The sequence below is a fragment of the Erythrobacter sp. JB1-4 genome, assembly GCF_057365025.1.
In genome coordinates, this window is sequence record NZ_CP200292.1 from 2869587 (window position 1) to 2927257 (window position 57671).

Annotated in this window: 50 protein-coding genes, 2 tRNA genes, 1 other RNA gene and 6 pseudogenes (2 of these 59 cut by a window edge); 43 read left to right on the top strand and 16 right to left on the bottom strand. The window is 56.6% G+C overall.

What is annotated here, in order from left to right; genetic code table 11:
- The 8 genes and pseudogenes from hrpB to AC0V61_RS13445 all read left to right on the top strand — a co-directional run.
- Positions 1-2197, top strand: partial view of an ATP-dependent helicase HrpB gene (hrpB, locus tag AC0V61_RS13410; RefSeq protein WP_486158334.1) — the 3' portion only. The gene continues 245 nt to the left of window position 1, outside the view; 2197 of the gene's 2442 nt are visible here — the last part of the coding sequence; the start codon falls outside the window, past its left edge; it ends in the stop codon at positions 2195-2197.
- 38 nt (positions 2198-2235) lie between these two features.
- Positions 2236-2514, top strand: a complete 279-nt coding sequence (locus tag AC0V61_RS13415) for an ETC complex I subunit (protein ID WP_486158336.1) — start codon at positions 2236-2238, stop codon at positions 2512-2514.
- A 57-nt stretch (positions 2515-2571) separates the two neighbouring features.
- An RNA gene (ffs, locus tag AC0V61_RS13420) (signal recognition particle sRNA small type) lies at positions 2572-2666 on the top strand.
- A gap of 60 nt (positions 2667-2726) precedes the next feature.
- Positions 2727-4564 (top strand): annotated as a pseudogene (locus AC0V61_RS13425) (DNA polymerase III subunit gamma/tau).
- A gap of 22 nt (positions 4565-4586) precedes the next feature.
- On the top strand, positions 4587-4928 hold the full coding sequence (locus AC0V61_RS13430) for a YbaB/EbfC family nucleoid-associated protein (protein ID WP_247272281.1): 342 nt from the start codon (positions 4587-4589) through the stop codon (positions 4926-4928).
- A gap of 10 nt (positions 4929-4938) precedes the next feature.
- Positions 4939-5715 (top strand): hypothetical protein, encoded by a 777-nt coding sequence (locus tag AC0V61_RS13435; RefSeq protein ID WP_486158338.1) that lies wholly within the window; start codon positions 4939-4941, stop codon positions 5713-5715.
- Positions 5716-5844: 129 nt separating this feature from the next.
- Positions 5845-8244, top strand: coding sequence for an endopeptidase La (gene lon, locus AC0V61_RS13440; RefSeq protein WP_486158340.1), 2400 nt, complete (start codon positions 5845-5847; stop codon positions 8242-8244).
- A 207-nt stretch (positions 8245-8451) separates the two neighbouring features.
- On the top strand, positions 8452-8724 hold the full coding sequence (locus AC0V61_RS13445; protein ID WP_486158342.1) for an HU family DNA-binding protein: 273 nt from the start codon (positions 8452-8454) through the stop codon (positions 8722-8724).
- A gap of 115 nt (positions 8725-8839) precedes the next feature.
- Here the strand turns inward: AC0V61_RS13445 and AC0V61_RS13450 are convergent, their stop codons facing one another.
- A complete protein-coding gene (locus tag AC0V61_RS13450; protein ID WP_486158344.1) occupies positions 8840-9718 on the bottom strand; it encodes a hypothetical protein in 879 nt (292 codons plus the stop codon).
- Positions 9719-9745: 27 nt separating this feature from the next.
- Entirely contained in the window at positions 9746-10543 is a 798-nt protein-coding gene (gene rlmB / locus AC0V61_RS13455) for a 23S rRNA (guanosine(2251)-2'-O)-methyltransferase RlmB (protein ID WP_486158346.1), read from the bottom strand.
- A gap of 157 nt (positions 10544-10700) precedes the next feature.
- Between rlmB and AC0V61_RS13460 the strand changes: the two genes are divergently transcribed.
- A tRNA-Tyr gene (locus tag AC0V61_RS13460) sits at positions 10701-10786 on the top strand.
- 35 nt (positions 10787-10821) lie between these two features.
- Here AC0V61_RS13460 and AC0V61_RS13465 read toward each other — a convergent pair.
- Both AC0V61_RS13465 and AC0V61_RS13470 read right to left on the bottom strand, forming a co-directional pair.
- Entirely contained in the window at positions 10822-10956 is a 135-nt protein-coding gene (locus AC0V61_RS13465) for a hypothetical protein (RefSeq protein WP_486158348.1), read from the bottom strand.
- On the bottom strand, positions 10953-12725 hold the full coding sequence (locus AC0V61_RS13470; protein WP_486158350.1) for a monovalent cation:proton antiporter-2 (CPA2) family protein: 1773 nt from the start codon (positions 12723-12725) through the stop codon (positions 10953-10955). The genes AC0V61_RS13465 and AC0V61_RS13470 overlap by 4 nt, the downstream gene beginning before the upstream one ends.
- Before the next feature lie 177 nt (positions 12726-12902).
- Between AC0V61_RS13470 and AC0V61_RS13475 the strand changes: the two genes are divergently transcribed.
- The 3 genes from AC0V61_RS13475 (at position 12903) to AC0V61_RS13485 (ending at position 15778) form a co-directional block, all read left to right on the top strand.
- Entirely contained in the window at positions 12903-14081 is a 1179-nt protein-coding gene (locus AC0V61_RS13475) for a beta-ketoacyl-ACP synthase III (protein ID WP_486158352.1), read from the top strand.
- Positions 14082-14154: 73 nt separating this feature from the next.
- Complete coding sequence (locus AC0V61_RS13480) at positions 14155-14904, top strand: phosphatidylserine decarboxylase (RefSeq protein WP_486158354.1); 750 nt, start codon at positions 14155-14157, stop codon at positions 14902-14904.
- A gap of 22 nt (positions 14905-14926) precedes the next feature.
- The gene (locus tag AC0V61_RS13485) at positions 14927-15778 is read left to right on the top strand and encodes a CDP-alcohol phosphatidyltransferase family protein (protein ID WP_486158356.1); all 852 of its coding nucleotides are present in this window, start codon (positions 14927-14929) and stop codon (positions 15776-15778) included.
- Between the two features lie 16 nt (positions 15779-15794).
- On the opposite strand, the gene AC0V61_RS13490 is transcribed toward AC0V61_RS13485, so the two are convergent.
- Entirely contained in the window at positions 15795-16091 is a 297-nt protein-coding gene (locus AC0V61_RS13490; RefSeq protein ID WP_486158358.1) for a hypothetical protein, read from the bottom strand.
- A 381-nt stretch (positions 16092-16472) separates the two neighbouring features.
- On the opposite strand from AC0V61_RS13490, the gene rpsB reads away from it, so the two are divergent.
- The 14 genes from rpsB (at position 16473) to AC0V61_RS13560 (ending at position 29635) form a co-directional block, all read left to right on the top strand.
- Complete coding sequence (gene rpsB / locus AC0V61_RS13495; protein ID WP_486158360.1) at positions 16473-17243, top strand: 30S ribosomal protein S2; 771 nt, start codon at positions 16473-16475, stop codon at positions 17241-17243.
- Between the two features lie 92 nt (positions 17244-17335).
- The gene (tsf, locus tag AC0V61_RS13500) at positions 17336-18262 is read left to right on the top strand and encodes a translation elongation factor Ts (RefSeq protein ID WP_486158362.1); all 927 of its coding nucleotides are present in this window, start codon (positions 17336-17338) and stop codon (positions 18260-18262) included.
- A 280-nt stretch (positions 18263-18542) separates the two neighbouring features.
- Complete coding sequence (locus AC0V61_RS13505; RefSeq protein ID WP_486158364.1) at positions 18543-19274, top strand: hypothetical protein; 732 nt, start codon at positions 18543-18545, stop codon at positions 19272-19274.
- A gap of 334 nt (positions 19275-19608) precedes the next feature.
- On the top strand, positions 19609-20328 hold the full coding sequence (gene pyrH / locus AC0V61_RS13510) for a UMP kinase (RefSeq protein ID WP_486158366.1): 720 nt from the start codon (positions 19609-19611) through the stop codon (positions 20326-20328).
- Positions 20329-20340: 12 nt separating this feature from the next.
- Positions 20341-20898, top strand: coding sequence for a ribosome recycling factor (frr, locus tag AC0V61_RS13515; RefSeq protein WP_486158368.1), 558 nt, complete (start codon positions 20341-20343; stop codon positions 20896-20898).
- An 81-nt stretch (positions 20899-20979) separates the two neighbouring features.
- Positions 20980-21621 carry a polyprenyl diphosphate synthase gene (uppS, locus tag AC0V61_RS13520; RefSeq protein WP_486159555.1) on the top strand — a complete coding sequence of 214 codons (642 nt, stop codon included), beginning with the start codon at positions 20980-20982 and terminating at the stop codon, positions 21619-21621.
- Positions 21608-22393: a phosphatidate cytidylyltransferase gene (locus tag AC0V61_RS13525; protein ID WP_486158370.1), complete on the top strand. Its 786-nt coding sequence runs from the start codon at positions 21608-21610 to the stop codon at positions 22391-22393. Before uppS ends, AC0V61_RS13525 begins: the two co-directional genes overlap by 14 nt.
- On the top strand, positions 22393-23556 hold the full coding sequence (gene dxr / locus AC0V61_RS13530; RefSeq protein WP_486158372.1) for a 1-deoxy-D-xylulose-5-phosphate reductoisomerase: 1164 nt from the start codon (positions 22393-22395) through the stop codon (positions 23554-23556). Before AC0V61_RS13525 ends, dxr begins: the two co-directional genes overlap by 1 nt.
- Positions 23549-24682, top strand: a complete 1134-nt coding sequence (gene rseP, locus AC0V61_RS13535) for an RIP metalloprotease RseP (protein ID WP_486158374.1) — start codon at positions 23549-23551, stop codon at positions 24680-24682. Before dxr ends, rseP begins: the two co-directional genes overlap by 8 nt.
- Positions 24683-24915: 233 nt before the next feature.
- Entirely contained in the window at positions 24916-27693 is a 2778-nt protein-coding gene (gene bamA / locus AC0V61_RS13540; protein ID WP_486158376.1) for an outer membrane protein assembly factor BamA, read from the top strand.
- On the top strand, positions 27693-28382 hold the full coding sequence (locus AC0V61_RS13545; RefSeq protein ID WP_486158378.1) for an OmpH/Skp family outer membrane protein: 690 nt from the start codon (positions 27693-27695) through the stop codon (positions 28380-28382). Before bamA ends, AC0V61_RS13545 begins: the two co-directional genes overlap by 1 nt.
- A gap of 25 nt (positions 28383-28407) precedes the next feature.
- Complete coding sequence (gene fabZ, locus AC0V61_RS13550; protein WP_486158380.1) at positions 28408-28887, top strand: 3-hydroxyacyl-ACP dehydratase FabZ; 480 nt, start codon at positions 28408-28410, stop codon at positions 28885-28887.
- A 113-nt stretch (positions 28888-29000) separates the two neighbouring features.
- The gene (gene rpmE / locus AC0V61_RS13555) at positions 29001-29225 is read left to right on the top strand and encodes a 50S ribosomal protein L31 (protein ID WP_486158382.1); all 225 of its coding nucleotides are present in this window, start codon (positions 29001-29003) and stop codon (positions 29223-29225) included.
- Between the two features lie 83 nt (positions 29226-29308).
- Positions 29309-29635, top strand: a complete 327-nt coding sequence (locus AC0V61_RS13560) for a DMT family transporter (protein WP_486158384.1) — start codon at positions 29309-29311, stop codon at positions 29633-29635.
- 58 nt (positions 29636-29693) lie between these two features.
- On the opposite strand, the gene AC0V61_RS13565 is transcribed toward AC0V61_RS13560, so the two are convergent.
- Complete coding sequence (locus AC0V61_RS13565; RefSeq protein ID WP_486158386.1) at positions 29694-29993, bottom strand: hypothetical protein; 300 nt, start codon at positions 29991-29993, stop codon at positions 29694-29696.
- A gap of 29 nt (positions 29994-30022) precedes the next feature.
- Entirely contained in the window at positions 30023-30658 is a 636-nt protein-coding gene (locus tag AC0V61_RS13570) for a prolyl hydroxylase family protein (protein ID WP_486159557.1), read from the bottom strand.
- A gap of 236 nt (positions 30659-30894) precedes the next feature.
- On the opposite strand from AC0V61_RS13570, the gene AC0V61_RS13575 reads away from it, so the two are divergent.
- From AC0V61_RS13575 to AC0V61_RS13630, 12 genes and pseudogenes are all read left to right on the top strand, one after another.
- A tRNA-His gene (locus AC0V61_RS13575) sits at positions 30895-30971 on the top strand.
- A 73-nt stretch (positions 30972-31044) separates the two neighbouring features.
- A pseudogene (locus AC0V61_RS13580) lies at positions 31045-32078 on the top strand (Leu/Phe/Val dehydrogenase).
- Positions 32079-32164: 86 nt separating this feature from the next.
- Positions 32165-32923 (top strand): heme ABC transporter permease CcmC, encoded by a 759-nt coding sequence (ccmC, locus tag AC0V61_RS13585; RefSeq protein WP_486158388.1) that lies wholly within the window; start codon positions 32165-32167, stop codon positions 32921-32923.
- Positions 32923-33063, top strand: coding sequence for a heme exporter protein CcmD (gene ccmD, locus AC0V61_RS13590; RefSeq protein WP_486158390.1), 141 nt, complete (start codon positions 32923-32925; stop codon positions 33061-33063). Before ccmC ends, ccmD begins: the two co-directional genes overlap by 1 nt.
- Positions 33060-33524, top strand: a complete 465-nt coding sequence (gene ccmE, locus AC0V61_RS13595; RefSeq protein ID WP_486158392.1) for a cytochrome c maturation protein CcmE — start codon at positions 33060-33062, stop codon at positions 33522-33524. Before ccmD ends, ccmE begins: the two co-directional genes overlap by 4 nt.
- A gap of 3 nt (positions 33525-33527) precedes the next feature.
- Positions 33528-35521: pseudogene (locus tag AC0V61_RS13600) on the top strand (heme lyase CcmF/NrfE family subunit).
- Positions 35521-36045, top strand: a complete 525-nt coding sequence (locus AC0V61_RS13605) for a DsbE family thiol:disulfide interchange protein (RefSeq protein ID WP_486158394.1) — start codon at positions 35521-35523, stop codon at positions 36043-36045. Before AC0V61_RS13600 ends, AC0V61_RS13605 begins: the two are co-directional and overlap by 1 nt.
- Complete coding sequence (locus tag AC0V61_RS13610; RefSeq protein WP_486158396.1) at positions 36045-36476, top strand: cytochrome c-type biogenesis protein; 432 nt, start codon at positions 36045-36047, stop codon at positions 36474-36476. The genes AC0V61_RS13605 and AC0V61_RS13610 overlap by 1 nt, the downstream gene beginning before the upstream one ends.
- Positions 36476-37120 (top strand): tetratricopeptide repeat protein, encoded by a 645-nt coding sequence (locus AC0V61_RS13615; RefSeq protein WP_486158398.1) that lies wholly within the window; start codon positions 36476-36478, stop codon positions 37118-37120. Before AC0V61_RS13610 ends, AC0V61_RS13615 begins: the two co-directional genes overlap by 1 nt.
- Positions 37121-37254: 134 nt before the next feature.
- A complete protein-coding gene (locus tag AC0V61_RS13620; RefSeq protein WP_486158400.1) occupies positions 37255-39177 on the top strand; it encodes a potassium transporter Kup in 1923 nt (640 codons plus the stop codon).
- Positions 39174-40136, top strand: a complete 963-nt coding sequence (locus AC0V61_RS13625; RefSeq protein WP_486158402.1) for an alpha/beta hydrolase — start codon at positions 39174-39176, stop codon at positions 40134-40136. Before AC0V61_RS13620 ends, AC0V61_RS13625 begins: the two co-directional genes overlap by 4 nt.
- 32 nt (positions 40137-40168) lie before the next feature.
- Positions 40169-40411: a hypothetical protein gene (locus AC0V61_RS13630; RefSeq protein WP_486158404.1), complete on the top strand. Its 243-nt coding sequence runs from the start codon at positions 40169-40171 to the stop codon at positions 40409-40411.
- Positions 40412-40605: 194 nt separating this feature from the next.
- On the opposite strand, the gene AC0V61_RS13635 is transcribed toward AC0V61_RS13630, so the two are convergent.
- The 6 genes and pseudogenes from AC0V61_RS13635 to AC0V61_RS13660 form a co-directional block, all read right to left on the bottom strand.
- A complete protein-coding gene (locus AC0V61_RS13635) occupies positions 40606-41463 on the bottom strand; it encodes a hypothetical protein (RefSeq protein WP_486158406.1) in 858 nt (285 codons plus the stop codon).
- Positions 41464-41476: 13 nt separating this feature from the next.
- Positions 41477-42190 (bottom strand): inner membrane-spanning protein YciB, encoded by a 714-nt coding sequence (locus tag AC0V61_RS13640; protein WP_486158407.1) that lies wholly within the window; start codon positions 42188-42190, stop codon positions 41477-41479.
- On the bottom strand, positions 42190-43104 hold the full coding sequence (gene ftsY, locus AC0V61_RS13645) for a signal recognition particle-docking protein FtsY (protein ID WP_486158409.1): 915 nt from the start codon (positions 43102-43104) through the stop codon (positions 42190-42192). Before ftsY ends, AC0V61_RS13640 begins: the two co-directional genes overlap by 1 nt.
- Positions 43101-44290: pseudogene (locus AC0V61_RS13650) on the bottom strand (MiaB/RimO family radical SAM methylthiotransferase). Before AC0V61_RS13650 ends, ftsY begins: the two are co-directional and overlap by 4 nt.
- Positions 44287-45111 (bottom strand): diaminopimelate epimerase, encoded by an 825-nt coding sequence (gene dapF / locus AC0V61_RS13655; RefSeq protein ID WP_486158411.1) that lies wholly within the window; start codon positions 45109-45111, stop codon positions 44287-44289. Before dapF ends, AC0V61_RS13650 begins: the two are co-directional and overlap by 4 nt.
- Before the next feature lie 85 nt (positions 45112-45196).
- On the bottom strand, positions 45197-46861 hold the full coding sequence (locus AC0V61_RS13660; RefSeq protein WP_486158413.1) for a putative bifunctional diguanylate cyclase/phosphodiesterase: 1665 nt from the start codon (positions 46859-46861) through the stop codon (positions 45197-45199).
- Between the two features lie 190 nt (positions 46862-47051).
- On the opposite strand from AC0V61_RS13660, the gene AC0V61_RS13665 reads away from it, so the two are divergent.
- Positions 47052-47462, top strand: coding sequence for an EVE domain-containing protein (locus AC0V61_RS13665; RefSeq protein WP_486158415.1), 411 nt, complete (start codon positions 47052-47054; stop codon positions 47460-47462).
- A gap of 7 nt (positions 47463-47469) precedes the next feature.
- On the opposite strand, the pseudogene AC0V61_RS13670 reads toward AC0V61_RS13665, so the two are convergent.
- Positions 47470-49169: pseudogene (locus tag AC0V61_RS13670) on the bottom strand (thiamine pyrophosphate-binding protein).
- Positions 49170-49384: 215 nt separating this feature from the next.
- Here AC0V61_RS13670 and AC0V61_RS13675 point away from each other — a divergent pair.
- Complete coding sequence (locus AC0V61_RS13675; RefSeq protein WP_486158417.1) at positions 49385-49660, top strand: hypothetical protein; 276 nt, start codon at positions 49385-49387, stop codon at positions 49658-49660.
- A gap of 30 nt (positions 49661-49690) precedes the next feature.
- Here the strand turns inward: AC0V61_RS13675 and AC0V61_RS13680 are convergent, their stop codons facing one another.
- On the bottom strand, positions 49691-51097 hold the full coding sequence (locus tag AC0V61_RS13680; RefSeq protein WP_486158419.1) for an MFS transporter: 1407 nt from the start codon (positions 51095-51097) through the stop codon (positions 49691-49693).
- 157 nt (positions 51098-51254) lie between these two features.
- On the opposite strand from AC0V61_RS13680, the gene pgsA reads away from it, so the two are divergent.
- Complete coding sequence (gene pgsA / locus AC0V61_RS13685; protein ID WP_486158421.1) at positions 51255-51863, top strand: CDP-diacylglycerol--glycerol-3-phosphate 3-phosphatidyltransferase; 609 nt, start codon at positions 51255-51257, stop codon at positions 51861-51863.
- A gap of 96 nt (positions 51864-51959) precedes the next feature.
- On the opposite strand, the gene AC0V61_RS13690 is transcribed toward pgsA, so the two are convergent.
- Positions 51960-53453, bottom strand: coding sequence for a hypothetical protein (locus tag AC0V61_RS13690; RefSeq protein WP_486158422.1), 1494 nt, complete (start codon positions 53451-53453; stop codon positions 51960-51962).
- Between the two features lie 291 nt (positions 53454-53744).
- Between AC0V61_RS13690 and AC0V61_RS13695 the strand changes: the two are divergent.
- Positions 53745-57281: pseudogene (locus AC0V61_RS13695) on the top strand (hydantoinase B/oxoprolinase family protein); the annotation flags it as partial.
- Positions 57282-57290: 9 nt separating this feature from the next.
- Positions 57291-57671 carry the 5' portion of a DUF969 domain-containing protein gene (locus AC0V61_RS13700; protein WP_486159559.1) on the top strand. It continues 297 nt past the right edge of the window, so the window shows 381 of its 678 coding nt (coding positions 1-381); its start codon is at positions 57291-57293; the stop codon falls past the right edge of the window.

A 57671-nucleotide genomic window follows, 5' to 3' on the forward strand; every position in this document is an offset into this window, starting at 1 on the left:
CTATCTAACTCGGCTTGATAGCAAGACTAGCGCTAAGACGCGCATTCTGGTGATGACCGAAGCTATCCTTGTGAACCGGCTGATCGAGGACCCCGAGCTTGCCGGCGTGTCGGCCCTGCTCTTTGATGAAGCACATGAGCGGCATCTCGACAGCGACTTAGGCTTAGCGCTTGCCTTGGAGACTCGCGAGGTTCTTCGCGATGATCTGCGGGTGCTGGTCATGTCTGCCACGATTGATGGTGAGCGCTTTGCAGGACTCTTGGGCGAGAAAGCGCCGGTTATTGAAAGCGAAGGACGCAGCTTTCCGCTCGCAATCAAGTGGCTTGGCAGCGATCCGTCAGCGCGCATTGAGGATCAGGTCACGAGCGGCGTGATGACTGCATGGCGCGATGGCGCGGACAGCGGCGACGGTGGTGATATCCTCGCTTTCTTGCCTGGTGTGGGAGAGATTGAGCGTACCCGCGAGAGGCTTGAAACAAAGCTTCCCAAAACGCCCATCCTCCCTTTGCACGGTCAAGTCGAACCCGCTGCCCAGCGCGAGGCGATACGCCGCGATCCACAAGGGCGGCGGCGCATAGTGCTCGCAACGGCCATAGCCGAAACCTCGCTTACCCTTGATGGAGTTAGCATGGTGGTCGACAGCGGCCTTGCGCGCATGGCGCAATATGACCGGGCGGCAGGGACAACGCATCTGGTAACCCAGCGCGCGTCTCAAGCAGCCGCTGCACAAAGGGCAGGGCGTGCGGCGCGGCAAGGGCCGGGGGTTGCTTATCGCCTTTGGGAAGAGGGCGGACATCTGGGGCGACCTGAGTTTGCGCCGCCTGAGATTGAGACCGCTGATCTGACATCGCTGATACTCAAGCTCACCAAATGGGGCACTGTTGACCCGTCCGATTTGCAGTGGATTGACACGCCACCAGCCGCATCAGTGGCAGCGGCACAAAAGGCGCTTACCGCCATGGGGGCGCTCGATGGGGAGGGCCGCATTACCCCGCTTGGCGAAGCAATTGCGGCTATGCCCATGGCACCGGACCACGCCGCCTGTGTTCTCAATGGAGCGAAGGCTGGATGTGGCGACGAGGCAGCGCGCCTCATAATGCTCTTGCAAGAACGCGGACTTGGTGGTCGCAGCGAAGACTTGGCGCAGCGGCTCTCTCGGTGGCGCGGCGACAACGGCAAGCGCGTCAGTAGTGCAGCCAGGATTGCCTCAGGTTGGGCGAAGGCTGCTTCTAAGCTTACGGAGCGCGGCGAACCCCTCGATTGCGATGCAGCCGAGTGCTTGGCGCTGGCCCGCCCGGACTTTGTAGCGCGCAGACGGGATTCGTCGGGTGAAAACTGGCTTTCGGCTGGCGGGCGGGGGTTTATGCTCGACCCGGCTTCTCCCTTGGCGCGTGCAGATTGGCTTGTGATCGGTGATGCGCAGGGGCAGGCGAAAGGCGCGCGTATCACCTCGGCGGTGGAATTGGAGCAAGCGCGTATTGAGGCGATCTTTGCCAAGGAGTTGCAAGAGCGCACGATAGCGCGCTGGAATTTCGAGAAAAAGCGCGTCGAAGTGCGGCGCGAACGCAGGCTCGGCGCGATAGTGCTTTCAAGCGGGCCTGACCCCGATCCTGATCCTTTAGCGATTGTGGATATCCTTGTGGAGAAGGCTCTGGATGATCTGGTGGCAATTTTTCCGCAAGGCTTCCTCCCGCGCGCGGCATTTGCAGGTCTGGAGGCGCTATCGCCCGAAAACCTCAACGCGCAGGCGCCCTTGTGGCTCACCCCGCTGCTCGAAGGTCGCCGCGATCTTGATCTGCCGCCTGCGCGCTTTGCCGATGCAGCGCTTGGCCTCCTCGATTGGAACGAGCGGCAACGGTTGGACGAAACGGCCCCCACGAAATTCACCTCGCCCGCCAATACAACGCATACCATCGACTATGCAGGCGATGATGCACCTAGCGTCGAAGTGCGGGTGCAAGCACTGTTCGGGCTCGATCAGCACCCTCTGATTGGAACCACACCGCTGCTCCTCAAACTCACCAGTCCCGCTGGTCGCCCGATCCAGTCCACACGCGACCTGCCCGGATTTTGGCGCGGGTCATGGGCGGATGTCGCCAAGGATATGAAGGGGCGTTATCCCAAACATCGCTGGCCTGATGAACCATGGGGGGAAATCCCCAGCCTTCGTACCAAAAATGCCTTCAATCGGGGGTGATATTGGATTATGGGCCTGCCTCATAAAGGGATCACACAATGACAGCGACGATTTACCAGCAACCCAAAAGCGCGATGCAATCGGGCAAGGCCAAGGTGGACACTTGGGTGCTTGAGTTTGCGCCAAGCGAAGCGCGCCGCGCGGACCCTTTGATGGGCTGGACCGGTAGCGGTGATACACAAGTTCAGGTAAAGCTGACGTTCCCAAGTAAAGAAGCGGCGAAAGAATATGCCGAAAAGCAGGGCTTGGTCGCTCGCATTCGGGCGACACCGCCAAAGTCGCTTAAGATACAGGCCTACGCCGATAATTTTCGATAGGACGCGCTAGCCTCGTTTCCCCGCTTGAAATCTCAATCAACCCCCGCCATATGGCGCATGGGAGTCGGGTGGACGTTTGCGTTCGCTCACCGGGTCAGGACCGGAAGGTAGCAGCCCAGGTGGATTGCGGCGGGTCGCTCGGCTCCTTTTTCTCACAATTTGACGTTTCCTGGCGATGACAAGCGGTGCTTGAGCGCCTAGCTTGTCTGGCGATGAGTGATTCCGACCCAGACCTGCCCGAGAATGAGGAAGAGAACCTTCCCAGCGCTGCTGAATTAGAGGCGGCGGGGCAGAACTCTATGTTCGGGGGCGATGATATGGGAGCGCCAGCGGCCTCCTCAGATTCAGGTCCAGCTCCAGACCCAGCTCCATCGACTTTTAAGCCAGCGCCAACTGCACCCACACCGGCGCAAACAGCGCCCTCTACCGAAACCAACCAACCTTACCGCGTCCTTGCGCGCAAGTATCGGCCTCAGACTTTCTCTGAGCTGATCGGGCAAGAGCCCATGGTGCGCACGCTCGCCAATGCGATTGAGCGTGATCGGCTCGCTCATGCCTTCCTGATGACCGGGGTAAGGGGGTCGGCAAGACCTCCACCGCGCGTCTGATCGCTAAGGCTCTCAATTGCATTGGCCCTGATGGAAATGGCGGGCCCACCATCGATCCATGCGGGGTGTGTGAACCGTGCGTTGCAATCGCCGAGGGCCGCCATATCGATGTCATTGAGATGGATGCGGCAAGCAACACCCAAGTCGATAAAATGCGGGAGTTGCTCGATGGCGTGATGTATGCGGCGGTAACCGCGCGATACAAAATCTACGTGATCGATGAAGTTCATATGTTGAGCAACAGCTCGTTCAACGCGATGCTGAAAACGCTGGAGGAACCTCCTGCGCACGTAAAGTTCATCTTTGCGACAACGGAGGTCGATAAAGTCCCGGTCACCGTCCTTAGCCGGACGCAGCGCTTTGACTTGAAGCGCATTTCAGCAGAATTGCTAGCTTCGCATTTTGGCTTTGTCTGCGAGCAAGAGAAGGTTCAAGTCGAACAAGAAGCGCTTGGCATCATCGCAGCCGCTGCGGAAGGATCGGTGCGCGATGGCCTCTCGATCCTCGACCAAGCCATCGCCCATGCCGATATGGATGCGTCCGGAGGCGTAAGCGCTGAGCGGGTGCGCGATATGCTTGGCCTTGCGGACAAGGGGGCTCAAAGGCGTATTCTGACGCACCTTCTGTCTGGCGATGCTAAGGCGCTACTTGCAGGTGTCGACGAACAATATGCGCTTGGTGTTGAGCCCTTGGCGTTGATGCGCACGCTTATGGATTTGGTGCACCGGATCACTGTTGCGCAGGTCTCAGGCGGCGAACCCGATGCGCCAAGCGAAGAGGAACGCGTAGCTTTGGCCGGGTTTGCGCAGAAATTGGGCGCAGGCGAGCTTCACCGGTTGTGGCAATTGATGCTCAAGGGTCATGACGAAGTGCGCCAAGCACCTGATCCACTGGTGGCCTTGCAAATGGCTCTTTTAAGGGTCCTGCATGCCGCTGAGATGCCAGACCCCGGAAAGCTCCTAAAGCGGATCGAGGCAATTGCGGCCAATGGTCCTGCACCGACCGAAACTCCTGCGGGCGAGGGCGCACCAGCTCCCGTTGCCAGCGCCCCGAGCCAGTCACTCGATTGGGCGCAATTGGTGGAGCGCGTTGACGCGGGCGGGCAATTGCGCGTGGCTCAGATGATGCGCGACCGGGTGCGGGTGATCGAAATTTCGGATGGGCACCTGACCTTTGAGCAGGCCGACAGCTATTCTGACGATCCTATCCCCGATATCCGCGATGCTCTATTCAAGCTGACCGGCAAGCGTTGGCAGATCGAACGGGGCAGCGGAAAAGCGCAGCCCTCCTTACGCGAAGCACAAGAGGCTGAGGCCAAAGCCACGAAGGATCGCATCCGCGCGCACCCGCTCGTACAAGCGACACTGGATGCCTTCCCGCAAAGCGAAATCATTGACCCCGAAAATAACGTGACCAAAGCCGCAAGCGGCGGTCGCGGCTGAAACTAAAACAAAGGATACCCCCATGAAAAGCATGGAAGAAATGATGCAAGCAGCCCAGCAAGCGGCTGAAACCATCCAAAAGCAGATGGGCGACATGCAAGTGAAGCTCGATGCGATTGAGGTCGAAGGGCAAGCAGGCGGCGGCCTTGTGAAAGTGCGCGCGTCGGCGAAGGGCCGTATCCTTGGTGTGTCCATCGACGACAGCCTGATGAAGCCTGAAGAAAAGAACATCGTCGAGGACCTTGTCACCGCAGCCTTCAACGATGCGCGCGACAAAGCGGATCGTGTGTCGGAAGAGCAGATGAAAGAGATGCAAAGCGGCATGGGCCTGCCGCCGGGCTTTAACCTGCCGGGCATGGGGTGATTTTATAAAGATGGGGCTGTTTGGTCCGTCACCTCCAATAGACCGTGAGGAGCTGGAGTGGCTTCTTGCATGCTTTGCGTGGATTGACCGAACTCTTGGCGAATTGGACCGTACCGACGGTGTCAAGCCTCAGCTTGTTCTTCCCAATGATCACGACTTGCTCAATGCTTCGACCGCTCCGGAGTTGTTTGAGCAGGTCAAGAGAAAAGCGGGGTTGGAGCAATGGGAATGCCGGCTTGAGAAAGGCGAGGCACGCCGCGAGCCGATCGATACCGGAGTCGTGGGCGGCTTTACTCAATCGTCCAATGCGCTCGGTACGTTCAGCATCGAGGGCAACACACCTGTTGTACGCTACGATCCAACGCTTTTGCGAAATCCAAACGCCCTTATTGCGACTTTTGCGCACGAGCTGGCACACCTGTTGATCCACACATTGGGTATGCCGCCCGGGGGGCAAGCGCTTGAAGAGCACGCAACCGATTGCATGGCGGTCTACCTTGGCTTTGGCCTATTCCTTGCCAACAGTGCTCGCAATTTCGGCCAATTCAGCGAGGCAGGAATGCAGGGCTGGAGTTCCGAGGCGTCGGGCTATCTCTCCGAAAACGCACTTGTCACCGCACTTGTCATTTTTGAGCGGCATTTCAACACTGAGGCGAGCGGTAAAGATGCATTGAAAGACTACCTTCAATCGGTGCACAAAAAAGCCGACCGTTATCTCAGCAAGCGCCATCCAGAGCTTAGTGCTGAACTTGCCAATGTCGATCTTTCCGTCTGGTCACCGGGTTAGGTGCGCCATTTCACCAATGCTTTGCACAGCTTCGTAACACCCCCCATTGCACGCTTAAGGAAGCCTTCCCATATTCCAACAAACGACGCGCCGCTCGCCTTTGAGTGGGACCGTCTTGGACTGAGAATTATGACACAAAGTTTTCCTCTTCTTCCCCTTCGCGACATCGTCGTCTTCCCCGGCATGGTGGTGCCGCTTTTTGTGGGCCGTGATAAATCTGTTGCAGCGCTTGAGGCGGCTATGGAGGCATCGAAAGACATCTTCCTTCTGGCGCAGCTTGATCCGGCTTGCGATGATCCGGACAGCGATGACCTGTATGACGTAGGCGTCATTGCGCAGGTTTTGCAGATGCTTAAGCTTCCCGATGGCACTGTGCGTGTGCTTGTCGAAGGTGTAGATCGCGCGAAGTTGAGCGCGCTTCGCGATGAAGATGGCTACGTGCTTGCCGATGTGGTGATGGCAGACCCCGAAACGGTGGGAGGCACTGAAGTCACCGCACTTATGCGTCAGGTGACTGAGCAATTCGGCGAATACGCCAAGCTTAACAAAAAGATGGGCGAGGAAAACAACGTCGATCTTTCTGATATCGATGATGCAGGACAGCTCGCCGACACCATCGCCGCCGCGTTGAGCGCGAAGGTTTCGGATAAACAATCGATCCTTACAGAGCCAAGTCCGTTTAAGCGGCTTGAGCTGGTCATGGCCTTTATGGAAGGCGAGCTTTCCGTGCTTCAGGTGGAGCGCAAAATCCGTGGCCGCGTCAAGCGCCAGATGGAGAAGACGCAGCGCGAATATTACCTCAACGAACAGTTGAAGGCGATCCAGTCGGAGCTTGGTGGTTCTGATGATGGCGAGGGCGGCGATGAGATCGCTGAACTGACGGCCAAGATCGAAGAAACCAAGCTTTCCAAAGAAGCGCGCACCAAGGCCAAGGCCGAGCTTAAAAAGCTGCGCGGAATGCAGCCGATGAGCGCTGAAGCCACAGTGGTGCGCAATTATCTGGATGTGTTGCTCGGCCTTCCATGGGGGAAGAAAAGCCGCATCAAAAAGAATATTCCCAAGGCGCAGGAAATTCTCGATGCCGATCACTATGGTCTTGAAAAGGTCAAGGATCGCATCATCGAATATCTCGCGGTTCAGGCTCGCACCAACAAACTCAAAGGTCCGATCCTGTGCCTTGTTGGCCCTCCTGGTGTTGGTAAAACCTCTCTGGGTAAGTCCATCGCCAAGGCAACGGGCCGTGAATTTGTGCGCCAGTCCTTGGGCGGGGTTCGCGATGAGGCTGAAATCCGTGGCCACCGGCGCACGTATATCGGCTCAATGCCGGGCAAGATCGTCAACAATCTGAAGAAAGCGGGCACTAGCAACCCACTGTTTCTCTTGGATGAGATCGACAAGCTGGGCCAAGACTTCCGCGGCGATCCCGCGAGCGCGTTGCTTGAGGTGCTCGACCCTGAGCAGAACGACAAGTTCCAGGACCACTATCTTGAGCTCGATCTGAACCTGTCGGACATCATGTTTGTGACGACCGCGAACAGCCTTGATCTGCCTCAGCCGCTGCTTGACCGGATGGAGATCATCCGCCTTGAAGGCTATACCGAGGATGAAAAGGTTGAGATTGCGACCCGTCACCTAATCGGCAAACAGGTTAAAGACCACGGTCTCAAAAAGGGCGAGTTTGAACTCACCGAAGAGGGTCTTCGCGACCTTATCCGGTATTACACCCGCGAGGCCGGCGTGCGGACACTTGAGCGTGAGATTGCGCGTCTTGCCCGTAAGTCTTTGCGCAAAATCCTCGAGAAAGAGACCACAAGCGTCACGATCACGCCTGAAAACTTGGGAGAGTTTGCAGGAGTGCGCAAATTCAAGCACGGCATGAGCGAGGACGAAGCGCAGGTTGGCACGGTCACAGGCCTTGCTTGGACCAGCGTCGGCGGCGAGCTTCTGACCATCGAAAGCGTCACGACGCCAGGTAAAGGCGAGATCAAAACGACCGGTAAGCTTGGTGATGTGATGCAGGAAAGCGTTGCGGCCGCCTTTTCTTTCGTGAAATCGCGAAGCCCCCAATATGGCATCAAACCATCGCTCTTTCATCGCAAGAACATCCACATCCACCTTCCCGAAGGCGCAGTTCCAAAGGATGGGCCGAGCGCTGGGATTGGCATGGTCACCTCGATTGTCTCAACTCTCACAGGGGCCAAGGTTAACCCCGATGTTGCCATGACCGGCGAGGTCACACTTCGCGGGCGTGTGCTGGCTATCGGCGGCCTTAAAGAAAAACTCTTGGCAGCGCTTCGTGGAGGCATCACCAAAGTGTTGATCCCCAACGAAAATGTGAAAGATCTGGCGGAGATACCTGATAACGTCAAAGAGGGGCTGGAGATCGTTCCCGTAGCCCATGTCGACGAGGTTCTTGAACATGCTTTGATTGATCGTCCGGGCCCAATTGAATGGACCGAAGCTGACGATCTCGCCATGCAGCCAGGCGCAACGGCGGGGCCCGGTGGAGGAACGCCGACAGCGCATTAACTGTTGCAAGCGAAGTGTGCATTTTTTGCAAGCGCCAGGGTTTCGCAGTTTGAGCACCGGTTCATCGCAAAACGGCTGATTTGGTCATGTTTATTGGCCAATCGCCCGGATTTGTCTTTGACACACATGCAAAAACCTCTCAATTCTGTGTCCTTCCGGGGGGCGATTCACTCTAACCATTTCTACGAGAATGAGGGGTAGTACGTAATGAATAAGAACGATCTGATCGGTGCAGTCGCTGAGAACAGCGGACTTTCTAAAAGCGATGCAGCAAACGCCGTTGAGGGCGTATTTGATGCAATTCAGAAAGCTCTCGCAGATGGCGACGAAGTGCGGCTGGTCGGATTTGGCACTTTTGCTGTAGCAAAGCGCAAGGCGTCTATGGGGCGTAACCCTCGTACGGGTGAGCCAATGCCGATCAAAGCATCTAACCAACCAAAATTTAAGGCTGGCAAGGGTCTTAAAGACGCTGTCAATTAAGCGTTTGCGCGCGGACGAAGCGCGCAAAATCAGGCATATTGGTTAGGTTGAGTTTAGCAAAGGCCCCGTCAGCAAAGCGCTGGCGGGGTCTTTCTTTGTGCGCATGTGTCGGCGACTAGTTCGACAGATCGATCAATGCGGTAGGGGTTGCACCAGTGCTTGGCGAGATGTCCCAAGTCAGGCTTTGCCCCTTATTCGTTGAAGCCGCGCCCTCATCAGTGTTGTTTGCTCTGATCTGACCATCGGTAACGATTGTGAAAGTGCCCTCCATTTGCGGAATGCTGGGAATCGCTGGGCCTTCATCCGATTGAGGGGCAAGCGCAGCAAGACCGCCAAGGCCAACCATACCGCCCATCATCGCGCTCATTGGATTGTTTTCGTTTTGCGTTGCGAAACCTGGGGCGTTGACCCTGACAACACCCTCATCGCGCAAGATAATCTGGACAAAGGGATTGGTAGTCGGAAAGCCTTCTAGCACTGGATACATGAAGTCATGGCCAAGTTTGCCCGTGATGGAATAGCGCACGTCGAAAACACCATCTCCCTTGTCCACCACACTTTCCCATCCGCGTTGACGCAATAACAGTTGGACCAGCTCAGCAGAGGCCTCAGGGTCGCCGGGGTCAATGCCACCCATGATTGCGCCCATTTGTTTGGCTTTTTCCTGAGCCTCAGCGGCACGAATAGGGGCGTTCATGTCCCAAACCGCGCGTTGATCGGCAAGTTCTGCCTGTGTGCATTCGCGCGTTTCAAAGGTGTCATCGTCAAAGCAATCGTCCGGCGTAAACTCTTCTTCTGCCGCTCCCATTTCAGCAAGGCTGGACAAGCCAAGAAAGAAAATCTCGCCATCATAGGTGAAGGTGAAGCTGTCATCTTTGTTCATGACAAGTTCTGATGTGAATTTGCCCGGCGTGATGAAGCAACCGGTCAAAAGCAGTGAAAGCCCAGCCACCAAAGCAGTGGCAAAGGTGCGGGTTGAGGATGGAGCAGTCATAGTTTGGTCCCCCAAATAGGTCATCGCTCAGTCTGAAGAGCGAGTGGCAACAGCATATAGAGTAATCGCTGCTGCATTCGAAACGTTAAGACTTTCGATATCCGAGGATATCGGGAGCTTTGCCAAAGCATCGCAGTGCTGCGTGATATTGTGCCGCATGCCTTCGCCTTCTGCGCCCAGAACAATCGCGAGCGGGCCCGTGGTAAGCCCTTCAGCCAAAGTGGCCTCCGCTTCGCCTGCAAGGCCAATGCGCCAATATCCGGCGTCCGCGAGTTCATCGAGCGCGCGAGCCAGATTGACAACGCGGACCCATGGCACAGTCTCCAATGCGCCCGACGCTGATTTCGCAAGCACGCCGCCTTCGGGCGGGGCATGGCGGTCCTGCGTGACGATGCATGCAGCGCCAAATGCAGCAGATGAACGCAGGATTGCGCCAACATTGTGCGGATCAGTGACTTGGTCGAGGATTACGACGGGGCGCGCCGGATCGCCGGTCGCTACCTCGTCGAGGAAAACATCAGGCAGCGGCTCGCACTCAAGAACAAGGCCTTGGTGCGGGGCATCCTTTGCCACGAGGCGCGCCAAATCGGTAACATCGGCATACTCAACTGGAAAATCAGCTGGCAGCTCGCCATCGAGAGTGTCGATCCCCTCGCGTGTTGCCCACAGTTTGCGGTGTTGGCGGTCAGGGTTCTTGAGCGCGGCCTCTACCGGGTGACGGCCCCACAGCCGCACATATCCCGCCGTACCTTTTCCAGAACCGCGTCCACCCTTCATCCGGCCGGCGCGGCCTCTTAGAGCGCGTTTGCGATCACCTTTTGCCATAAAATCTCGAACTCAAATTGTCAGTAATGAGCGCCTGTGCCACTCCCCCATTGACAGGCAAGCACAGCTTCGCCAAAGGGGCGCCTCTCGGCAGCGAAGCATCACGCTTTGCTTTATGAACTGGCACCCACGTGGTGCGAATTTCAGGCCCATGTGTGGACAGGTGGCCGAGTGGTTAAAGGCAGCAGACTGTAAATCTGCCCGCGCAAGCGTACGCTGGTTCGAATCCAGCCCTGTCCACCACTGGCTTTCACCGCTCTCGCGCCTCAGCCTTCCCTTTACCGCTTCTGCGGCTCTCCAAACTCTTCGAGTTCGTCCAGCTCCGCCAGGTCGTCCTGTCCCATGATTTGCGCCATTTGCTCGCGCAGGAGGGGATCCCATTCGCTGCGCAGTTTCTTCACAAGTGCAATCATCTCCTCGTTTTCCCAAGGGGGGTGTCGAAGTCGAAGGCTTCTGCCATCGGAAGCATTGTGCTGCGGTCCATTTCCTGGAACTTATCGGTCATCGCGTTCGCGCGCTCACCGGATATGCCGAGCGCTTCGTAAGCAGAGCGTCCCATCCGCAAGCTGCTGTCGTAGGTTTCCCGGATGATATCGCGGCAGCCCAGCGACCATAGCTGAAACACGTGGTTACGATCATAGGCGCGCGCGATGATGTGCACTTTGGGATAGTTCTTGGTCACATAGGTAACAAGGCGATTGGTGGCCTCCTTGTCGTCTATCGCGATGATCAACAGCTTTGCGCGTTCAATGCCTGCCGACTTCAAAAGGTCAGGCCTCGCCGCATCGCCAAAATAGGTGCGGATGCCGAATTTGCTGAGGCGGTCGATCTGCGCTGAGGAATAGTCGATCACAGTGGTGTGATATCCAGCGGTTTCCATCATCCGGTCAACAATCCCGCCAACCCGGCCGCGCCCTGCAAGGATGATGTCCGAGGGCTCAGTTATGTCGTCAAAGGCACGCTCGCGGCCTTGCTGATAATGGCGCAAGATGACCTTGTCATAGAAGATGAAAAGCAGCGGTGTGATCAGCATCGACATCGCCACAATCAGCAGCAATTGATCAGCAAGTGGGACCGGCAAGACATACGCGCCCACCGCAAAGCTGAGGAGCACAAAGCCAAACTCCCCCGCCTGTGCAAGGCCAAGCGAGAAGAGCCAGCGGTCCTGTCCCTTGATGCCGAAGAAAGTGCCTAGAGCGAAGAGCACCGCGACCTTGGTTCCGATCAGAACCGCAGTCCAGCCGAGCACGCTGTTCCAGCTTTCGGCCAGCAGGGCGAAGTTGATCCCTGCACCGACCGTGATGAAAAAGAGCCCCAGCAACAGACCTTTAAAAGGCTCGATGTCGGACTCGAGCTCGTGGCGGTACTCGCTGTTGGCAAGAACGACGCCTGCGAGGAAGGTGCCAAGGGCAGGGGAGAGGCCTACAACAGTCATCAGCAGCGCGATCCCAACCACCACAAGCAACGCGCTTGCGGTGAACAGTTCGCGCAGGCCGGCCATGGCAATAAAGCGGAACATTGGCCGCGTCAGGTAATTGCCGGCCAAAGCAACAAATGCGATTGCTGCCAGAGTGATGAGCCCGGCGGCCCAGGCTGGCAGCCCTTCGAGAATGTTGAACGAGTGACTGTGATCCTCACCGCCCGCCGAGGCTGCCGCACCTGCGAGTTCGGGAAGCGCCAAGAGCGGGATAATCGCCAGCATAGGGATCACGGCGATGTCTTGAAACAGCAGAACCGAGAAAGACGACTGCCCGCCTTCGGTTTTCATCAAGCCTTTTTCATCGAGCGTCTGCAAAATGATCGCGGTGGAAGAAAGCGCAAGGATCATACCGATCGCAAGGCTGGTTTGCCACGCATTGCCCACAATCAGCGAATAGCCGGCCATGATCACCACGGTGATGAGCACTTGTCCTCCACCCAGACCAAGAAGCCGCACGCGCAGCTCCCACAATTTGCTCGGCTCCAGTTCCAGCCCGATCAGGAAGAGCATCATGACAACGCCAAACTCGGCAAAATGCTGAAGCGCGATGACGTCTACGCCCAGCACGTCCAATGCTGGGCTGATCGCCATCCCCGCGATGAGGTAGCCCAACACTGAGCCAAGGCCCAGCCTTGTGGCGATGGGGACCGCGATCACTCCCACAGCAAGCAGGATGGTGGCGAGCAGGAGAAATTCTGTCATGGAGAGGAGCTATTGAGAAACCCTGCATATCACAAGTCGTTTGCTCCTTCGCGGGCTGGAAGACTTTCTTTGGCGCACGGATTGGTTGGGGTTTGACGTTACATCTTGGCTTGCGAGGGCCGGGAGGGGGGCCTATTCGTGGCCACCATCCAAGAAACAACATTCGCGAAGATAATAATGACAACCCAAACAATGTCGCAATCCGCCGGGGAGGAACTCGTGCTCACAGGTCGCCCGGTGATCTCTTCAACCGGTCTTTTTACGCCCGAAGAATCCATCACCAACGAAGAGCTCGTTGCCAGCTTCAACGAATATGTTGACCGCTTTAATGCCGCTAACGCTGACGCGATTGAGGCGGGCGAGACGCAAGCGCTGACCTATTCCTCGGTTGAATTCATCGAAAAGGCGAGCGGGATCAAAGCGCGTCATGTGATGAGCAAAGAGCCTATCCTTGACCCTGAGATCATGATGCCGCGCTGGGATGAGCGCACTAATGATGAACAATCGATGATGTGCGAAATCGGCGTGAAGGCGGCGCGTCAGGCACTTGAACGGGCAGGGCGCAAGCCCGAGGACGTGGACGCGGTTTTGTGTGCCGCCTCCAATATGGAGCGCGGTTATCCCGCGATGGCGATTGAGATACAGCAGGCGCTGGGCATCGAAGGCTTTGGCTTTGACATGAATGTGGCGTGTTCGTCTGCGACCTTTGGTATTCAAACGGCGGCCGATTATGTGCGCGCTGGCAATGCGAAAAGCGTTCTGGTGGTTAGCCCTGAAATTACCTCGGGCCACCTCAACTGGCGCGACCGGGACAGCCACTTTATCTTTGGTGATGTCGCAACGGCGGTGCTTGTTGAGGACGCAGGCGTTGCGCCTGCGGAGCATTGGGAGATCCTCAGCACAAAACTCAAAACCGTCTTCTCCAACAACATCCGCAACAATTTTGGCTTCCTCAACCGCGCAGCGCCCGAAAACGCAGGCAATGCGGACAAGCTCTTTGTGCAAGAGGGGCGCAAGGTCTTTAAAGAGGTCGTGCCGATGGTCGCGCAGATGATCATCGACGAGGCCGAGAAACTTGCAATGGACCCGGCGACATTGCGCCGCCTTTGGCTGCACCAAGCGAACGCTGGTATGAACCGCCTGATTTCACAACGGGTTTTGGGGCATGAAGCGAATGATGATGAAAGCCCAACAGTGCTTGATACCTATGGCAATACCTCATCAGCTGGTTCTATTATTGCGTTTCACTCACACAGCGATGATCTGATCGCTGGTGACACCGGGCTTATTTGCAGTTTTGGCGCTGGATATTCGGCTGGCACCGTGTTTGTTCGCAAGACCGCAGCAGCAGCTTAAAGACGCGTATTTCTAACAAGGGATAGGGTCGCGGCATTGTCCAATGGACAGGCAGCACCTAGATGGTTGACCTATGGCAGGTGAAATTCTCGATAATCAGGGCCGCGGCGAAGCAAGCTGGGGCTGGCCCGCAATCCATCCGGAAGGGCGCAAATATGGCGTAATCGCGGCTGCGATTGCCCTTGTGCCGCTTGTGATGGGTTTCCAATTCATTGGCTGGCCGCTGCTTCTTTTGTCGCTGGGCGTGTTCGCATTTTTCCGCGATCCAGAGCGCGTGGTGCCTCAAGATGACAAGACGATTGTCGCGCCCGCGGACGGTTTGGTGACTCTCATCCAAACGATGGAGCCGCCTGCGGAGATGCTTGGCAATGATGGCTCTGGTGTGCCCGGTCTGCCGCCCGGTCCCGTGACGCGTGTCTCGATTTTCATGAGCGTTTTTGACGTACACATTAACCGCGCTCCCATTGCGGGCACGGTGCAGCGCGTCGTCTATGTCCCGGGCAAGTTTGTGAACGCAGACCTCGACAAGGCGTCAGAGGAAAACGAGCGGCAGCTGGTTCTGATCGAGCGTAATGATGGTCTTATGATCGGCTTTACCCAAATTGCAGGGCTTGTTGCGCGGCGCATTGTGCCTTTCGTAAAGCCCGGTGATACCGTCGCCAAGGGTCAGCGCGTTGGTCTTATCCGCTTTGGTAGCCGGGTTGATGTATATCTGCCTGCCGGAACGCAGCCGCGCGTGCTGATGGGCCAGCGCATCGTCGCGGGCGAAACGATCCTTGCAGATGTGGGCGCCACCGCACTTCTGGAAGGCATCGCGCAGTGATGCCGAGAGAGTTCGGCCAAGTATGAGCAGTTCTTCACCCTCCGACCCGCGCCTTGGTCCAAAAGCGGCTGAAGGTGAGGAGGGGCTTCCAACCGGCGCGGCTCTGCGTGACCAAGAAGCCGTTGAGGAGCGAGCCGGCCTTTCCCTTCGTGCCATGCTACCCAATGCGATCACAGCCGCTGCGCTTTGTGCAGGTCTTACAGCAGTGCGCTTTGCGATTGACGAGAACTGGGCATTTGCGGTTTTCGCGATTTTCGTGGCGGGTATGCTTGATGGGCTAGATGGTCGTATCGCGCGGCTCTTAAACGCGCAATCGCGCTTTGGGGCAGAATTGGATAGCCTTGCTGATGCGCTGTCTTTTGGGATGGCGCCTGCGCTCATAATCTTCTTGTGGTCGTTGAATGACCTCTCTCGGTTTGGGTGGTTTGCAGCGCTGGCCTTCGCGATATGCTGTGCCTTGCGGCTTGCCCGGTTCAACGCACAGATTGATGTCGAAGATCAGCCTCACAAATCAGCCGGCTTCCTCACCGGAGTGCCCGCACCTGTTGGAGCAGGCCTTGCCCTTACGCCATTGTGTCTTTGGATCGAGACAGGGATGGACATTTTCCGCGACCCCATTTTTAACGCCGTTTGGGTCGCAGCGATTGGAGTGCTCTTCATCTCCAATATGGCAACGCTCAGCTGGACAGCTATTCGACCCCAGCGTGATATTCGCATTTGGCTGATCGCCCTTGTGGCCATCGCTTTTGCTGGATTTATGCTCGAACCATGGTGGACGTTTACGGCGTTGAGCGCTGTGTATCTCTCGCTAATGCCTTATGCGCTCATCAAATATGGCAAGATCAAACGCCAACGTGCGCGCATGCCGATTTAGTTCGGTGTGATTTAACTCAACCGTGTGCCTCTAAAGACTGTGCTTGCGCACAACCAAGGGTAGAGCGCCGTGTGCCGCCAAATCCGCTTCTGCGCACGCGGGCGGTGGAGGTCCGGCGTGCTGTGCGGTGCAATGGTTGACGCAGCCGCGTTTCGCTTGCTTCCACTTGGGGAATAAACCCTGCATCAAGCAGTTCCTTTTCGTTGAAGGCCGACCAAAACGCCTCGCGCGCCTTCATCCAAGTGTCTGTCAGACTGAGCACAACGATAAGCGCTGCGACCGTGATGAAGATGGTGAGTCCTGTTGAGAGCATTTTTGTTCTCCACTATCGTTGCCCCCGATAAACCTAACTACGTCGTCTCGGTCGGCTTGTGTGTAACTGTGCATATAAGCGGGTAAAACGTCGTATCGCCACGGCCGCGTACCAGCTTTGTTCTCCACCCTTGTTCACTAAGTGTTCCACCTTAGTCAAGCGGTTTGTTCCATTTGTGTTCTTTTCCTTGAAGAACACACTAGATTTTGTGTGTAAGCCCGCCTATGTGCGCCGCACTTGCTTTGACAGGTCTGCGAATCGTCGCGAATCACGAAAGGCAAAATTCACATGAGCGACGCGCACATACCGGTGCCACGGCGGGAAGTACCGCCAACGGTCACAAAGCGGCGCTCAGAGGACTAACCGGAAAGGAACTATCCTATGGCGACCACTACCGTCACCATGCAGCAATTGATTGAGGCCGGCGCACACTTCGGCCACCAAACCCACCGTTGGAACCCGCGCATGAAGCCGTATATCTTCGGTGCGCGCAACGGCGTTCACATCCTTGACCTTTCACAAACCGTTCCGCTTTTCGCGCGCGCCCTGGACTTTGTTGAGCAAACCGTTCGCGCTGGCGGCAAGGTTCTGTTCGTCGGCACCAAGCGTCAGGCGCAAGAGCCTATCGCTGAAATGGCGCGCCAGTCGGGTCAGCACTTTGTGAACCACCGTTGGCTGGGCGGCATGCTGACCAACTGGAAAACCATCAGCGGTTCGATCAAGCGGCTCAAAACCCTTGAAGAGCAGCTTTCAGGCGACACCAGCGGCTTTACCAAGAAAGAAGTCCTGCAACTCACTCGTGAGCGTGACAAGCTTGAGCTGTCGCTTGGCGGTATCCGCGATATGGGCGGCGTTCCAGACGTGATGTTTGTGATCGATGCGAACAAAGAAGAGCTCGCGATTAAGGAAGCAGCTGTACTGGGCATCCCGGTGATCTGCGTGCTCGACACCAACACCGATCCAACCGGCATCGCGTTCCCGGTACCGGGCAACGATGACGCGAGCCGTGCTGTGCGTCTTTACTGTCAGGCTATCGGCGATGCAGCGAATGCTGGCCGTGGTCAGGGCGTTGAGCAGTCTGGCGAAGACTTCGGCGCAATGGACACGCCTCCTGCTGAGGCTGCTGCGGAAGAAGCACCTGCTGCTGAATAAGCGTCAAAGACGCGTCACAATTCCAATCTAGCGCGCCGGGTAGCCTCCCTAGGGCACACCCGGCGCCCTCAAACACACAAAAGGAAATCACCATGGCTGCTTTTACCGCCGCTGATGTGAAGAAACTGCGCGAACTGTCTGGCGCAGGCATGATGGATGCAAAGAAAGCCCTGACCGAAGCCGATGGCGACATCGATGCAGCGGTTGACGCTCTGCGCGCAAAAGGCTTGGCTACTGCTCAGAAGAAATCCAGCCGTACCGCTGCAGAAGGCCTCGTTGGCGTTGCCGTTGAAGGCACACGCGGCGTTGCTGTTGAAGTGAACTCTGAGACGGACTTCGTTGCGAAGAACGATCAGTTCCAGGACTTCGTTAGCAAGACGACCACTGTAGCGCTCGGCGTAGACGGCGACGACGTGGAAGCATTGAAAGCTGCCAGCTACCCCGATGGTGGCACTGTCGCGGACAAGCTCACCGACAACATCGCAACCATCGGCGAGAACCAGCAGGTTCGCCGCATGAAAACTGTTGCTGTAGAAAGCGGTGCGGTCGTCTCCTACGTCCACAATGCGGCCGCTGAAGGCCTCGGCAAAATTGGCGTGCTCGTTGCTCTGGAAAGCGACATTGCCGCTGACACGCTTGAGCCATTCGGCAAGCAACTCGCCATGCACATCGCGTCAATGTTCCCACAGGCTCTGAACGCTGACGGTCTCGACGCAGACGTTATCGAGCGTGAGCGCGCGATTGCACAGGAAAAGGCAGCTGAAAGCGGCAAGCCTGAGAACGTGCAAGAGAAAATGGTCGAAGGCGCGATCAAGAAGTTTGCGAAAGAAAACGCGCTTCTCAGCCAAATGTTCGTGATGGACAACAAGACATCAGTCGAAGACACCGTCGCCAAGTTTGGCAAAGACAATGGCGGTTCGGTTGTGCTGAAAGACTACGTTCGCTTCCAACTCGGCGAAGGCATCGAGAAAGAAGAAAGCGACTTTGCAGCAGAGGTTGCAGCCGCTGTTGGCGGGTAAGCGCTAACACACGCTTTCAAGCGAACTAAAAGGGCCGCTCGCACGGGAAACCTCGCGGGCGGCCTTTTTCTTTTTGCATTCCTACGACCGGCTTAGGACGATTGGGGGAGAGGCTTGCGCCTAAGGCTATGAGGGCTAATATCCGGACATGCCGAAGTTCCCTTCGTTTTGTGCCGGCTCTCTTACCATATTGGCTCTTGCTGGTGGATGCGCCCAAGAAGAGGAGGTGCAACCTGTTGCGACCGCAATATATGAGGTTCCGCTTCTTCAACCCGCAGATTTGCCCGACGAAGAGGGCTGCTGGGAGGATAATACAAGCGTCTTTTGTCCAGTCTTAATCACCGCAAACGGCGAACTCTTTCATCAAGGTGCTCCGGTTGAAACCGGAGGACTCAGAGCGATAGAAGAAAAGTGGTGGTCCAGCGAGTATGCCCTCCTAGGCATTGAAGTTCATGCCGATGCAGAATTTGGAGCAGTCGTAGACCATCTTTCGGTGCTGGATAATCACATTGATGAGGAACAAGCGTCCAAATCCTCTTCTTTGTTTCATCGTACCACGACATATGTGCCGGAACCTTACCCACCTTTCGCATTAATGGGACTGGATGACATTGACCTCCAAGGTGGCGCGAAGCCCAATCCTGACGCGATAGCAGAGCTTGATGGGCGTGATTTCTTAGGCAAGGCGGACGAATATGCGCTTCCACTGTTCGTTGGCTATTCCAAAAAACACGACACTTGCGTGATTAAGCTTCAGGGCAATTCTGTTTCGTCCAAAGAACTCTTTGACGGCGCATTTCAGAGACTAGACGCGATTGTACAAGATGCCGGCGGCGTCGAGGCAATTTCTGAGGACATTTCCGTTATCCAAAGGATCGAGGCTCGATTGCAAGCCGAGAGTGACACGCCGTGGCGCTGCATTGGGGCAGCAATCAACGGTGTGGGAAGGTCAGGGTGGCCGGAAATTCGTCTCGAAGTGATGGATTTTGGACAACCCAGCGGCTCGCCCTAATTAGGCAGTCTCGTAGCTTTTTCCTACTCGTCGGCAATTCGCTAACCATTCGAACGGCTCTTTGACCTCGTAAGTCCGACCCAATCTTCGCGCTTTCACGCAGCCCTTGCGCCCACGTACCCCTCGCAAAAACCGAAAGTTGACACTTCGCGCGGCGCATTCCGCACTAACCCCCTGTGCCACCACTCAAATCACGAAAACCAAACTTTCCAAAACACCCCGGTTCATTGTTTCAAAACCGGTGGCTACCTGCACGCGCCCTCTTGGCACGGGCCCGGCTTGCCGATAGGGCCTAGCGCCAACCACAAACCGCCATAAAAGAGCCCCGAGCCCCATGACACTCCCCCCGATAAAGCGCGTCCTTCTGAAGCTCTCAGGCGAAGTGCTTATGGGGAACCAGGAATATGGGATTGATCCGGAATACGTCGCGCGGCTGGCGGAAGAGGTAAAGGCGGCCAAGGACAGCGGTATCGAGGTTTGCCTCGTGATCGGCGGCGGCAATATCTTTCGCGGGATTGCAGGGGCTGCGAAGGGCCTCGATCGCACCACCGGCGACTACATGGGTATGCTCGCGACCGTGATGAACGCGCTGGCGATGCAAAACGCGCTGGAGCAGCTGGGCGTGCAGACGCGGGTGCAATCGGCGATCCCGATGTCAAGCGTGTGTGAGCCTTACATCCGCAGACGGGCTGAGCGGCACTTGGAGAAGGGGCGGATCGTGATCTTTGCCGCTGGCACGGGCAATCCGTTCTTCACCACCGATACGGGCGCAGCTCTTCGTGCAGCCGAGATGAACTGCGATGCGCTTCTCAAAGGCACCAGCGTTGACGGCGTCTATGACAGCGATCCCAAGCACAACCCGGATGCTACGCGTTTCGATACGATCACTTACGATCAAGTGCTTGCCGACAACCTTAAGGTGATGGACGCAACCGCTGTTGCGCTTTGCCGTGAGAACACCATTCCGCTAGTGGTCTTCTCAATCCGCGAAAAAGGCAATGTTGCCATAGTGCTCTCAGGCGAGGGCACACAGACAATTGTCCAGAAAGACTAAAGAGTAAAACCCATGCCGACTTACGACAAATCTGACATTGAGCGCCGGATGAGCGGCGCTGTGGAATCGCTGAAAGGCGACCTTTCGGGCCTTCGCACAGGGCGCGCAAACACCGCTTTGCTCGATCCGGTGGTTGCTGAGGTTTACGGCGCGATGATGCCGCTTTCCCAAGTCGCGACCGTCTCTGCGCCAGAGCCCCGGATGCTGGCCGTGCAGGTGTGGGACAAGAGCAATGTAAGCGCGGTTGAGAAGGGGATTTCCAAGGCGAACCTTGGTTTGAACCCGATGACCGATGGCCAGACGATCCGCCTGCCCATGCCTGATCTGACTGAGGATCGGCGCAAGGACTTGGCGAAACTTGCCGGCGAATATGGCGAAAAGGCCAAAGTGGCCGCACGCAATGTCCGGCGCGACGGAATGGAAAGCCTTAAGGCTGACGAAAAGGCCAAGGAAATCTCAGAGGATGAGCGCAAGCGGTCTGAGGATGAAGTTCAGAAGCTGACCGACAAATATGTCGCGGAAATCGACGCGGCGGTTGAGAAGAAGGTTCAGGAAATCCTGACCCAATAAAGGGTTAGCGGTCGCTGGGAGCTAGGGGCTTAGGTGGAGAACGGCAGCGTCAATACCGGTGCTAGGCACGTTGCCATCATCATGGATGGCAATGGCCGCTGGGCAAAGAAGCGGGCCCTTCCACGCGCCATAGGGCATCAGCGCGGGGTTGAGGCGGTGCGGCGTCTGGTACGCGCTCTGGAACCGATGAACCTTGATTGCCTGACGCTTTATGCGTTCAGTTCGGAGAATTGGAAGCGCTCTGAGGATGAGGTGGGCGACCTCATGAACCTCATGCGCAAGTTCATCAAATCGGACCTTGCCGAGTTCGTGGCGAACGATGTGAAATTGAAGATCATCGGTGATTGGCGCGGCCTTGCTCCCGATATCGTCGAGATGCTCGAAGATGCGCTGGCCCAAACGGCCAATGGCACACAGACGCTTGCGGTTGCACTCAATTACGGGTCGCAGAACGAGATTGCACGGGCTGCTTCAAAGGCAGGTGAGGCGGGCGAGATCACGATGGAGAGTATCGCGGCAAATCTCGATACAGCTGACCTTCCGCCGCTTGATTTGCTGATCAGGACAAGCGGCGAGATCCGGCTCAGTAACTTCCTGCTCTGGCAATCGGCCTATGCGGAAATGCTTTTTGTCGATACGCTTTGGCCAGATTTTAAACCTGAGCATTTAAGCCGTGCACTACAAGATTTTGCGCAGAGGGAGAGGCGCTTTGGCGGCAGATAATGGGGTGGGAGAAAGCGGCGCGGGAACACCGCCTGCAAAAGGTACCGCAGATTTAGCGGTCCGCTTTGTTTCAGCCGTCGCGATGATCGGCGCGGTGGTGATCGCGTTGTGGCTCGGCGGTTGGTTCTGGATCGGCTTTGTGCTTCTGCTTGCAGGGCTTGTCCTGTGGGAGTGGAACCTTCTGACACGCGGTTTTGGCGTGTCGCCTATGGCTGAGGTTGCCTGGCAGTTTTTCGGAGCAATTTATGTGGGCGCAGCGGCGCTTGCGATGATCGCGGTGAGGAACGGCTGGGGCTTCCTCTTCGGTGAAGGGGCCTCGCTCGGCTATGACATGTGGTCGGTTCTGTTCGCCTTTTTCGTGCCGATTATCGCGGTGGATGTGGGGGCGTATTTCTCTGGCCGCTTGATCGGCGGGCCGAAAATCGCGCCTTCGATTAGTCCTTCGAAAACCTGGGCTGGGTTTGTTGGCGGCGCTGCGGCTGCGGCGTTTGTTGCGCTTGGCGTAGAGGCTGCGGACTTTGGTCCTGCTTCTGCCATGCCCGGTTTCTCGATTGGCAGCCTTTTGGGTGCGGTTCTCGCCGGCGTTCTGATCGCGGTTATCGCGCAAGGCGGAGACTTTTTTGAAAGCTGGATGAAGCGCAAAGCTGGCGTCAAAGATTCGAGCAATCTCATCCCCGGACATGGCGGAGTGTTCGATCGGCTGGATGGCTTTTTGGCAGTGTTCTTTGTGCTGTTCCTGCTGACCTTTTTGCCGGCTTTGGTAGGCTTCTGATGGCGCGCACTATCACCGTTTTGGGCGCGACGGGCTCGATTGGAGCCTCAACGCTCGATCTTCTTCGGCGAAATCCGGATGCGTGGCAGGTTGATACATTGACGGCGAATTGCTCGGCAAAAGAACTTGCGGCATTGGCGCGTGAGTTTGGAGCAAAGCTTGCCGTTGTGGGCGATGAGAATTGCTTGGCGGACCTTCGCGAGGCCCTAGCAGGAAGCGACACTGAGGCGGCTGGCGGCGCTCAAGCACTGTGTGACGCGGCGCGGCGCCCGGTGGATATGACGGTTGCGGCAATTGTGGGCTGTGCTGGCCTTGCCCCGACCATGGCAGCGGTGGAGCGTGGTGGGACGATTGCTCTGGCTAACAAAGAGGCGCTTGTTTCCGCTGGCGATGTTATGACCGGTGCGGTTACCAAACACGGGGCAACCTTGCTCCCAACGGACAGCGAACATAATGCAATTTTCCAATGCCTTGCGGGCGGCAATTATGAGGACGTTGCAAGGATTACTCTGACCGCGAGCGGTGGCCCTTTCCGCACATGGGACAAGGCCGCGATTGATGCCGCGACCCCTGAGCAGGCGGTGGCTCACCCGAATTGGTCAATGGGTGCAAAGATCAGCGTCGACAGCGCCACGATGATGAACAAGGGTCTTGAGTATATCGAGGCGCATCATCTTTTTCCGGTGGGCTTGGATCGTCTTCGGATCGTGGTGCACCCGCAAAGCGTGATCCACTCCATGGTTGAGTATCGCGACCGCTCGACGCTGGCGCAGCTTGGGCCATCCGATATGCGCGTGCCGATTGCCTCGTGTCTTGCCTATCCAGAACGGATGGAAACACCGCTCGAACCGCTCGACTTGGCGGCCATCGGCGAACTCACTTTCCAAGCTCCCAATGAAGAGCTTTTCCCGGCCACACGCATTGCGCGTGAGGCGATTGAGGCGGGCGGGGCGGCTCCAGCGACGCTCAATGCAGCCAATGAAGTGGCTGTAGAAGCATTCCTCGCCGGTCAGATTGGGTTCAGCCGCATTACGGCAGTAGCGGAGACGACATTAGAGCGCTATGAGGCGCCGACGCCGCGCACGCTTGAAGACGTGCTGGCGATTGATAGCGAAGCGCGCAAATGCGCCGCAGAGGCTTTGGAGCACGCACCCCTTGTTTGAGCAGCCCCCTTTTTGGATGTACTTTATCGGCTTTCTGGCTTTGCTGGGACCGCTGGTCACAGTGCATGAGCTTGGCCACTATCTTGTGGGCCGCTGGTTTGGGGTGAAGGCTGAAGCCTTCTCTATTGGATTTGGCGGAGAAATTGCCGGTTGGACCGATAAGCAGGGCACGCGGTGGAAGCTCTCATGGCTGCCGCTTGGCGGCTATGTTCAGTTTAAGGGCGATATGAACCCGGCGAGTATTCCTGATCCTAGTGCGCCCCCGCCTGAAGAGGCGAATGACGGCAGTTTCCAGAACGCAAGCCTGTGGAAACGCGCGCTGATTGTTGCAGCGGGCCCAGTTACAAACTTGATTGTAGCGATTGCGATTTTTGCAGCGTTTCTATCGGTTTACGGCAACCCCAAGATTGTCGCTGAAGAGGACCCACGCGTCGTTGGGCAGTTTGGCGGAGTGGATGTCGCGCAAGTCGCTGGAATTGAGCTTGGCGATAAGATTGTGGCGATTGATGGGGCTCAGATTACCGGCTTTGAAGATTTGCGGACCAAAGTTCTGCTGCATCCTTCAACGCGGATGGTTTTCACTATTGAGCGTGATGGGGAGGAATTGCAGATACCCTTGACCACTGCCCGTGTTGAAGAAACCGATACATTTGGCAACGTCAGCGTGGTTGGGAAAATTGGTATCGGACCTGCTGACGCGCGTTATGAGTTTGAGGAAGTCGGTGTTCTTGCCTCAATCCCAATGGCGGCCGAAAAGTGTTGGGACATCACTAAACTGATGGTCACCGGGATCAAACAAATCCTGACCGGCGAACGTTCGATCAAGGAACTTGGTGGACCTGTAAAGATTGCGAAATACTCCGGCGAACAGATGAGCCTTGGCTTTTTGGCCTTCGTGAATTTCGCAGCTCTCATCTCGCTTAATTTGGCATTCATCAACTTCTTGCCAATCCCTGCGCTAGATGGTGGCCACCTGGCTTTCTACGCCGCTGAGGCGATCCGCCGTAAACCGGTTGGGCCGGTCGCAACGGAATGGGCCTATCGTGCTGGCATCTCGCTGGTTTTGGTCTTTATGGTTGTGGTGACGTGGAATGACATCACCGGTTTGCTGCCGTTTGGCAGTTAAAGAAAATGGGGCCTTGTTTTGCAGGCGTGCGTCGTTAGACGGGCCGCTTGGTTAAACAAGGAAAGCGGGCTCTTTTGCATTGCCCGTTCATAGTGCGCTTAGACTGCTTGACCGGTGCGTTATCAATCGGGCAGAGCAGGCGGTGTTTTGAGGAACGGTGATGCCGCAATGGCTGATCCAGCACGCGTTTCGGGCAGGCGCATTGAATACGGGTAGGACGGGATATTTCATCCATGACACTTTGTGAGCAAGCAGGCGGTGGTCTTGCGTCTTTCAACATTTCCGGTGGCAAAAGCCCCGGGAGGAAGGGCTCAGTTGCCCGTTTAGGTTTGGCTTTGACCGGGGCAACGATGCTGGCAGGTGTGCCGGCTGGTGCATATGCGCAAGAGAGCGTACCTGCTGCGCAACCTGCTCCTGCTCCTGCGCCATCTTCGAATACAATCCGCTCGATCAATGTGGTGGGCGCTGAGCGTCTCGAGCCGACCACGATCTTGTCGTATATTCGGCTTCGCGTAGGGCAAGAGTATACGACAGCGGCAGCGGACGAGGCGCTAAAAGACCTTGGCGCAACCGAACTCTTCGCTGATTTCTCTATTGCCGCACAAAATGGCAATGTGGTGATCACTGTTGTTGAGAACCCGGTGATCAACCGGATCGTCCTTGAGGGCAACAGCAGGATCGACAACGACAAGATCATTCCTGAAATTCGCCTTGCGCCGCGTCAGATCTTTACGCGTTCCAAGGTCCGCGCCGATGTTGCGCGTATTGTCGAGCTTTATAAACGCCAGGGACGGTTTGCGGCCACTGTTGAACCGCAGATGGTGTCGCTGCCGCAAAACCGTGTCGATATCGTTTTTGAGATCGAGGAGGGACCAAAATCTAAGGTCCGCCAGATCAACATCATCGGCAATGAGAAATTCTCAGATGGTGAGCTGCGCAGCGAAATGGTGACGAAGCAATCGCGCTTCTTCCGCTTTTTCAGCTCCAACACCAGCTATGACCCCGACCGCCTCGCGTTTGACCAACAAAAGCTGCGTCAGTTTTATCTCACCGAAGGCTATGCTGATTTTCGCGTCGTTTCTGCTGTCGCGGAGCTGACCCCTGATCAACAAGACTTCATCATCACCTATGTGGTGGAAGAGGGTGAGCGCTATAATTTTGGCGACGTCGAAGTTGATAGCCAAATCCGAGACTTTGACGGCGATTCTCTTGCAGCGGGTCTCGGCATTCAAACCGGTGATTTCTACGATGCGAAGATCGTTGAGGATACGGTTGAATCGCTGACTGAGCTTGCAGGCCGCTTTGGTTATGCCTTTGCCGATGTTCAGCCGCGCTTTGATCGCAATCCTGAAGACTTGACGATGGATATCACTTTCATCCTGCGTCAAGCGCCGCGGGTGTATGTTGAGCGCGTTGATGTCAACGGGAACACGCTTAGCCAAGATAAGGTGATCCGCCGCGAGTTTCGTATTTCCGAAGGCGATGCATTCAACTCGCTTGGGGTGCAACGCACGACAGCGCGGATTAACTCGCTGGGCTATTTCCAAGAAAACTTCGAAGTCAATCAGGTCGAGGGTTCTGCCCCTGACCGTATCGTGCTTGAAGCTAACGTCGAAGAGCAGCCCACTGGCGAATTGCAGTTTTCTGCGGGCTTCTCATCGATTGAGCGGTTCATTCTTGCTGGCTCTATCCGCCAGCGAAACTTCCGCGGTCGCGGACAAACTGTGGGCCTCTCGCTTAACTTCTCGCAATTCTCTCGTTCGGCGCAGGTGAGTTTCACCGAACCGTACGTATTCGACCGGAATATCTCAGCAGGCGCAGATATTTACAGGCGAGACTTCAACAGCTTTAACCGGTTCGACGGTAACCGAAACAACACATTCGAACAGTCGACGACAGGTGGCTCTTTAAGGGTCGGTGCGCCGCTGACCGAATTTATGTCACTCGTTGCCAGCTACACGCTGAACTATGACGAGGTCAGCCTCGATCAGAGCATATTCTTCACCGATACAGACGGCGATGGCATTCGCGGCAACAGCGTGGACGACTTTTGCGATCCATCGACTGCCGGTCGCTTCCTGTGCGATCAGCTCGGCAATCGTTTGAGTTCCATTCTGGGCCTCAGCCTCAATTACAACACATTGAATTCCGGCTTTAGGCCGACCCGTGGTCGCCAAATCTCGCTCAGCACCGAATGGGCAGGCCTTGGAGGCGATGTGCGCTATCTTCGTTTCCGAGGGAAGGGACAACAGTTCTGGAATGTCGCCAACTCTGGGTTCATCTTCTCGCTCTCAGCTGAAGGCGGTGTTGTTGTTCCGCTGAGAGAGCGCACAGGCGCGGGCGTGGATGATGTGTTCTTGACCGATCGCTTCTTCCTTGGAGAGCCACAGTTCCGCGGGTTTGATATCCGAGGCGTTGGACCTCGCGTTTTGCGACAAACGCCATTCCAGGACCCCACTAACGCTGCCTTGGCGCTGTTGGATGAAGACGGGAATGTGGTCTTCAATGACAATCGCGATCAACAGCGAGATGATGCACTGGGTGGCCGGTATTATTATCTTGGCCGCGCGGAACTGGAGATCCCGCTTGGGACAGGCGCACGTGAGCTGGGTCTTCGTCCTTCGATCTGGCTCGACGTGGGCGCTCTTTGGGGTCTCACCACGCCCACACTCGACAGTTCTGCTGTGTTTGCGGAGCGGATTGAGACGCCGCGTGTCGATGGTGATGGCAATCCAGTCTTGGATAATGACGGCAACCAGATCATCGATGTGGGCTTTGCAGCCACACTCGACCCGATCGCATCTGACGGGGTTACGCCCAACGCCGTTAGCAGCAACAACTTCCGCGAGATCTTTGTTGGCGATTCGTCCAGTCCTCGCGTCACCGCAGGGATCGGCGTGAATTGGAATTCACCCTTCGGTCCCTTCCGTATCGATCTCGCCCAGACGATCCGTAAGGTCGATGGCGATGACGACAAACAAATCACGTTTAACGTAGGAACACAATTCTGATGACACGTTTTTCAAAAATGCTTGGTGCAGTAAGCCTTGCTGCTTGTGCCTTTACCGTTGCCACTCCTGCTGCCGCTCAGGTGGAAGGCCGGATTGCAACCGCCGATATCAGCCGTGCGATTATCGGCACAACCGCGCTGCAAACCGCGTACAATCAAATCGGCACGACCTATTCGGCGCAGATCGAACAGCGTGGTACAAAACAGCAGCAGTTGACGCAGCTGCTTCAACCGTTTGACACCAACAGCAATGGTCAGCTTGAGGAAAGCGAGCTTGCCGGTGTGCAGAACTCGCCAAACTTTGCGCAGATCCAAACCCTTGAGCAAGAGGTTGCAGGGCTCACCAACCAGTTGAATACTGCGCGCGCTTTTGTTGTTGAACAAATCTTTGTCGCATACCCTGCATCGCTTAGCGAAGTGGCTCAGGCGCAGCAGATCGTTGCTGTCCTTGCACCAGGCTCGCTTCAGTTTGCAGCGGAAGGCGCTGATATTACGGCGCAAATCACAACCTCGCTGAACACCAAAGTTCCATCTGTGCAGGTTGTGCCGCCAGCAAATTATCGTCCTAACCCCAACGCTGCGCAAATTTTCCAAGAGATCCAGCAGACCCTTCTGCGCGCGCAGCTGCTCCAGCAACAGCAGGCCGCTCAGCAAGGTCAAACTCCAACGCCTGCGCCTTCGGGTCGCTAAGCGGCGTTATTTCAGGGGGCAGGAAATGAGTGAAGAAAAGGCCTCGGCTCAGCCGATAACCGATTACGATATTCACAAGATCCTAAAGGCTCTTCCGCACCGCTATCCGCTCTTGTTGGTGGATCGGGTGCGCGAAATTCATCTGAATGAGCGCATCCACGCGGTGAAGGCGGTCAGCATGAATGAAGAGTTCTTCCAAGGGCATTTTCCTGGGGCTCCGATTATGCCGGGGGTTCTTCAGATTGAGGCGCTCGCTCAGGCAGCGGCGATCCTTGGGATTGAAACGCTTGAACTGGCGGGCACTGGCAAGCTGGTTTTGTTCATGGGTATCGATGGAGCAAAGTTCCGCGCGCCTGTGACACCGGGGTGCTTGCTCGATCTTGAGGTGGAGTTCCTTCAGCAACGCCGCACGATCTATAAGTTCAAAGGCAAGGCGAGTGTTGAGGGTAAGACAACGTGTGAATGCGAATTCACCGCGATGATTGCGGACCCGCCGAAAGACTGAGGTTACGCGAGCAATCGCTTGCAATTTTCGGGGGCGGCGTTATGTGCGCCGCTTCTTACCAGTTTTATAGCAGCGCCGGTCGGAACCGGCGAACGCTCAAAAGGACAAAGACGATGAAAGCCGAAGGGCACCCACAGTATCACACGATCACGGTCAAAATGACCGATGGTACCGAGTTTCAAACGCGCTCAACCTGGGGCAGCGAAGGCGACACGCTCGCACTCGATATTGACCCAACAAGTCACCCTGCATGGACCGGCGGTAACCGCCAGATCCAGGAAGGCGGCCGTGTGGCAGCGTTCAACAAGCGCTTTGGTGGGCTCAGCCTCAAGAAGTAAACGATCCTCATCATGAGATTAGAGAAGGGCGGTTCTTTGGGGCCGCCTTTTTCTTTGCGCGGGTTGCGGTTAAGCTGGCCTATATGAACGCTTGGATTTTCTTAGGGCTTGCTATTGTCTTTGAGGTGAGCGGCACATTGATGCTCAAGCTCTCGGACGGGTTCGAAAAATGGCAATGGGGTGTGGCATCGCTTGCCGCGTATTCGGTGAGCTTTTGGATGCTGGCTCCTGCTGTGAAAGTGATCCCGGTTGGGGTTGCTTATGCGATTTGGTCAGGCTGCGGGATTGTGGCGATTAGTGTGATAGGACTTTTTGCCTTCGAAGAACGGCTAAGCGCGCTGCAATTTGGCTTTATCGCGATGATCCTGATTGGAGCGGTGGGCCTAAACCTAACTGTTCAACACGGTTAGGCCGGTTGCACCGCGCTGTAGTGCCGGGGTGCGAGCTGGCTTTAATGAAGCAAGCCTATCAACCTAGAATAGATGGAACCTGATCTAAACGGCAGTGCTCATTGGCCGTATATCGTGGTGGCAATCCCGGACTAACATAGCCGCCGGTGACAAGTGTTCCGTCTTTGCACTCTATCTCAATCGCGCCCTCAAGGCTTGTACGAGCCGCAAATGTGCCTGTTGGCAGACGCATAAATTCATTCGAAAGTGGCGGATTGACAATGCGCGCTGAGGAAATGACGCCATGTGGGTCGGTCAAAATTGTGAGATTTAGCCAGAACCAAAAAAGAAATAGCGAAGCCAATATGGCAACAGGCATAATCCAGCGCCCAAGCTTCCTGCGCGCTCTCACCATGGCCACGGCTCCTCGCGATACCATTTGGTGATCACATATTTCATGCCCTTACGAACCTTCATTCCGTGATGAAGCGTGTTGGGATTAAGCTCGCCATTGGGTCGCTTGTTGTTCCAGCACAAAAGCTTGCCAACCTCAGGCTGAAAGGTCTTGCCGATTGCCTTAAACCGGGTCGCACCGCCGGACTCTACCTTGTTTAGGTAGATCATGAAGGTCCAGGTGCGCTGACCAGCTTTGCTGCAATACTTCTCAAAGTCTGCCGTCCCCGGCGTGAAGTAGTCTGTGTGCGCTTTAAATTCTTGACCCACGTTATAGCGCTGCCCTTGCACAGGCTCACCTAGCGCCGGGTCGATGCCGTTGAGCTTATGCAACAGGCCATCTAACTCCTGCACCACAGGATCGCGTCTTGCCAGGTCGCAAGTCTCACTGGTGCGAAAATAGGCATCTCCATTGGGATCAGCGATTGTGCTTGGCCTACGGTCCTTGTCGATCAGAGCAATGAGTTTCTGGCAATGCGTCGGCGTTAGAAACGCTTTCGCCTGAAACAGCTCAACATTGGGATGGGGCACCCGTTGAATCCCGTCGCGATTGGACAGATTGTTGAGCACAGAATCGGTGAGCAAGCCCATAACGCGTGCGATGTTAAGTGTCTGGCTCCAAGAGGCAAGGTCACGCACACGCGAAACATTATTGCGCTGATATTCGTAAAGGGCAGTTTTCGCTTCCATTGGGCTGCACATTGTGCAATTGGCTCGCGCCCACGCAGATGTGGTGTTGACCTAACGAATGCTTCGAGCAATGGCGCCCCTCGCAAGCGCTGATTGGCGAGAGGCCCGAAGGTCATCCATATGAAGCGGGGCATGTGGCGATCGTAGCTCAGTTGGTTAGAGCGCCGGTTTGTGGTACCGGAGGTCGGGGGTTCGAGACCCCTCGATCGCCCCATTTTCCCCCTTCACATTGGTCCTCTTGGTCGAGTGTCCATGGGCGCTGCGAGAATAATGCGGGGCCCTGATTTATGACTGCTTTTTGGACCGAACCTGATTTTGATGATCATGAGTTTGTGCACGTCGTGCGCGATCACCAATCCGGGCTCACAGCGATCATTGCGGTTCATTCAACACACCTTGGGCCTGGTGCGGGTGGAACGCGCTTTTGGCACTATCCCAACCCTAAAGATGGCCTTCGTGATGCGCTGCGTCTGTCACGAGGTATGAGCTATAAGAACGCGATGGCGGGTCTTCCTGCTGGCGGGGGTAAAGCGGTGCTTCTCGCAGATGAGGCGCGCACCAAAACACCTGAAATGCTTGCTGCCTTTGCCAAAGGCGTTGAGGGACTAGCGGGTCGCTACATCACCGCTCAGGATGTTGGTATGTCGCAGGACGATATGGTGGCGCTTAGTCATCACACTGCCCATGTTGCAGGTTTGCCCGGGCAGGGCGGTGATCCGGGTCCTTATACAGCTCGCGGTGTCTATCTTGGCGTCAAGGCAGCCGCTAAGCGCGCTTTGGGTGTCACTGATATGCGCGGTGTTCGCGTGGCCATTCAAGGATTGGGCAGCGTGGGCGGGGGCTCGCCCGCTACCTTGCTGCCGATGGAGCAGATCTGGTTATGGCAGATATAGACAAGGGCCGCGCAACTGCCATGGCTGAAGAGTTGGGCGGTAAAGCGGTCAGCACCGATGCGATTTTGGGCGCGGACGTTGATATAGTGAGCCCCAATGCGCTTGGCGCTGTCTTGACCGAGCAGTCTATTGACGCGCTCAAAGCTCAAGTGGTCGCTGGCGGGGCAAACAATCAGCTTGCAACCGGCACAGAGGGTGAAATGCTACGAGGACGCGGCATTCTCTATGCGCCTGATTATGTCATCAATGCAGGTGGCATTATCAATGTGCTGCGTCATATTGACGGGGCTGATGATGATGAGATTAACGCAAGGATTGATCGTATCCCGGCGCGTCTCGAACAGGTCTGGGATAAGAGCGCATCCTCTGGCCAATCGCCCGACGTGGTCGCCGATTCTATGGCCAAGGAGTTGATCGGCCGCGCATAAGTCCCCTCATTAGCACTGTTGCATGCTTTGCGCCCTTGCGAGGTCAGCTAAGGGCACTATTACAGGGTGCAAGAGGGATAAATCTTGTGCACATCTACGCGAACCCCAAACGATTCTTATCGCTTGCCGGCTGGCTAATGCCGGTGCTCTTTTGGAGCGGGCTGGCTTTGTCTCTAGGCCCGGTGCTTTGGGGCCTTCTCGTCGTTACACCTGACCGATTGATGGGGGATACTGTGCGTATCCTCTTTATTCATGTCCCTGCCGCGTGGCTTGGCATGGGAGGGTGGACAGGGATTGCCATATCCTCAGCCGCTTTGCTCATTTGGAAGCACCCGCTCGCAGCCCTTTCTGCCCGTGCTATTGCAGTGCCCGGCATGGTCTTTACCGCGATTTGTTTGGCTACGGGGTCAATTTGGGGCCGACCCACTTGGGGCACATGGTGGGAATGGGACGGGAGGCTGACGAGCATGCTCGTGCTCTTGTTCCTTTATGGTGGCTACATTGCGCTCGCACAGGCAACGGCACGCGAGGGTGGCTCGCCAAAGATCCCTGCTATTCTGGGGATCGTTGGTGCACTCATCGTGCCGATAATCAACCGCTCGGTCGTGTGGTGGAATTCCCTTCACCAACCGCCGAGCCTTACCGCGGGCAAGAGCTCGATTGATCCCGAATACCTTTGGCCGCTTTTGACTGCCACTATCGGGTTTTCGCTTCTCTTTGGGGCTATTGTTCTTATGCGGATGCGCGCCCTTATTGCGGAGCAGCAGGTTGAAGCGCGCCTTCGCCGCAGGGCGCTTGATGAAGATGTGACACCTGTCACTGCGAGCGGAATGGAAACGGCATAATGCGCGAAGCACTGGATCATTGGCCCTTTGTGATCGGCGCTTACGCAGTTGGCGGCGTTGCTCTTACCGGCCTCATCGCATGGAGCTACACAACAATGCGCAATGCTGAAAAGCGCCGCCAGGAGATGAAGCGCAAATGAAGGCTAAACATCAGCGGATGACACTTGTTGTCTTTGCTCTGCTTGCCGTTGTTGCGGCAGGGTTGATAGCTGCTTGGGCTTTGCGTTCACAGGCGAACTATTTCTATTTGCCAGAACAGATGGCTGAGCAACCTCCTGCGGTGGGGCAAGCTGTGCGTTTGGGCGGTATGGTGGCAGCGGACTCAATCGTCACCGCCGAAGACGGGATCACTGTGAACTTTATGGTCACTGGCAACACCGAAGATACAATCCCAGTCACATATAGCGGCATTTTGCCCGACCTATTCGTTGAAGGCTCAGGCGTAGTTGCCGAAGGGTCGCTGCAAGCGGATGGGACATTCCTTGCAACCAATCTTCTTGCCAAGCACGACGAGAATTATGTGCCGCGTGAATTGGAAGGCCTTGAGGGCCATAAAGATCCCAAGGGCTACGCTGAGACCGTAGCGGGGTTAAAGCAGTAGGCTATGATAGCAGAACTCGGACATGCCGCCCTTTGGCTCGCCACTGCGCTTGCGGTTTTGCAAATGGTTGGCGGGGCGCTCGGCCTTCGGGCAGGTAATGAGGCGATTGTTGCGTTGGCGAGGCCTGCAGCGGTCGTGCAGGCGTTCTTGGCGAGCTTGTCATTCCTTCTATTGCTTTATGCCTTTGCGATCACTGACCTGTCCGTCAAACTGGTGGCGACCAACTCGCACTCGATGAAGCCATTCATCTATAAGCTGACAGGCACATGGGGGAACCATGAAGGCTCGATGCTTTTGTGGGTAGCGGTGCTGGCGCTATCGGGTGGATTGCTCGCCGGACTTGAGCGACGATTGCCGGAAAAGACGATGTCGGCGACTTTAAGCGTTCAAGGCTTTGTCGCGCTCGGGTTTTATAGTTTTCTTTTGATCTCGTCGAACCCGTTTGAGCGTTTACCTGTTCCAGCGCCAGAGGGGTCAGGCTTGAACCCTCTTCTTCAAGATATCGGCCTCGCGATCCATCCACCAACGCTGTATATTGGTTATGTCGGCCTGTCGGTTGCGTTCAGCTTGTGCATGGGCGCGCTTATCACCCGCCAAGTAACACCGGATTTCGCCAAGGTCATGCGGCCTTGGGTTTTGGGTGCATGGGTTTTCCTCACATTTGGTATCACTGCCGGATCATATTGGGCCTATTATGAGCTGGGTTGGGGCGGTTGGTGGTTCTGGGACCCGGTGGAGAATGCTTCGCTCATGCCATGGCTTGCAGCGACTGCCTTGCTTCACTCAGTCACTGTGCTTGCAGCGCGCGATGCGCTTAGGACATGGACGATCATGTTGGGCGTGTTGGCTTTCTCCATGTCGATGCTGGGCACTTTCCTTGTGCGTTCAGGCGTCATTACCAGCGTTCATGCCTTCGCAGTCGATCCAGAGCGCGGAAGCTTCATCCTTGCTCTCCTTGGACTTTACATTGGCGGCGCGCTTGTCATCTTTGCGATGCGGGCAGGGCACATCGCCGAAGGGAAGCGCTTTACAGCGACAAGCCGAGAAGGCGCTCTTGTCTTCAACAACGTCATGCTTTCTGCGATCCTTGCGATCGTGCTTCTTGGCACCCTTTATCCAGTTTTCACCGAGGTCTTTGATGTCAGGGTGTCGGTCGGGCCTCCTTACTTCAATCCGGCTGGCGCGATATTTGCCATACCGATGTTTATGGTGATGGCAGTTGGGCCTTTGCTTCGGTGGAAAGATGACAGCCCAAAGCGTATCCAGTTTGAGCTCCTTGCGCTTGCCGCCATCGTTATCGCGGTTCTTGCATTGGTCGCGTTCTTTGGCAGCTACGGCATCCTTCCGATTTTGGGATTGGCTTTCGCGGCAGCTCTGGGCATTGCCTCGCTCCTCCCCTTCGAGGGCGCAAGCTATCGCGCGTACCCATGGCCACCTGGGGCATGGTTTGTGCACACTTCGGCGTTGCTGTTGCCCTTTTCGGTATGGCAAGTGAAAGCGCGTTCACCTCAGAAAAGCTCGCGGCCGTTTCCGCTGGCGGACAAGAGGAGGTCGCTGGCTGGACGATCGAACTCCAGAGCGTTGACCCAATCGCCGGACCCAATTGGACTGCGGTTGAGGCACGCATCATTGCAACGCGCGGGAGCGGAGATGGAGTGCTCTTAACGCCCCAAGCACGCAATTTCTGGGCACCTTCACAAGCAACGAGCGAAAGCGCACTGCTCACCACTTGGGATGGGCAGTTGTACGCGGTCATCGGTGACCAGGCGGGCGTTGATGCCAATGGAAGCCCCCGCTGGCAGCTGCGCGTCTGGTGGAAGCCGTTTGTGACCTTTATCTGGTACGGTGGGATGCTTATCGCCTTCGGGGGTGTTCTATCCATCATTGGCCGTTTGCAGGTTGATCTTAAACGCCGAACCGCGGTTAAGCGCGGGAAGGAAAGGCGTGAGGATGAAGCGGCGCTTTCGGGCGAGACTGTGCCGGAGCCTGCGGAATAATGCGCCTTCTCTATCTCCTCCCGCTTGCGCTGTTCCTGTTTTTTGCAGGGGTTGCAGGTTACATGCTGACGCAGCCCAAAAACCAGACCATCCCCTCGCAGATGGTCGAAAAGGAACTGCCTCAATTTGAACTTCCTCCTGCTCTTGAAGGCATGCCCGGTGCCTCGCGCGCGGACTTTGTCGGGGGTAAGCCCAAACTGCTCAACATCTGGGCGAGTTGGTGTGTGCCCTGCATTGCCGAGGCGCCCCATCTTGAGCGTTTGCGCGAAGAAGGTGTTGAGATCATCGGCATTGCCGTTCGCGACCGGCCTGAGGCGGTTTCGGGGTTTCTTTCACGTTACGGCAATCCTTACACTCGGATTGGCGCGGACGATATTTCTGAGCTGATGCTTGAGATTGGTGCATCGGGTGTACCTGAAACCTATGTGATCGATGCGAATGGCAATATCCGTTACCAACACATTGGCGATATTCGCGAAAATCATGTCGAACTTCTTCTCGAGAAACTCGAGGAGGCGGCTTGATGCGTATCCTGATCGCAGTTTTGGCGCTCATCGCCGCTCCGCTCCCCGCTTCGCTCGCAGCTCAGTCTGGCATGCCTCCGGCGCCCTATGCTTACACTCAGCTTGAGGACCCCGCGCTCGAAGCTCAAGCCACCGCGTTGATGTACACGCTGCGCTGCCTCAAATGCCAATCACAGAGCATTGCAGACAGCGATGCACCAATGGCGGGCGATATGCGTCATCAGGTCCGCTCGCGGCTTTTGGCAGGCGAAAGCCCTGAAGAGGTGCGCGATTGGTTGACACAGCGATATGGCGACTATGTGAGCTACGAGCCAACCGTAAGCAGCACCACTTGGCCGCTGTTTGCCATTCCGCTTCTTCTCCTTGCAATTGTGGGCCTCGTCCTTTTCCGCCGCTTGGGTAAGCGCAGCGCCTCTAAGGATGCCGCCTAATGATCGGTCAATGGCTTGCCATTTTGGCTCTAACGCTCGTGAGTTTTGCGATTGCGGCGTTTTATCTGCGCATGCCGCGTCAAGGCTTCGCAGTGTTCGGCGCTATTCTCCTGCTTGGCCTGGTTGGATACACTTGGGCGGGGTCTCCGGGGCAAAGCGGTCGTCCCAAACAGCCGCAAACCAAGGTTGAGCAGCAATCGGGCGAAGAGATGGTCGATGCACGCCGAGCACTTTTCGATCCCACTCGCGCCAAGCCAGACTATCTTACCTTGTCGGATGGATATGCGCGTCGCGGTAAATTTGATGAAGCCGCCGGCCTTCTTCGCAAAGGCCTGCGTGAAAACCCCCGGCATCTTGAAGGCTGGCTTGCGCTTGGTATGGCGCTCACCGGACACGCGGAAGGTTTTGTAACGCCAGCTGCTAGTTATGCCTATGGAAAGGCAAGGGAAATTGACCCTACCAATCCTGGCCCTGATTTCTTTCTTGGCACTTCTTTGCTCCAATCCGGTCAAATCGTTGCAGCGCGCGACATTTGGGGGCGTCTGCTTGAAAACTCGCCCAATGATGCCCCATGGAAGGCCGAAATCGAAGCGCGCGTTGCCCGGCTTGATGAGATGATCGCCAATGCGCCGATGCTTCAATAGACACTGCAATGGGAACTTGTACGCATGGCAATGTTGCAGGTGCGAAGCCTCAGTGGTAGAGCGCGCGACCTTGAACGGACTCGGCGTGTCTTGAGTCTCGACGAACGGGCCGGGAAACGGGACAGTCGCAAGAGATGAGCGAAGCCTCAGCATCACAGGGCAGCCATGAGGGCGGTCACGGGCATAAGGGCTCGAAGGCTGCACTTGCTGTGGGCGCGATTGGTATTGTCTTCGGCGATATTGGGACAAGTCCGCTTTACGCTTTCCGTGAGACATTCGCTGGCACTGCCAATGTCGCGATTGACCGGATGCATGTGCTTGGCGTTGTCAGCCTTATCTTTTGGTCGATGCTGCTTGTGGTGGCGATCCAATATGTGACCATCCTCATGCGCGCCGACAACAAGGGACAGGGCGGGTCTTTGGCCCTTGTCGCGCTATTGTCTCGGCATATGGGCAAGTCCTCTTATGGTTGGCTGGTTGTACTCTTGGGCGTGTTTGCGACCTCGCTTTTTTATGGCGACTCTATGATTACGCCCGCGATTTCAGTTCTTTCTGCGGTGGAGGGGCTCACCGTTGTGGATGCTGGATTGCAACAATATGTGATCCCGATTGCGCTTGGACTTCTCGTCTTCCTCTTCATGCTTCAGGCGCGCGGGACTGCCAAAGTCGGCGCGCTATTTGCCCCTGTCATGATCGTCTGGTTCGCCGTGCTCGCCTGTCTTGGCGGGTGGCAGATCATCCAGAACCCGGACATTTTGTGGGCGCTCAATCCCTATTACGCCGTCATGTTCTTCGTTACCGATGGGTTTGTGGCCTTCCTAGCGCTTGGCGCTGTGGTGCTCGCGGTGACTGGCTCCGAAGCGCTTTATTCCGACATGGGGCACTTTGGGCGCGGGCCGATGCGCTTGTCGTGGTTTGGCTTTGTCATGCCGTGTCTTCTCCTCAATTACTTTGGCCAAGGGGCCATGATTGCAGGCCTTCCCGCCGAAGAAGCCGCGGTAGTGGTCCAGAACCCCTTCTTCTTGCTCGCAAGCGAAGAGTGGCGCTTGCCTTTGGTCTTCCTCGCCACGCTTGCGACCTTTATCGCCAGCCAAGCCGTGATCTCGGGCGCGTTCTCAATCACCCATCAAGCGGTACAGATGGGCTTCATGCCGCGCCTCTCGATCCTTCACACAAGCGAGACCGAAGGCGGACAGATTTATATTCCAATCGTCAATTGGGCGCTGATGGTGGCGGTGATTTTGCTGGTGCTCACCTTCCAGAGCTCGTCTAACCTTGCGTCTGCTTATGGGATTGCCGTCACGGGGGCGGTCACGATTGATACGCTTTTGATGGCTCTCCTGTTGGTCAGCGTGTGGAAGTGGAAGTGGTGGTATGCAGCGCCTGTTGTCATCCTTTTCCTGATCGTGGATGGGGCGTATTTCGCAGCGAACCTTACCAAAGTGCCTGACGGCGGCTGGTTCCCTCTGGCGGTCGGCTTCTTCGCCTTCACGATGCTGACGACTTGGTCGAGGGGTCGTAAACTTATGCGTGCCCGGATGAGCGAAGGGTCGCTGCCGATGGAGATTTTCGCAAAATCCGCCAAGAACTCGGCCCTTCGTGTGCCCGGCACCGCGATCTTTATGGCCAGCACACAGGCCGGTGTGCCGTCTGCGCTGCTTCACAATATCAAGCACAATAAGATCCTTCATGAGCGGGTCGTCATCCTGACCGTGGACATTCAAGACGTGCCCTATGTCGATCCAGAGAACCGGTGCGAATACACCGATATGGGCGATGGCTTTTACCGTGCGATCTTGCGCTATGGCTTTATGGAAGAGACCAATGTGCCCGAGGGTCTTAAAGGCATGGGCACATATTGCGGCGGGCATTTTGACATGATGCACACCAGTTTCTTCCTGTCGCGCCAGACGCTTTTGGCGAGCGATAAACCGGGAATGCCCATCTGGCGCGAAAAGATCTTCGCCTGGATGCTAAGGAATTCAGCGAGCGCGATGGACTTTTTCAAACTGCCAACGAACCGCGTGGTGGAACTGGGCAGTCAGGTTGAGATTTGACGGACATCATTGGTTCGCAGCTCCCCTCGTTTAACGGTCATCCTTCCTGGGCAAGCTACCACGCGATTGTTGAGCAAGAGTTTGGTATTTCGCTGCCGCGAGAGATCACTGAGAAATGGGTGCCTATTCGTGGCAGCCACATCCGGTTCGACGAATGGCTACCTGCAGGTGAAGCGAAAGGCACGCTCATCTTTGTGCATGGCGCAGGTGGCAACGGGCGAATGCTTGCTCCATTTGCTCAGGCTGCAGCCAAGCACGGTTGGCGGGTGCTTGCGCCAGATTTGCCGGGCTATGGTCTCACCATTCAATCGCCTGATGCGCGGTGGAACTATGCCGAATGGCCAAAGATCGTTGCCGAATTGGCTGCAATGCAAGAGGGGCCTGTCGTCCTGCTAGGTGCGTCAATGGGCGGGCTTACTGCCGTTTATGCAGCGCAAGACATAGAGCATCTGGCAGGGGTGGCCGTCACGACTTTGATCGATTTGTCTGAGGCTTCAAACTTTGCCTTGGGGGCGAGGTGGAAATGGCTGGGCTGGCTTTCCATGCTTGGCTTTCGCATTATGCCGTGGCTGATGGATCGACTTTGGCTACCTCTAAGCCTTACAGCTCCTTTGAAGGCGATGAGCAGCAACACACGCATGCAACGCTATTTTCAGACCGACCGTTTGCTTGGGCGAAAATGGCTACCGGTCAAATTTTGGCGCAGCGTCCACAACTTTCAGAGCGAGGGCGTTGTGTTGAAGTGTCCGCTTTTGCTGGTTCATCCGGGGGATGATGATTGGACGCCTTTATTTGTTAGCGAGAACAAGCTTGCCCAAATTGAGGCGGACAAACAGATCAAAGTGCTCAGCAATGGGTCGCATCTGCCGCTCGAACAGCCTGCTTTCGATGAGCTTTGCGCTGGCCTTGCAGATTTTCTCAAAGATAAAGGAAAGGGCCCAGCCGCTGGAGCAGGATGACTGGGACGCGGTTCAAGCAAGGGGAGGGGGCTATGCCCACCAAAGTCGATTTCAAACGCATCGTCCGCGATCATGCCAAGCTTGAGGGCGAGGCTCAGATCAGCATTGGGACCACCACTTTTACCGGCGATGGCGACCGGTTGTTCTTGAACTTCAATGACGTGGGGCTGCTCTTTTCTCATGAGGATGCCGAAGACTTCTTGAAGGCGGTAATGGCGGTGTATCTGCGGCTTGGCTACTCCAGCGAAGGCAGGGACCAGGCCAATCGTTTGTAGGAATAAGGTGACGCATGTGTCACCTTATTCCTACAGCGACCCTTCTAAATTTCCCGGTTTTCCGGGCTTTTCGCGTGTTGGGAAAAGGTGACACTTTGCAAAGTGAAAACACGCGCGAGGATTTGATTTCGAAAGAGCGGCCCCGTAAGCATGACGCGCTAAGCCCATGTAGGAAAGTGTAAAAGTAAGGGCGCTTATCGGCTAAGCCCAACCTCGGTCGCCGGGTTCAGGTCTTCATTGGGGTCGGTGAATTGGTCCGCAGGAAAGGCGACCGAGATCGGCGTATCCGCAGTTGTCAGGCATAGAATATGGTTGTTGTCCGGGTCTTCGTGATCGGCAATCGAACCGGGGGTGACGACCCGCTCTTCGCCGTCCTTGCCGCGCACTGTGACGCGGTAGAGTTTTGCGCTCTCCTGCGTTGGTGCATCGCCTCCGGGCAGCGTCACACCGCCCGCCCAGACCACTCGCAATTGCTGCTTTGTGTTCGTATCGGAGCAACGGCTTCCGCGCGTACCAAGTGCGCCAAGGCCCACATCAAACTCGTCATGTGACACGATCTGGGCTGCCACAAGGAAAGGGCCTTGTTTGAGCGGGGTAACGGCTATCTCTGCCCCCTTGAAATTGACCTTTCCATCAAGCGAGTGAAGGTTGCCTTTGATTTCCACACTCGCGGGCGGATCATTGTCAGCGTTGCCAAATTCGCCGATCAAAAGAATGGTGCGAAGCTCGCCTGCATCGGTTGCGGGAAGCAGGCTGGCACAGTGAATGCTGCCTTCCTCACCCGATGTTTTCACCACGCGAAAATCACCCGCTTGAAGGCTCGTGTGGTCCACCTGCGCCGAAGTGATAACCGGCATGCCATCAAGACCCGCACCGCCCCGGCAAATGCGGTGGGCCACCAATGGCAATGCGTTATCGAGCCCAAAGAAGGCGGATAGGAGCGTGCCTTGCTCCAATTCCGCAACGTCAGGCGTTGTGTCGGTATGCTCGGTGGTGGAAGCCTCTTGCGCGCATGCTCCCAGGCCCCAGACCACGCCGAGGATAGCAAACATTCTCCACCAAAAATCAGTCTTTGACTGAATCACCATCGTTTTGCCCCACATCCAGCCCGTGTTTCAAAAGCATGGGGAGCTGTGTGAAGGTGAAGAGGAAGGTGAGGGGGAGGAACACCCACAGTTTGGCCCAAAGCCAGCCTTCAAAGTCCATATAGCTGCGAAGGCCCTCATTTAGAGCGGCGAGCATCAGGAAGAACACACCCCAATTGCGCGACAGTTTGAGCCAGCCTTCCTCGGTGAGGCCCTCAAAAGCGGCCTCGAGCAGGATTTTAAGCAGCGCACGGCCGGTGAAAAACCCTGCGAGCAGCGTCACTCCGAAAAAGGAATAGATGATGGTGGGCTTCAATTGCACGAAAACCGGATCGCCAAAGAAAATGGTAAGCGCGCCGAACCCGACAATAAGGGCGGTGGAGAGCCACAGCATTGGGCTGATCTTGCCCAGCTTGAATTTGGAGAAAAGCAGAGCGGCAACAGCGGCGACCATAAATGCGCCCGTGCCATAGATGATGGCGAGGAGTTCGCCAGCCGCGTTGGGCTCAGCAGGCGCGTTGAAACGGTATACGGCGAGAAACACCAGCAAAGGCCCGTAATCGACCGCAACGTTAAGCCAGCCTGAGGGCTTTGGTTTGGCGTCCACAGGGGGTTTAGCGTCCGCAGGGGGTTTGGCGTCCGCAGGGGCTTTGGCGTTCGCGGGGGTTTGCGCCGCGTCTTCAATTTCTGGCATCAAGCCACTCCTGCAATAACGCGAGCCACAAGGTCCGGGTCAAACGGTCGCAAGTCTTCCATCTTTTCACCCACGCCAATGGCATGGATAGGAAGGCCGTATTGTTCTGCCGCTGCCACCAAGACGCCGCCGCGCGCGGTGCCATCCAATTTGGTCATGATCAGCCCTGTCACACCTGCGACCTCTTTGAATACGTCAATCTGGGATAGCGCGTTCTGACCGTTGGTCGCATCGAGAACGAGCACCACATCATGCGGGGCCTCTTCATTGAGTTTACCGAGCACGCGCCTGATCTTGGCGAGCTCTTCCATAAGCTCTTTCTTGTTCTGAAGCCGGCCTGCTGTGTCCACAACCAGCGCATCAATCCCGGTATCGGTTGCCTGTTTTACCGCATCAAAGACGATTGAGGCCGGGTCTCCGCCTTCCGGCCCGCGCACAATGTCAACGCCTGCGCGCTCGGCCCAAGTGGCGAGCTGTCCGATGGCTGCAGCGCGGAAGGTGTCGCCTGCTGCCAGCAAAACGCCGTAATCATCCTCGGTGAAAAGGTGAGCGAGCTTGGCGATTGTTGTGGTCTTGCCCGAGCCGTTGACGCCGATCACAAGGATCACTTGCGGGCGCGGGAAGGCGGTAATCTCAAGCGGCTTTGCCACAGGGCGAAGGATTTCGGCGATCTCTTCGGCGACGCTTTGCTTGAGCTCGGCTTGCGTGATTTCGAGACCAAAGCTCTTATCCGACAGCTTCTGGCGAATGCGCGCAGCAGCAGCAGGGCCAAGGTCAGAAACAATCAGCGCATCCTCGATATCATCAAGCGTCGCATCATCAAGGCGCGTGGCAACACCTGTAAGGTTGCTGCCAATACGCTCGGAGGTCTTGCGAAAACCGCTAAAGAGCCGCTGGCTCCAACTCTCGCTCATATGAGCATTCCTCCTTCAAGAGCGCGTGTGGTGAGCGGCAATATCTCGCCCGGTGTGGTATCTGCGGGGCATGACACCCGCGCAAAGCTTGGCGCATAGCCTGTGCCATCGCGTTCGGCGAGGACCGGGAGGGTTTCGCCCACAAGCGAGTTTAGCCAAGAGCTGCGTCTGGTCTTCACCGCCTCGCGCAATTCGGCCGCGCGCGCTTTGACGATTGCGCGCTCCAATTGCGGCATGCGTGCCGCCGGTGTGCCGGGGCGCGGCGAATAGGGGAAGATATGGCCGTGGACGATGTCGAGCTCTTCGATGATTGAAAGGTTGGCGGCGTGGTGATCATCGGTCTCTGTCGGGAAACCTGCGATAAGGTCCGCGCCAATCGCGATGTCGGGGCGGCGCGCCTTTAGACGCTGCACCAAGTCCACCGCATCGCTGCGCAAGTGGCGCCGTTTCATGCGCTTAAGGATGAGGTCGTGGCCGTGCTGCATGGATAGGTGAAGGTGCGGCATCAAGCGTTGTTCTGACGCGAAGAGTTCGAACAGCACCTCATCAATCTCAATCCCGTCAAGCGAGGACATGCGCAAGCGCGTTAGGCTAGGAAAGTGGCTCAGCACCGCTTCGACAAGTGCACCCAAAGGCGGCGTATCAGGCAGGTCATGCCCCCAGCTGGTCACATCCACCCCGGTGAGCACCACCTCTTTCGCCCCCAGCTCCAAGTGATGCTCCACCTCGTGCAGCACTTCTGCAATCGTCATAGAGCGGCTTTTGCCGCGCCCTTGCGGGATAACGCAGAAAGTGCAGGCGTGGTCGCAGCCGTTTTGTACCGCGATAAAGGCACGGGTCCGCGTTGGCGGGGAGGGGCCTTGGGTAAGGGCACATTCCATGCGCGCGGGTCCAGTTTGCGCTCATTGGCGATAAGGCCGTCGACCTCGGGCATATCGGCGATCTGGTCGCGCTCAATATCAGCAGCGCACCCCGTCACCATCAACCTTGCATCAGGGCGCTCGCGGCGCGCTTTGCGGATGGCTTGGCGGGTTTGGCGCACGGCCTCGGATGTCACGGCGCACGAGTTGATAACAACGACGTCGCCAGCATCGCCCAGCATAGCTTTCATACGCTCTGATTCAGCGATGTTGAGGCGGCACCCCAAGGATATGACTTCAGCGCCTTTAATCGGGGAGGAGCTCATGCCCGATCTCCCCCGGCAAAATCCTCCCAATTGAACTCGCCGCGAAAGCTCTCAGCTGCAGGGCCTGTCATGCGAATGGTCGAGCCTTCGCGCCATTCGATCACCAAATCACCGCCCGGAAGGGTCACAGTAACGCGGTCGCTCACCAGCTTGCAGCGGATTGCCGCGACCGCCGTAGCGCACGCCCCGGTGCCGCACGCCCGCGTCAGCCCCGCGCCGCGTTCCCATACATGGAGTTTGAGATGGCCGGGCCCAACAACGCTCGCCACATTGACATTGACGCCTTCGGGAAACACCGGGTCATGTTCAATCTCAGGGCCAAGCGTTGCAAGGTCCACAGCGTCCGCATCATCGACAAAAAAGATCACATGCGGATTGCCGACATTAACCGTCGAAGGGTGCTGCAACTCGCCCCAGCCAACGGGTAACACCCGCGTATCCATCGCATACTCAAGCGGTATCTGATCCCAGTCAAAGCGGGGCTTGCCCATATCCACGCTCGCGCCGCCTTCACCCGGTTCTATCGCGAGGACACCCCCAGCGGTCTGGATCGTCGCAGCTTCACCATGCAGCAGAGCAACAGCGCGCGTTGCATTGCCGCAAGCCTCAACCTCTCCGCCGTCATGATTGAAGATGCGCATGCGAAATGTCTCAGTATCGCTTGGCTCCAGCACAATCAGCTGATCACAGCCAATCCCTGTATGCCGGTCGGCGATAGCGCTAGCAGTGGACTTCGAAATAGCGGGCAGGGGCGTCTTGCGCGCGTCAAGCACAACGAAATCATTGCCAAGGCCATGCATCTTGATGAAGGGAACACGCATTACGGCGCTGCATCTATGCACCCATCGCCTCAGCGTCCAGTGCTAGCGGATAATCAAATGGCCTCAGGCGGTCATACCAAAGCGATCATGCGCTCTTCGAAAGAGCCTTTGCAATATCGCCCTCGCTCCTCGCTTCACGCGGCCGATTGCCTGCTTCTTTGCGCTTCGACAATTTGCCCGTGCGTGCCAAACGCTTGCGAACTTCCTCGCTGCTTTCTGGGCGGCCATAGAGATAGCCTTGGCCTTTGAGCTTGCCCATTTGCTTAAGCGATTGAAGGATGGCCTCATCCTCAATCCCCTCAACCGTCATCGGCAAATCGAGGCCGCGGCCAAGCGAAACGATCGCATCAACAATCGGGGAGTTGGCCTTTGGTGAAGAAAGCTCGCCAACAAACGAACGGTCAATCTTAAGCCTGTCAAATGGCAAAGTGCGCAATTGTTCGAGCGAGGAATATCCGGTTCCAAAATCGTCAAGGCTCACCTGGACGCCTTGGTTGCGCAAAGACATGATCATGCCGCGAACCATATCGACATTGTCGTGAAGACAGCTTTCGGTAATCTCAACTTCAAGACGTTGTGCCGGGAAATTGTGTTTGACCAGCATTTTCAGCAGCTTTTGCGCAAACCATGGATCGCGCAGCTGCACCGGCGAAATGTTGATCGATAAAGTGATGCTCTCGTCCCATTCCTTGGCATCTGTCAAAGCGCGCTCAATCAATTGTTCGGATAGGTCAGAGATTACGCCGATGTCCTCGGCAACGGGAATGAAAATCTCAGGACTGATCGTGCCAATGGTGGGCGAAATCCAGCGGGCAAGCATTTCAAAGCCCACAAGTTCGCCGCTCTCCACGTCAACTTGCTGCTCGTAAAAGGGCACAAATTCGTGTCTTTGCAATCCAGCGCGAATGCCCAGTTCAAGCTCATTGCGCAGGCGCAGTTCGCTCTCCATGCTTGGCTCAAACCAGAAATAGCGGTTCTTGCCGTCCTTTTTGGCCTGATACATCGCAATGTCTGCGCGCTGCATGAGATCATCGGAGGTGTGGACCAATGGATCAAAGCCAAGACTAGGATGATCAGAGGCAAGGCCCATCGACAAGGTTGCATCAATCGTCACTTTGTCGAGCCTGAAGGGCGTTGCCATTGCCTCAAATATACGGCCAACCAAATCATCGACCCGTTCAGGGGTGGCTGGATCATATGATGTCACAAACGCAAATTCATCTCCGCCAAGGCGCGCCAGGCTTGCCTCTTTTGGCAAAGTCGCCGCAAGCCGCTTTGCCAGTTCGACAAGCGCCGCATCGCCTGCCGAATGTCCATTCATATCGTTGATTTGTTTAAAATTATCGAGATCAAGCAAGCAGTACACCACCGCCATGCCTTTGGTATTGGCATCCTCGCGCAGCTCGCTTGTGGCTGTTGCCATGCTGCGGCGGTTGAGACAGCCGGTTAATGGGTCGATCTCTGCCAGCTCTCGTGCCAGATTTTCGGCATTGCGGCGGTCACTAATCTCGATTTTGAGCTCGCGGTATCGCCGCCAACCAAAGATCACGAGAACCACATTGAGCAGCAGCGCATTAACAAGGAGGGCATCCGGCCCTGCGCCCACGCCTTGGAGGGAATCAATCGCGGCTGGCAGAACAGCGCCGCCGGTGGCAACGAACAAAATGATCGCTGCAAACGCAATTCCAAGCGCGACCAAATCGCGGTCAGCGCTGCCTTTGAGCTTCTCGGATTTCTTGCGTTCCGCCATTATTGATGCGCCGTCGTGGGACCTTTTTGTTAAGTCGCTAAGATGCAAGTATCAGATGCGGCTTAAAGATTGAGTTAATTCGGTTAATTGGCGCGCTTGGTTGTGTGGAAGTGTGCGCCGCAATGGGTTAACTCACAGCGCACTGACCTGACAAAATCCACCCCTGTCCATGCCTAAAGGAGATCCATCGATGCCTGGTTTTTGGCTGATCAAATCAGAGCCTTTCAAATATGGTTGGGATGATCTTGTGGCTGAGGAAGAGGGTGTTTGGGACGGGGTTCGCAACCATTCGGCTAAGCTAAACCTCAAAGCCATGGAGGTGGGCGACCAATGCTTTTTCTATCATTCGCGCGAAGGGCTGGAGATTGTTGGTATTGCCAAGGTGAGCGTTGCGGGCATTTTGGACCCAACAGATGAGACCGGCAAATGGGCCGCGGTCAAGGTCAAGCCGCTGCGCAAGTTTGATAATCCAGTGACGCTTAAGCAGATCAAGGCCGAGCCTAGCCTTGCCAATTGCGAGCTTGTGCGATTGTCCCGGCTATCGGTTGCAAAAATTACGCCTGAGGAATGGGAGACCATCTGCCAAATGGCAGACGCTTAAGCCAAACTCATGCTCTTGATCTGAGCCCGCTTACCGTTGCACCGCTGGCTGCAAGTTGTTCAACGTTGATCTTCATATGAATCAGGCGGAGACCTTTGAGCGTCTTTGCCTCATTCAACGCTTCAATGAACTGCGCGGTGGTAGTTGCAGTCGCGCTCCACCCTCCAAAGCTTTTGCCAAGCATGGCGAAATCAGGATTTGCCAGCTCAGTGCCTGACACCCGTGCAGGATATTCGCGCTCTTGGTGCATGCGAATGGTGCCATAAGCGCCATTGTCGACGACGCACACCAGCAGGTTCAACCCATATTGGGCCGCTGTCGCCAATTCCTGACCGTTCATCAAAAAGTCGCCATCTCCTGCGACCGCCACGACCGTGCGATCAGGGTAACGCAGCGCAGCGGCAACCGAGGCGGGCACGCCGTATCCCATCGCGCCAGCGGTGGGTGCAAGTTGACTTGGATAGCCGGCATAGCGCCAATAGCGGTGCCACCACCCGGCAAAATTGCCCGCGCCATTACAGATGATTGTGTCGTCAGGCAGCGTCTCACGCATCGCGGTCACGCATGCGCCCATGTCGAGGGTGGGGGATGGTTCACTTGGCGTGTGCGTTGCCCAATCGCGCCACTCGCGGTTCGCCTCAGCGCCTGCATCAAACGGAATGATAGAGGCGTCTTCCCAAAGGCTTGCAGCTTCCGCGAACTCGTCGACCGAACATGCAAGGCCAAGGTCTGCGCGATATACTCGGCCAAGTTCATCGGGGTCGGGGTGGATGTGCACCAGGGTTTGATCGGGGTGGTCAGGGGTGAGGACGCTGTATCCATCTGTCGTCGCCTCTCCCAAACGCGCTCCCACTGCGATCACAAGATCGGCGTTTTTCACCCGCTCGATCAGTTTGGGGTTTGGGCCATACCCAAGGTTGCCTGCGTAAACGGGAGAGGAGGGATCAATCGCATCTTGCCGCCTGAAAGCTGTTGCCACCGGTAGGCCGACGCGTTCCGCAAACTGCTGGAAACCAAGGCGCGCTTTGGTATTCCATCCAGCGCCGCCGATAATCGCAATCGGGCTGGCTGCATCGCCAAGCATTCCAAACAGCGCCTGCATGGCATCGGGGCAGACCGCTTGGGGAGGGCGCATGACCGCAGGCCGGGGGTAATGTCTGTCGCAACGGCATCGCACAGCATATCTTCGGGCAAGGCCAGCACCACCGGTCCGGGTCTGCCGCTGACGGCCACCGAATAGGCGCGCGCGACGTATTCTGGAACGCGCGCGGGGTCATCAATGCGTGCAGCCCATTTGGCGATGGGGCCAAAGAACGCCTCGAAATTGACTTCCTGAAAGCCTTCGCGGTCTCTCATCGGGCGGGCGACATCGCCGACGAACAAGATCATCGGCTGCGAATCCTGCATCGCCACATGAACACCGATGGTCGCATTGGTCGCGCCCGGTCCCCGCGTCACAAATGCAACGCCAGGTCGCAGCGCGTCGCCAGCAGCGCTCATCGCACCATCGGCACAGGCCATAAAGCTTGCACCGCCCTCCTGACGGCAAATCACCGTTTCAATCGCGCTTTGCCCATGGAGCGCATCAAGCACCGCCAGAAAGCTTTCACCAGGGACAGTGAAAATCCTGTCTGTGCCTTGTTCCTCCAGGCATTTTACCAAAAGCTCGGCTGCTGATTGTGCCGCTGATTGTGTGTTTGTCGCCACGTAAAGGCCCTTTTCCCATCCGCGCTTCGGTTAGCCGGGGAAGGGACAAATCGCAAACGCTGTGTTTGGCCCTTGGGATTGGCCCTGGGACTGGTTCTGGCGCGGATGCGCAAGACTTGTGGAGATTAACCACTCACCCGGCCAACTGTCCCGCAACAGGGCAAAGGAGATTCCGGGCTCGCTCAATTCTTAAGAAAGTCTTAATGCTCTGCCTCATGACAGTCGCAAGCCTTACCGCCGATGGTTTTCTAAACGCCCAGCCCGCTCCAGAGATTGAGGAGAGGCGCCTTGCCGGCCGCAAACGCCGTTCATTGGTTTTGACCGATGAAAGCGCGCGCCATCCCTTCAGGGCGCGCCTCCCGGTGCATGTTACCGCTGTCGATCAACCCGATATAGCGCAAACTTTCTGGCAATTGACCCGTGACGATGTGCGCGGTTTTGCCACCACCTATTTTGCGGTCTTTGCAGCGGTGTTGGTCTTTATCCTTTAGAACGCGCTCGCGCTCTTATCCCGCGTTTATTCACCCCGCGTCGATCTTAGCACGCGCCGCGCTTGCCTCTTTTTCCGCAGTGTGAAGAACCCAGCCAAGCCAGGCTGACACCACCGTCATGGCTGCTGCAAAGAGCAGTTGGTCAACGGTTGGAATGCTGAAAAACGTAAGGCTCATCGCGATCAGCGAGCCGATCACCATCGCAAGCGAGTTCACAATATTGTTTGCCGCAATAGTGCGCGATGCAGCGTCATGTTCGCAGCGCGTCGTGAGAAATGCATAGAGCGGCACAACAAACATGCCCCCCATCGTTGCAATCCCTAAAAGCATGAAAGAAAGTGGCACTGCGAGCGGTTCGAAAATCCACTGCTCGATGGGCAGGATCTGTGCGTTCGGATCAACCGGCCAGGCTTTGCACACAAGGTAAAAGCCGATCACAAAGCCGCCCATGATGACCACGCTGATGGGTGAATAGCGGGCCGACACCTCGCCTTTTAATAGTGTGTTGATCCCAACAGAACCAATCGCAATCCCGACCGAAAAGATCACAAGAAACAGGCTTGAGACTTCTTTGCTCGCCATCAATTGGTTCTTGGCAAGAGGAGGGAATTGGATGAAAAGCACAGCGCCAATTGTCCAGAAAAAGCTGATTGCGAAAATAGAGAACCAAATCTCGCGGTTGGCGCGCGTATCTGCGACCAGCTTCCAGCTCATCACCGCCTGATCCGCTATTGCGACGGGCACATAGCCCAACCAGCGAAGCAATTTGCTTGGCGTCTTTTGCGCAAAAGGTTCAAGCAGCGGATAATGCATCTCGTGGGTCCCTTGCGGCGGGGCCTCAGGGACATAGCGGCTTGAGAAATAGCCGACGAAAGCAGTCAACACGATACCGATCATCGCAAGCTCAATCGCGATGAAGCCTGCGATGATAGTGCCTGTGAGAATGGCGATATATGTGCTTGCCTCGATCAGCCCTGTACCGGGCAGAACCTCATCCTTTTCAAGATGTTGTGGTAGGATCGAATATTTGATGGGGGCAAGGAATGTCGATTGTACAGCGGCCAAAAACACCACCACCAGCAGCAAGGGTATGGCGATGGAGTGCACCGCGATCCCCTGCCATGCCATAAACAGGCCAACCGCTCCAAGCGAAGCCCAGACGATTTCAAACAGCTTCACCCGCCTGATGATCATCGCTTTATCATTGGTGTCTGCCAATTGTCCGGCAAGCGCAGAGAAGACCACAAAAGGCAGGATAAAAATGCCGGTCGCAAGCGCGCTGAAGAAGCTTTCTTGCTTCTCATCGCTATAGACCGAATAGACCACAAATAGCACCAGAGCGGTCTTGTAGAGATTGTCGTTGAACGCATTGAAAAACTGCGTGATCATCAACGGCAAGAAACGCTTCTTGCGCAAAAGGTTCGTCGAAGTCGTCATGCGTTGTTTAGCGTCCCGGCGTGCTTCTCAGCGCACTCATGTAATGCAATCGGCGTATCGCACAAGTGTGACCTCCTGCAATTTGTCCACTCGGCCTAACATGAAGCACCAAGGTGTTTTGCTTAAGAGAAATCCTCGCTAAAGGGCACAAGGTGCTATGCTGACTTTGCCAAACATCCTTACGCTATCGCGAATTTTCGCCGTGCCATTGCTTGGCTTTTTTCTGTGGTGGCCGGATTGGACAATCGGCTATCTCATTGGTTTTGCACTGTATTGTGTGATTGCGATCACCGATTTCTTCGATGGATACCTTGCCCGCGCGCAAGGGACTGTTTCGAAACTTGGCATTTTTCTTGATCCGATTGCCGATAAAATCATGGTGGCTGCCGTCATCCTGATTCTCACAGCGCAAGGGTATCTGCGTGGGCCATATGTGGGCGATCTGCATGTCATTGCAGGTGGCATCATTTTGGTGCGCGAGATTACTGTGTCGGGCCTTCGCGAGTTTTTGGGCGGCATTCAGGTGTCAGTGCCGGTCACCAAGCTTGCAAAATGGAAGACCACTTTTCAGCTTATCGCACTGGGCGCGCTGATTTTGGGCGGGGCGGTGCACGGCCAACCGTGTCAGTCTCCAGGTCCCGATTGCCAAACTCTGGCGGAAAGCTGGGTGCATGTTGTAGGCCTTGGCAGCTTGTGGCTGGCGGCCGCGCTCACATGTATCACGGGCTGGGATTACTTGCGGGTCGGCCTTAAGCACATGGATTGAAAATGCGCGAACCATACGAGGCTTTCTAAGGCCTCGCATGGGAACGCAGCGTTTTGGGGCCACCCCAGGAAAGTTCAGCAATAGTCGCAGGCGCGTTTAGCGCCGCCTGATGCGCGCTACGTTCTGACCAGAGGCTGCGCTTGGTCCCGCGCCCAGTCCCGCGCCCAGTCCCGCGCCCGATCCCGCGCCCGATCCCGCGCCCGATCCCGCGCCCGATCTCGCGCCAGCGCTAACTTTGGTCTTTTTCACTGCGACCGAAGCGGCGGCTGATGAGACGGTGTTTGCAGGTGACTTGCGTTTCGATTGCGAGAGAATGATCGGCATATCTTCAATCGCCTCGCTTGTCTTTGATCGGTCGAGACTGCGTTGCAAACGGGCAAGTTTATCATGCAGCTCGCTATTTTCGCGAAGCAGCTCGTCCGATTTGTTCGCCTGACGCTGCAAGCTGATCGCGTTTTTCCTCGCGTCTTGAAGCTGGTCCTCAAGCCGCTCGATATCGCCGTGCGCGGCATCGATCCGCAAATGTGCATCTTGCAGCTTGTCTCCATATTCATGGACCTTTGCGCGGGTCGAGCTCAATTCCCGCTTCAACTTCTGGACCTCATTGGTCGCAATGATGCCTTGCTCTTTGATCAAAGCATTTTCATCGCCCAATCCGTCATTGCGCGCCCGCGTTTCTTCAAGGAGCTTTTGGGTCATCCGATGGCTTTCGCGCTCTTGGGTGAGGCCATCGTTCAGGGCAAAGATGCGCGTTTCCTGAGACACTTTAAGGTCGGAGTTTTTGTTGTTGATGATGCGCATCTCATCGCGCGATGCGTCAAGATCCGCTTCAAGGTCGGCAATCCGCGTTCGGGCTGCATCAAGCTCGGCAGACCTTTCAAGGACTACCCGTTCTTTGCGGGCAAGGGCATCAGACACCTTGCTACGGTCACCTTCAAGCGTTGCGACTTGCATGCGCAGCTCAGTTTCTGTCTGCAACATGGCATTTTGCGCCCGGTCGCGTTCTGCCACATTGGCGCGAAGGCAGGCGGCATCTACCTCAGCCTTTTCCTTGGCCTCGCGCTGCACCTCAAGGTCAAACCTTGTTTCATCAAGTAATGCATTGGCAGCTTTGAGCCGATCCTCAACCCGTTCAACATCGAGCGCCGTGGCATTGGCATCGCGAAGGCTTTGCTCATAATCCTCGCGCAAATGTGCAAGCTCACTTTTAAGCCGGGCGATTTCGCGGCTTGCCTCCTCCGATTTAGACGCCTCGGCCATCACCTGCTGTGAGGTTTCTTCCAAGCGTTGACGCAAGTTGTCATTGTCGCGTTGAAGCGAACGTGCTTGCCCTGCGTCCACTTCGAGAGCGGACATCTCCTCCATCATCTGATCGGCATCGCGGCGCGCATGCTCCACTTGGCGCATCAATACCTCAAGGTTTTCGCGAGCCTGCATGGTGCGATTGGCGCGAGTAGAACCGGATAGTGCGTCACTTCCGGTTAAGTCTGCGGCGTTGCCACTCGAAGAGCTGCTTGCCGATTGGTCCCCTGATTGGCCACTCGTCTGGTCCAAGCCTAGGAGAGATCGGAATTGGAACGCTTTGGCCATAGGGTCCTCGTTGTTTGAGTCTGTATCAAAGCAACGCGCTTGTTCGTCGGGAAGACGATGAACGCTTTGCTTACAAACAGGGTTACTCGAAAACTAACAAACCAAACTGTACTTGAGACCTGAGGGGCAGCCCTCAGGAACTCTGCTGAGGAAAGGGCCTTAGGCAGGGTCCGGCATGCGTTTGATCTGAGGACAGATTGGCGGCGAGGTTTGACGCGCGCGGCAGTGCTTGCGAAAGATGAAGCCCGGCGCAAAATCAAAGGGGTACAAAGCCCCGCGAAAGGCTCTTTGATGACAGCATGGCGCTTTGCGATCGATCGCGGAGGGACCTTTACTGATGTGGTTGCGCTAACGCCTGAAGGGGTGCTGGTCACTGATAAGCTCCTATCGGAGAGCCCCGGCCATTATGCCGACGCGGCGAGCGAGGCTGTTCGGCGGTTGATGCACGGTTATGGGCACGCCCCTATTGCAGAGCTTAGGATCGGGACAACGGTTGCAACCAACGCTTTGCTGGAGCGCAAAGGAGAGCGGCTGGCCCTGGCGATAACGCGTGGCTTTGGCGATGCTCTTAGGATTGGTACGCAGGCGCGGCCCCACATCTTTGCGCGGCATATCGTGCTGCCAGAGCAATTGCCCGAGTGCGTCGTGGAAGTGGCCGAGCGGGTGGGGGTTGATGGAACGGTTTTAACCCCGCTTGATGAAGACGTAGCGCGCGCGGACTTTGTGAAGCTGCGCGAAGATGGCTTTGATGCAATCGCCATCGCCCTGATGCACGGGTGGAATTATCGTCAGCACGAGGCGCGGCTTGCCGAGATAGCGAGCGAGGTGGGCTTTGCGCAAGTTAGCACGAGCCACGAGGTGGCCCCACTCATCAAGCTTATCCCGAGAGGCGATACCACGGTCGTCGACGCGTACCTTTCGCCTGTGTTGCGGCAATACACTGATACTTTGCAGGCCGAACTGCCCGGCGCTGAGGCACTTCGCTTTATGCAATCCAATGGCGGGCTTGCCGAGGTCGGCGCGTTCCGGGGCAAGGACGCGATCCTTTCTGGACCTGCAGGCGGCGTTGTCGGCATGGTCGCGGCGTGCGAACCTTTGGGGCACACAAAGCTCATCGGCTTTGATATGGGTGGGACCAGCACAGATGTGGCGCATTACGCGGGCGAATATGAGCTGACCGGGGACAGCGTTGTTGCTGGCGTCCGGGTCGCAGCCCCCATGATGCAAATCCACACGGTAGCAGCAGGCGGCGGCTCGATCTGTGAATTCGACGGCGCGCGTTTCCGGGTGGGGCCGCATAGCGCTGGCGCTGATCCGGGCCCTGCGTGTTATCGCAAGGGCGGGCCGCTCACCGTTACCGATTGCAATCTGTTCCTTGGCCGTATTGATCCCGCCTTCTTCCCCAGCGTCTTTGGTCCCGGCGGCGATGCGCCTCTCGACCCGGTCGCAGCCCGCACAGCGCTTGAGGCGGTTGCCGCATCGCTGCCTGAGCCAAAGCCACTAGAGGAAATTGCCGAAGGGTTCCTTGCCATTGCGGTCGACAATATGGCCAATGCCATTCGTAAGATTTCGGTCGCGCGGGGCCATGACGTTACCGACTATGCGCTGGCCTGTTTTGGCGGTGCAGGGGGGCAGCACGCCTGCAAGGTCGCCGATGAGCTGGGTATGGAGACTGTCCTGGTCCATCCGCTTGCAGGGATACTCTCCGCATTCGGCATAGGTCTTGCCCCCGTGAAGGCGATCCGCGAGGTCAGTCTGGTTCGCGCTTTGGCAGAACCGTTTGCAGATGATCTCGCTTTGCTTGAGGCAGAGGCACGTGAGACTTTGGCCCAGCAGGGCATCGCAGAAGGCGCTATCCATATCGCGGCGCGCGCGAGGCTGCGGTTTGAGGGCAGCGATTCCATGCTGACGGTCGATTGCGGTGATATAGCCGTGATGGACGCATCCTTCCGCAAGGCGCACTTGGCGCAGTTCGGCTATTCTGACGAAGGCGCGGCCATCATCCTTGAGGCGCTGAGCGTTGAGGCAAGCGGCAATTCCGGCGGACTTGGCAGCGCGCAGGCGGCTCCTGTTGCTGTGGGCGGCAAGGCATCGGGCAGCTGGCGCACTATCGAGCGCGCAAATATGGATGAGGGGACAAGCGTCGATGGCCCTGCGCTTATCATTGATCCTGGCTCCACCACAGTGGTGGAAGAGGGCTGGCAAGCAGTCTTAGCAGCTGATGCAAGCCTAGTGCTGTCTCGCACAGTGCCGCTGACCCGCGAACGCGCGGTCGGCACCAAAGTTGATCCTGTACGGCTCGAGATATTCAACAACCTCTTCATGGCCATTGCAGAGGAGATGGGGGTTGTTCTCCAATCCACAGCAACCTCCGTAAACATCAAAGAGCGCCTCGATTTCTCCTGCGCGCTGTTTGACGAGAGGGGAGCGCTTATCGCCAATGCGCCGCATATCCCGGTGCATTTGGGCAGCATGGGGGACTCTATTGCGCGGGTGATCGAGGCGCGCGGTGATGCCCGCGACGGTCGCGGTTTCCTTCGCGGCGATGCTTATGTGCTGAACGATCCCTATCGCGGGGGCACACACCTGCCCGACATCACAGTAATTGTGCCAGTATTCTACAATGAGGCGAGCACTACCCCTGACGCATTCGTGGCGGCGCGCGGTCACCATGCCGATGTAGGCGGGATCGCTCCGGGCTCTATGCCGCCTGAAAGCCGCACTATCGAAGAGGAGGGTGTCTTGATCGACAACCTTCTGATGGTGGATCAAGGCGTTTTCCGCGAGGAGGCTGTGCGCGAAGTGCTCGCGTCTGCCAAATATCCGGCGCGCAGTCCTGACCGAAACATATCGGACCTGCGCGCAAAACTGGCGGCGTGTACACGCGGGGCGGACTTGCTTCGCGGTTCCGCGCGTGACCAGGGGGCGCAAGTTGTTGCAGCCTATATGAGCCATGTCATCGCCAATGCAGAGGAAAGCGTGCGGCGTCTCTTGGACAGATTAGAGGACGGCGAATTTACCACTCACCTCGACAATGGCGCTCAGGTCAAAGTTGCGATCCGCATCGACCGGACCGCGCGTTCTGCGGTGTTTGATTTTAACGGCACCTCCGCGCAACTCCCGGACAATTTCAACGCGCCGCGCTCAATCACCCGGGCCGCTGCGCTCTATGTTCTGCGCACGCTTATCGACGATACCATCCCGATGAATGATGGGTGCTTGAAGCCGGTTGAGCTGATCGTGCCGGAAGGCTCCATGCTCAATCCGCGTCCCGGAGCGGCCGTTGTCGCTGGCAATGTGGAGACCAGTCAAGCTGTCACAGACACCCTGTTTGCCGCCACGGGAAAGCTCGCGCCTTCGCAAGGGACGATGAACAACTTCACTTTCGGCAATGAACGGCATCAATATTACGAGACCATCTGCGGCGGGTCCGGGGCAGGGCCGGACCATGATGGGACGTCAGCTGTGCAAACGCACATGACCAATTCGCGGCTCACCGATCCTGAGATATTAGAAACGCGCCTTCCTGTGCGGCTGGAGGAGTTTTCGATCCGGCGAGGTTCTGGTGGGAAGGGTGCTCACATCGGCGGCGACGGGACCGTGCGGCGTGTGACCTTCCTTGAAGACATGCGCGCGAACATGCTCGCCAATCGCAGAGCCGTGCCGCCGAGCGGCCTTGGCGGGGGAAGCGATGCGCAAGCAGGCCGCAATTGGGTGGAGCGCGTCGATGGTTCGCGCGAAGGATTGACCGCCACTGACAGCGCCCAGATGGGCGTGGGCGATACATTCGTTATTCTGACACCGGGAGGAGGGGATACGGCCATGAATGAGGCTGAGATGGCAACCAATTACTGGCCGCTGCTAGGGATTGCCTTGGTGGTGGTCGGCTTTGCGTTGCGGTTTAATCCGCTCATGGTGGTCGTTGGCGCAGCGGTTGCGACAGGTCTTCTGGCGGGTATTGATTTCATCGGTGTTGTCGAGGCCTTGGGAAAAGCGTTTAATGACAACCGCTATATATCTGTAACTTGGATCATTTTGCCCGTCATCGGTCTGCTTGAACGCCATGGTCTGCAACAGCGCGCGCGCTCGGTGATTGAAAGCGTGCGCGGGGCGACAATGGGCAAGCTTCTTGTCATCTATCTCGGCTTTCGCCAGATCACCGCGGCATTAGGGATGAAGGACATTGGTGGTCATCCTCAAGCCGTGCGTCCACTGGTC

Coding starts and splice junctions, on each gene's coding strand:
- ftsY (WP_486158409.1), bottom strand. CDS start 43,104: ATGAGCGAGAGTTGGAGCCAGCGGCTCTTTAGCGGTTTTCGCAAGACC.
- pyrH (WP_486158366.1), top strand. CDS start 19,609: ATGACACTCCCCCCGATAAAGCGCGTCCTTCTGAAGCTCTCAGGCGAA.
- AC0V61_RS13660 (WP_486158413.1), bottom strand. CDS start 46,861: ATGGCGGAACGCAAGAAATCCGAGAAGCTCAAAGGCAGCGCTGACCGC.
- fabZ (WP_486158380.1), top strand. CDS start 28,408: ATGAGTGAAGAAAAGGCCTCGGCTCAGCCGATAACCGATTACGATATT.
- ccmD (WP_486158390.1), top strand. CDS start 32,923: ATGCGCGAAGCACTGGATCATTGGCCCTTTGTGATCGGCGCTTACGCA.
- frr (WP_486158368.1), top strand. CDS start 20,341: ATGCCGACTTACGACAAATCTGACATTGAGCGCCGGATGAGCGGCGCT.
- dapF (WP_486158411.1), bottom strand. CDS start 45,111: ATGCGTGTTCCCTTCATCAAGATGCATGGCCTTGGCAATGATTTCGTT.
- rpsB (WP_486158360.1), top strand. CDS start 16,473: ATGGCGACCACTACCGTCACCATGCAGCAATTGATTGAGGCCGGCGCA.
- AC0V61_RS13570 (WP_486159557.1), bottom strand. CDS start 30,658: ATGGGCTTGCTCACCGATTCTGTGCTCAACAATCTGTCCAATCGCGAC.
- AC0V61_RS13490 (WP_486158358.1), bottom strand. CDS start 16,091: ATGCTCTCAACAGGACTCACCATCTTCATCACGGTCGCAGCGCTTATC.
- AC0V61_RS13450 (WP_486158344.1), bottom strand. CDS start 9,718: ATGACTGCTCCATCCTCAACCCGCACCTTTGCCACTGCTTTGGTGGCT.
- AC0V61_RS13415 (WP_486158336.1), top strand. CDS start 2,236: ATGACAGCGACGATTTACCAGCAACCCAAAAGCGCGATGCAATCGGGC.
- AC0V61_RS13480 (WP_486158354.1), top strand. CDS start 14,155: ATGGCAGGTGAAATTCTCGATAATCAGGGCCGCGGCGAAGCAAGCTGG.
- ccmE (WP_486158392.1), top strand. CDS start 33,060: ATGAAGGCTAAACATCAGCGGATGACACTTGTTGTCTTTGCTCTGCTT.
- rpmE (WP_486158382.1), top strand. CDS start 29,001: ATGAAAGCCGAAGGGCACCCACAGTATCACACGATCACGGTCAAAATG.
- AC0V61_RS13475 (WP_486158352.1), top strand. CDS start 12,903: ATGACAACCCAAACAATGTCGCAATCCGCCGGGGAGGAACTCGTGCTC.
- AC0V61_RS13635 (WP_486158406.1), bottom strand. CDS start 41,463: ATGTTTGCTATCCTCGGCGTGGTCTGGGGCCTGGGAGCATGCGCGCAA.
- AC0V61_RS13675 (WP_486158417.1), top strand. CDS start 49,385: ATGACAGTCGCAAGCCTTACCGCCGATGGTTTTCTAAACGCCCAGCCC.
- AC0V61_RS13470 (WP_486158350.1), bottom strand. CDS start 12,725: ATGACAGAATTTCTCCTGCTCGCCACCATCCTGCTTGCTGTGGGAGTG.
- tsf (WP_486158362.1), top strand. CDS start 17,336: ATGGCTGCTTTTACCGCCGCTGATGTGAAGAAACTGCGCGAACTGTCT.
- uppS (WP_486159555.1), top strand. CDS start 20,980: ATGGATGGCAATGGCCGCTGGGCAAAGAAGCGGGCCCTTCCACGCGCC.
- AC0V61_RS13630 (WP_486158404.1), top strand. CDS start 40,169: ATGCCCACCAAAGTCGATTTCAAACGCATCGTCCGCGATCATGCCAAG.
- AC0V61_RS13610 (WP_486158396.1), top strand. CDS start 36,045: ATGCGTATCCTGATCGCAGTTTTGGCGCTCATCGCCGCTCCGCTCCCC.
- rlmB (WP_486158346.1), bottom strand. CDS start 10,543: ATGGCAAAAGGTGATCGCAAACGCGCTCTAAGAGGCCGCGCCGGCCGG.
- AC0V61_RS13435 (WP_486158338.1), top strand. CDS start 4,939: ATGGGGCTGTTTGGTCCGTCACCTCCAATAGACCGTGAGGAGCTGGAG.
- AC0V61_RS13680 (WP_486158419.1), bottom strand. CDS start 51,097: ATGACGACTTCGACGAACCTTTTGCGCAAGAAGCGTTTCTTGCCGTTG.
- AC0V61_RS13560 (WP_486158384.1), top strand. CDS start 29,309: ATGAACGCTTGGATTTTCTTAGGGCTTGCTATTGTCTTTGAGGTGAGC.
- pgsA (WP_486158421.1), top strand. CDS start 51,255: ATGCTGACTTTGCCAAACATCCTTACGCTATCGCGAATTTTCGCCGTG.
- bamA (WP_486158376.1), top strand. CDS start 24,916: ATGACACTTTGTGAGCAAGCAGGCGGTGGTCTTGCGTCTTTCAACATT.
- AC0V61_RS13445 (WP_486158342.1), top strand. CDS start 8,452: ATGAATAAGAACGATCTGATCGGTGCAGTCGCTGAGAACAGCGGACTT.
- AC0V61_RS13485 (WP_486158356.1), top strand. CDS start 14,927: ATGAGCAGTTCTTCACCCTCCGACCCGCGCCTTGGTCCAAAAGCGGCT.
- AC0V61_RS13545 (WP_486158378.1), top strand. CDS start 27,693: ATGACACGTTTTTCAAAAATGCTTGGTGCAGTAAGCCTTGCTGCTTGT.
- AC0V61_RS13690 (WP_486158422.1), bottom strand. CDS start 53,453: ATGGCCAAAGCGTTCCAATTCCGATCTCTCCTAGGCTTGGACCAGACG.
- AC0V61_RS13640 (WP_486158407.1), bottom strand. CDS start 42,190: ATGCCAGAAATTGAAGACGCGGCGCAAACCCCCGCGAACGCCAAAGCC.
- AC0V61_RS13615 (WP_486158398.1), top strand. CDS start 36,476: ATGATCGGTCAATGGCTTGCCATTTTGGCTCTAACGCTCGTGAGTTTT.
- AC0V61_RS13605 (WP_486158394.1), top strand. CDS start 35,521: ATGCGCCTTCTCTATCTCCTCCCGCTTGCGCTGTTCCTGTTTTTTGCA.
- AC0V61_RS13665 (WP_486158415.1), top strand. CDS start 47,052: ATGCCTGGTTTTTGGCTGATCAAATCAGAGCCTTTCAAATATGGTTGG.
- dxr (WP_486158372.1), top strand. CDS start 22,393: ATGGCGCGCACTATCACCGTTTTGGGCGCGACGGGCTCGATTGGAGCC.
- AC0V61_RS13430 (WP_247272281.1), top strand. CDS start 4,587: ATGAAAAGCATGGAAGAAATGATGCAAGCAGCCCAGCAAGCGGCTGAA.
- AC0V61_RS13465 (WP_486158348.1), bottom strand. CDS start 10,956: ATGATTGCACTTGTGAAGAAACTGCGCAGCGAATGGGATCCCCTCCTG.
- AC0V61_RS13620 (WP_486158400.1), top strand. CDS start 37,255: ATGAGCGAAGCCTCAGCATCACAGGGCAGCCATGAGGGCGGTCACGGG.
- lon (WP_486158340.1), top strand. CDS start 5,845: ATGACACAAAGTTTTCCTCTTCTTCCCCTTCGCGACATCGTCGTCTTC.
- AC0V61_RS13565 (WP_486158386.1), bottom strand. CDS start 29,993: ATGCCTGTTGCCATATTGGCTTCGCTATTTCTTTTTTGGTTCTGGCTA.